33 protein-coding genes and 1 pseudogene are annotated in these 52088 nt (G+C 41.3%); 9 read left to right on the forward strand and 25 right to left on the reverse strand.

The window, feature by feature from the left end:
• Positions 1-159 precede the first annotated feature (159 nt).
• Positions 160-1239 carry a homoserine O-acetyltransferase MetX gene (gene metX / locus RM049_RS30615; RefSeq protein ID WP_322706840.1) on the reverse strand — a complete coding sequence of 360 codons (1080 nt, stop codon included), beginning with the start codon at positions 1237-1239 and terminating at the stop codon, positions 160-162.
• A gap of 248 nt (positions 1240-1487) precedes the next feature.
• Positions 1488-2792, reverse strand: coding sequence for an O-acetylhomoserine aminocarboxypropyltransferase/cysteine synthase (locus RM049_RS30620; protein WP_322699229.1), 1305 nt, complete (start codon positions 2790-2792; stop codon positions 1488-1490).
• 204 nt (positions 2793-2996) lie between these two features.
• Between RM049_RS30620 and RM049_RS30625 the strand changes: the two genes are divergently transcribed.
• Positions 2997-3893: an AraC family transcriptional regulator gene (locus RM049_RS30625; RefSeq protein WP_322671675.1), complete on the forward strand. Its 897-nt coding sequence runs from the start codon at positions 2997-2999 to the stop codon at positions 3891-3893.
• Positions 3894-4002: 109 nt separating this feature from the next.
• A complete protein-coding gene (locus tag RM049_RS30630) occupies positions 4003-5355 on the forward strand; it encodes a cytochrome P450 (protein WP_322706841.1) in 1353 nt (450 codons plus the stop codon).
• A gap of 30 nt (positions 5356-5385) precedes the next feature.
• On the opposite strand, the gene RM049_RS30635 is transcribed toward RM049_RS30630, so the two are convergent.
• A complete protein-coding gene (locus RM049_RS30635) occupies positions 5386-5946 on the reverse strand; it encodes a GNAT family protein (protein WP_322706842.1) in 561 nt (186 codons plus the stop codon).
• 71 nt (positions 5947-6017) lie between these two features.
• The gene (locus RM049_RS30640) at positions 6018-6716 is read right to left on the reverse strand and encodes a glutathione binding-like protein (protein ID WP_322706843.1); all 699 of its coding nucleotides are present in this window, start codon (positions 6714-6716) and stop codon (positions 6018-6020) included.
• A 368-nt stretch (positions 6717-7084) separates the two neighbouring features.
• Between RM049_RS30640 and RM049_RS30645 the strand changes: the two genes are divergently transcribed.
• Positions 7085-8050, forward strand: coding sequence for a class I SAM-dependent methyltransferase (locus RM049_RS30645; RefSeq protein ID WP_322706844.1), 966 nt, complete (start codon positions 7085-7087; stop codon positions 8048-8050).
• 41 nt (positions 8051-8091) lie between these two features.
• Here the strand turns inward: RM049_RS30645 and RM049_RS30650 are convergent, their stop codons facing one another.
• From RM049_RS30650 to RM049_RS30695, 10 genes are all read right to left on the reverse strand, one after another.
• On the reverse strand, positions 8092-9228 hold the full coding sequence (locus tag RM049_RS30650) for an ATP-binding cassette domain-containing protein (RefSeq protein WP_322706845.1): 1137 nt from the start codon (positions 9226-9228) through the stop codon (positions 8092-8094).
• A gap of 26 nt (positions 9229-9254) precedes the next feature.
• Positions 9255-10463 (reverse strand): FtsX-like permease family protein, encoded by a 1209-nt coding sequence (locus tag RM049_RS30655; RefSeq protein ID WP_322706846.1) that lies wholly within the window; start codon positions 10461-10463, stop codon positions 9255-9257.
• Entirely contained in the window at positions 10460-11545 is a 1086-nt protein-coding gene (locus RM049_RS30660) for an ABC exporter membrane fusion protein (protein ID WP_322686159.1), read from the reverse strand. The genes RM049_RS30655 and RM049_RS30660 overlap by 4 nt, the downstream gene beginning before the upstream one ends.
• 455 nt (positions 11546-12000) lie before the next feature.
• Positions 12001-12768, reverse strand: a complete 768-nt coding sequence (locus RM049_RS30665; protein WP_322706847.1) for a class I SAM-dependent methyltransferase — start codon at positions 12766-12768, stop codon at positions 12001-12003.
• 251 nt (positions 12769-13019) lie between these two features.
• A complete protein-coding gene (locus tag RM049_RS30670; RefSeq protein ID WP_322706848.1) occupies positions 13020-15812 on the reverse strand; it encodes a response regulator in 2793 nt (930 codons plus the stop codon).
• A gap of 64 nt (positions 15813-15876) precedes the next feature.
• Entirely contained in the window at positions 15877-16320 is a 444-nt protein-coding gene (locus RM049_RS30675; RefSeq protein WP_322671665.1) for a response regulator, read from the reverse strand.
• Positions 16321-16493: 173 nt separating this feature from the next.
• The gene (locus RM049_RS30680; protein ID WP_322706849.1) at positions 16494-18041 is read right to left on the reverse strand and encodes an ATP-binding protein; all 1548 of its coding nucleotides are present in this window, start codon (positions 18039-18041) and stop codon (positions 16494-16496) included.
• Positions 18010-19986 (reverse strand): CHASE3 domain-containing protein, encoded by a 1977-nt coding sequence (locus tag RM049_RS30685; RefSeq protein ID WP_322706850.1) that lies wholly within the window; start codon positions 19984-19986, stop codon positions 18010-18012. Before RM049_RS30685 ends, RM049_RS30680 begins: the two co-directional genes overlap by 32 nt.
• Before the next feature lie 135 nt (positions 19987-20121).
• Positions 20122-20934 carry a class I SAM-dependent methyltransferase gene (locus RM049_RS30690; protein ID WP_322664422.1) on the reverse strand — a complete coding sequence of 271 codons (813 nt, stop codon included), beginning with the start codon at positions 20932-20934 and terminating at the stop codon, positions 20122-20124.
• Positions 20935-21277: 343 nt separating this feature from the next.
• Positions 21278-21808 (reverse strand): AbfB domain-containing protein, encoded by a 531-nt coding sequence (locus RM049_RS30695; protein ID WP_322706851.1) that lies wholly within the window; start codon positions 21806-21808, stop codon positions 21278-21280.
• 649 nt (positions 21809-22457) lie between these two features.
• Here RM049_RS30695 and RM049_RS30700 point away from each other — a divergent pair.
• Positions 22458-23900: an AAA-like domain-containing protein gene (locus RM049_RS30700; RefSeq protein ID WP_322706852.1), complete on the forward strand. Its 1443-nt coding sequence runs from the start codon at positions 22458-22460 to the stop codon at positions 23898-23900.
• Between the two features lie 5 nt (positions 23901-23905).
• Complete coding sequence (locus RM049_RS30705) at positions 23906-25480, forward strand: AAA-like domain-containing protein (protein WP_322706853.1); 1575 nt, start codon at positions 23906-23908, stop codon at positions 25478-25480.
• Positions 25481-26043: 563 nt separating this feature from the next.
• On the opposite strand, the gene RM049_RS30710 is transcribed toward RM049_RS30705, so the two are convergent.
• From RM049_RS30710 to RM049_RS30735, 6 genes are all read right to left on the reverse strand, one after another.
• Positions 26044-26712 (reverse strand): sigma-70 family RNA polymerase sigma factor, encoded by a 669-nt coding sequence (locus RM049_RS30710; protein ID WP_322706862.1) that lies wholly within the window; start codon positions 26710-26712, stop codon positions 26044-26046.
• A gap of 867 nt (positions 26713-27579) precedes the next feature.
• A complete protein-coding gene (locus RM049_RS30715) occupies positions 27580-28392 on the reverse strand; it encodes a response regulator (protein ID WP_322686169.1) in 813 nt (270 codons plus the stop codon).
• 222 nt (positions 28393-28614) lie between these two features.
• Entirely contained in the window at positions 28615-31095 is a 2481-nt protein-coding gene (locus RM049_RS30720) for a hybrid sensor histidine kinase/response regulator (RefSeq protein ID WP_322706854.1), read from the reverse strand.
• 94 nt (positions 31096-31189) lie between these two features.
• Positions 31190-32635, reverse strand: a complete 1446-nt coding sequence (locus RM049_RS30725) for an ABC transporter substrate-binding protein (RefSeq protein ID WP_322706855.1) — start codon at positions 32633-32635, stop codon at positions 31190-31192.
• 12 nt (positions 32636-32647) lie between these two features.
• Positions 32648-34129, reverse strand: coding sequence for an ABC transporter substrate-binding protein (locus RM049_RS30730; protein ID WP_322706856.1), 1482 nt, complete (start codon positions 34127-34129; stop codon positions 32648-32650).
• 405 nt (positions 34130-34534) lie between these two features.
• Positions 34535-37342, reverse strand: a complete 2808-nt coding sequence (locus tag RM049_RS30735) for a calcium-binding protein (protein ID WP_322706857.1) — start codon at positions 37340-37342, stop codon at positions 34535-34537.
• A 1966-nt stretch (positions 37343-39308) separates the two neighbouring features.
• On the opposite strand from RM049_RS30735, the gene RM049_RS30740 reads away from it, so the two are divergent.
• Positions 39309-39674, forward strand: a complete 366-nt coding sequence (locus RM049_RS30740; RefSeq protein ID WP_322706858.1) for a hypothetical protein — start codon at positions 39309-39311, stop codon at positions 39672-39674.
• A gap of 251 nt (positions 39675-39925) precedes the next feature.
• Here RM049_RS30740 and RM049_RS39425 read toward each other — a convergent pair.
• Positions 39926-40169: pseudogene (locus tag RM049_RS39425) on the reverse strand (hypothetical protein); the annotation flags it as partial.
• Positions 40170-40472: 303 nt separating this feature from the next.
• Here RM049_RS39425 and RM049_RS30745 point away from each other — a divergent pair.
• Both RM049_RS30745 and RM049_RS30750 read left to right on the forward strand, forming a co-directional pair.
• A complete protein-coding gene (locus RM049_RS30745) occupies positions 40473-41888 on the forward strand; it encodes a folate/biopterin family MFS transporter (protein WP_322688712.1) in 1416 nt (471 codons plus the stop codon).
• Between the two features lie 130 nt (positions 41889-42018).
• A complete protein-coding gene (locus RM049_RS30750; RefSeq protein ID WP_322706859.1) occupies positions 42019-43515 on the forward strand; it encodes a carotenoid oxygenase family protein in 1497 nt (498 codons plus the stop codon).
• 4 nt (positions 43516-43519) lie between these two features.
• Here the strand turns inward: RM049_RS30750 and RM049_RS30755 are convergent, their stop codons facing one another.
• The 4 genes from RM049_RS30755 to kdpA form a co-directional block, all read right to left on the reverse strand.
• Positions 43520-44668, reverse strand: a complete 1149-nt coding sequence (locus RM049_RS30755; RefSeq protein WP_322686228.1) for a universal stress protein — start codon at positions 44666-44668, stop codon at positions 43520-43522.
• Between the two features lie 149 nt (positions 44669-44817).
• On the reverse strand, positions 44818-45420 hold the full coding sequence (gene kdpC, locus RM049_RS30760; RefSeq protein WP_322706860.1) for a K(+)-transporting ATPase subunit C: 603 nt from the start codon (positions 45418-45420) through the stop codon (positions 44818-44820).
• 335 nt (positions 45421-45755) lie between these two features.
• Positions 45756-47861, reverse strand: a complete 2106-nt coding sequence (gene kdpB / locus RM049_RS30765; RefSeq protein WP_322706861.1) for a potassium-transporting ATPase subunit KdpB — start codon at positions 47859-47861, stop codon at positions 45756-45758.
• A 674-nt stretch (positions 47862-48535) separates the two neighbouring features.
• Entirely contained in the window at positions 48536-50221 is a 1686-nt protein-coding gene (kdpA, locus tag RM049_RS30770; RefSeq protein ID WP_322671648.1) for a potassium-transporting ATPase subunit KdpA, read from the reverse strand.
• A 652-nt stretch (positions 50222-50873) separates the two neighbouring features.
• On the opposite strand from kdpA, the gene RM049_RS30775 reads away from it, so the two are divergent.
• Positions 50874-51971: a HAMP domain-containing sensor histidine kinase gene (locus RM049_RS30775; protein ID WP_322671706.1), complete on the forward strand. Its 1098-nt coding sequence runs from the start codon at positions 50874-50876 to the stop codon at positions 51969-51971.
• Positions 51972-52088 lie beyond the last annotated feature (117 nt).

Raw genomic sequence — 52088 nt, forward strand, 5'->3', positions numbered from 1 at the left:
TATTTCTTCAGTCTAACTTAGTTTGTGGTTCAATTACCTGAAAATAGCTGTAATAAGTAATCAAGCGGACATGATATTATTCCTAACTCTCAAATCTCTAACGTGCGTTACGCTGACGCGATAACACACCCTACAAAACGACAAAATCAGATTATCGAGTTAGGAGGCTGAGAAATCTAAACTTTGCCGAAAAGAGATCAGCAGTTGATTCAATGCAGCCATATCAATTAAAAATGCATCATGTCCGTGGGTTGAATTCAGCCACGCCAGTTGAGCATTAGGGATTAAATTTGCCAATTCTTGTTGTTCGACTGGAGGATAGAGGATGTCAGAATCAATGCCGACAACTAAAGTTGGTTGCTGGATGCTTTGCAGAATAGATTCATAATCTGACAAATCAGGACTGGTGCGATCGCGTGCAATATCGTGGCGATCCATTGCATGGGTGAGAGTGATGTAAGTATTGGCATCAAATCGTTCTGTTAGCTTTTGACCCTGATGCTGTAAGTAACTGGTTATAGTAAACTGCTCAGATGCATCATACTCGCGTCCAAAGCGGCTTGTAAAACTATCCCAAGAACGGTAAGTAAACATCGCCATCATCCGCGCTACTGCTAGTCCTTGGTTTGGCGGCGCATCCAGAGTATACTTCCCTCCTTGCCAGTTTGGATCGGCATAAATTGCCTGTCTTTGGGCTTCACTTAATCCAATACACCAAGCTGAATGTCTGCCAGAAACAGCAATGGGTGCGATCGCTTTCACCTTTTCTGGATATAACAACGCCCACTCCAGTGCTTGCATTCCACCGAGCGAGCCACCAATTACTAACCGCAGAGATTGAACACCCAGGTATTCTAATAGCGCAACTTGCAGGCAAACCATATCTCGGATTGTAATTTTAGGGAAGAATACGCCATAAGGGTTTCCCGTTATGGGGTTGACAGTAGTTGGCCCAGTTGTGCCGTAACAACTTCCCAAAATGTTGCTGCATACAATAAAGTCGCGTTCTGGATTAAAGGCTTTCTCTGAACCAAATAAAGGTTTCCACCAATCATCAGCATCAGCAGAACCAGTTAAGGCATGACAAATCAGTACCCCATTATCGCCTTGAGCATTTAACTGTCCCCAGGTGCGATAAGCAACCTGAACCCCAATTAATACTTCGCCGCCTTCTAATTGAAATGGTATTGTTAGCTGGTAAAACTGGGTTTGCGGTGAGATGAAGTCTGAGTAGATCATAACTAGAAGTGGGGAGTGGGAAGCAGAGGGGCAGAGGGGCAGGGGAGCAGGGGAGCAGGGGAGCAGGGAGCAGGGAGCAGGGAGGAGGGGAGGAGGGGAGGAGGGGAGCAGGGAGCAAGGGAGAAGAGTTTTCCCCTCAGCAAGAGCAGCACCCCGCCCCTCTGCCTCTTATGCCCAATGCTCCATGCCCCATGCCCCATGCCCAATGCCCCATGCCCAATGCCCCATGCCCAATCCCCAATTAAAAACTAAATCCTAACTTGCCCGAATGCTTGCTCAAAATCTTCTTTGATGTCGTCGATATGTTCAATTCCCACTGATACTCGCACCAAATCGGGTGTCACACCTGCTGAAAGCTGTTCGTCATTACTTAGCTGTTGATGGGTTGTAGAAGCGGGATGAATAACAAGGGTTTTCGCATCACCAACATTTGCTAAATGACTCGCTAATTTCACATGATTAATAAAAGCTTTACCCGCCTCTAGTCCACCTTTGATACCAAAGTTTAAAACTCCCCCAAAGCCATGCCGAAGATATTTTTTCGCTCGTTCATGATACGGGTGATTGGGAAGTCCGGGATAATTAACCCAAGATACTTGCTCTTGCTGTTCTAACCACCGAGCCAATTCTAGGGCATTGCTCGCATGACGATCTACACGCAAAGAGAGAGTTTCTAATCCTTGCAGTAACAGAAAGGCGTTAAATGGACTCAAGGACGGGCCAAAATCTCGTAACCCCTCGACTCTAGCGCGAATAATAAAGGCAATGTTACCAAATGTTCCACTAGGCCCAAACACTTCTTGAAAATTTAGCCCACGATAGCCGGGTGCTGGCTCAGTAAATACAGGAAATTTGCCGTTACCCCAATCAAATTTACCCGAATCGACAATTACACCACCAATAGAAGTACCATGCCCACCAATCCATTTAGTTGCAGATTCTACTACTATGTCTGCACCATGCTCAATGGGTCGAGCTAAATAACCACCAGCACCGAAGGTATTATCCACAATTAAAGGAATGCCGTTTTCGTGGGCAATGTGAGCTAAAGCGGCAAAGTCGGGAATATTGAATTGAGGATTGCCAATGGTTTCAACATATAAGGCTTTGGTGCGATCGTCGATCGCCTGACGAAAACTTTCTGGGTCATCTCCCTCAACAAACTTGACTTTAATACCTAACCGTGGTAAGGAAACTTTAAACTGGTTATATGTCCCACCATACAGAAAACTAGTGGAAACAATATTATCCCCAGTCTGAGCGATGGTACTGATTGCCAAGAATTGCGCCGCTTGCCCACTAGCGGTTGCTAATGCTGCTACACCCCCTTCTAACGCAGCAATCCGCTTTTCAAATACATCCGTCGTCGGGTTCATGATGCGGGTGTAAATGTTACCAAATTCCTGGAGAGCAAATAACCGCGCTCCGTGGTCGGTGTCGTCAAAAACGTAGGAAGTCGTTTGGTAAATCGGTACAGCACGAGCATTAGTTCCAGGAGCAGGCTCTTGTCCAGCATGAACTTGCAGGGTTTCAAAACGATATTGTTCTGACATAAGCAGTTATTTGAGTTTCCAATTATACAAACAAGTAACAATAATTGAGCGTTGTTTTGGATAAATCAACGGTAATTTGGAGGGCTTACCGTATTTTACCTGTTTGCATCTAAGATTCCTCATCTCTAGCACAACAAGTTGGAAAATAGAAAATGGGAATTAACACCTCTTAATTTATATTTACAAAAAAGCGTGTGAGTCGTCATGCAAATAGATCAGCCTTTTAGAATTAATGCTGCCCAACCAGACAAACTAAAACAATTTCTTCCCAAACCTTTAATTATTTCCAGCCCAGTTACAGGTTGCAATGGTTTTTATTTTGCCTATCATCGCCAGTCAAACTATCAACTTCCTGAGACATCGCCTTTTCAGCACATTATTACCATTTACAGTAGAGAGTTTCAGGCAAAATTAAAAATTAACGGACACTGGCAAAGTAAATCTTATGCAGCAACCGATGTAGGGATTTTTCCTGCCGATCAAATTTCGCCAGCAGTACAATTTGAACAGGAATTAGGGTTTATTCACTTTGGCCTTGAACCAGCGATGATTACTCGCGTTGCCTACGAATCAGTAAATGCTGATACCGTTGAAATTGTCCAACAACTGCAAACGCACGATCCATTGATTCAACAAATTGGACTGACACTTAAGCACGAAATAGAAACTAGTGGATTTGATAGTTCCCTGTATATGGAGTCAGCAGCAAATCTACTGGCAGTGCATTTATTGAAACGTTACTCAACGCAGAAATTTATCATTCGAGAATACACAGGTGGATTACCAAAACATAAATTAAAACAAGCGATCGCTTATATTAACGATAACTTAGACCAAAACTTATCACTTGCAGAAATTGCTGCGATCGCACAGATAAGTCCGCATTATTTTGCTAGCTTGTTTAAGCAATCAATGGGAATAGCACCCCATCAATATGTCACTCAATGCCGAGTTGAAAGAGCAAAATATTTACTTGTAAAACGAGAACTATCAGTTATACAAGTCTCCCAACTAGTAGGATTTCAAAGTCAAAGTCATTTCACCAAGGTTTTTCGCAAATATATCGGCATCACTCCTCAAGCATTTAAGAAGCTACACTGATTTTTCGGAAGATAACGCTAGTTTTCGGAAGATAACGTGAGACGGCACGATCTTGTGAAAGTTAGACTCAATAGTTATCACCACACTTTAAGTCCTATAGTCTAAAAAAATGACACAACTAAAATCAGCCGAGGAAATGCCCGGTAGCTTTGGGCTACCTATTTTAGGTGAAACTCTCAGATTATTTGCTACTCAAGGATGGGGGTTTACGAAGAACTACCAACGCTACGGCCCCATTTTTAAAACCAGCATTTTAGGAAAAAAATATGCAGTTTTGGTAGGGACGGAAGCAAATCGACTAATTTTGCAAGAACAAGCCAATCATGTATCTTCCTACTTAGGATGGAAGGTGGCTATGGAGCATATTTTCGGGCGACCTATGATGCTTCAGGATGGCGAAGAACATCGCCGGACTCGTCGCTTAATGGCTCCAGCGTTTCATGGAAAAGCCATTGCTAACTATTTTGACATCATGCAAACTGAAGTTAACAAGTGCCTAGAAAACTGGATGGAAAGCAGCCCAATTTCGCTCAAGAATGAATTTAATCAGTTAGCATTAAGAATTGGAATTCGGCTATTATTAGGTGTTCGATTACAAAGCGAAGTTGAGCAAGTCGAACAGTTGTATAATACTTTGACACAGGGAGCATTGGCGCTATTACGGTTAGATATACCATTCACAAAATATGGTCGTTCGCAAAATGCTCGTCGTCAGTTGAAAGCTTTCTTACAAAAAATTATCAACGAACGTAAACTTCAAGGCAACTTAGAAGAGTCTTGTGATGTATTAGGATTGTTTTTGGCGGCATTAGATGAAGAGGGAAATGCTTTAGCCCAGTCGCAGATCGTAGACGAACTGATACACTTATTAAATGCAGCACATTTCACTACTGCTACATTCTTAACTTGGGCAATGGTTGAATTGGCAGCGCGTCCGCAATGGCGTGATAAACTCCGCCAAGAACTTACAGAAGTTGTCAAAGATGAACCTTTGAACTTGGGACACCTTAAGCAACTTAATCAAATGACTTATTTTTTTAAGGAAATAGAACGACTTTACAATCCCGCAGGTGTAGTGCTGTTTCGGGGAGTTGTAAAAGAAATTGAATACGCAGGTTATCGCATTCCTCCCGGTTGGGTGGTGATTGTTGCTCAAGGATTAACGCATCGCATGAGCGAGATTTATACTAACCCAGAAAGTTTTGATCCAGAGCGCTTTGCCCCTCCCCGCGAAGAAGATAAAAAAGACTCCTTTGCTTTAATTGGTTTTGGTGGTGGCGAACATATATGCATTGGAATAGAGTTTGCCAAGATGGAAATGAAGATTTTTTTGGCAACATTGCTACAACGATATGATTGGAAAGTGACACCAGAATATGAATCTAACAACTATCATCAACTACCTTTTCAAATAGAAGGAAAATTACAGGCGCAAATCAGCAACCCCAATCTAAAAAACTAAACTAAACATCAGCCTGTATCCGTTGTTAACCTACTCACTCAGTTTTTTATTTTTAAGCAAAAATTGCTCCAGATCGTGATATTGCCCTTTGAAGAAGGCATACTGTTTCTGTACACCCTGACTGTGAAAACCTAACTTTTCTAGCAACTTTTTAGAAGCGATATTTTCCAGCATGACTTGGGCAACAACGAAACGCAAACCCATTTTCTCAAACCCAAATTGCAAGATAGTATCTACTGCCTCAGTCATGATACCTTGTCTCCAAAAAGTACTGGCAAGCTCATAACCGACTTCAGCTGCGTGTTCTTGTGGGTTTACCTGGAACCCACAAGAACCAATCAAAACATTGTCTTGCTTATGGATAATTCCCCAGCGAATTCCATCTCCTTGCTCAAACCGCTTGGCTCTATGTTCAATGAGAGCGATGGCTTCTTTAATAGAAGTGAAGATATCAACATAGTGAAACTGAGTCACGCTTGGATCGGAGAGGACAGCAAAGGTAGCCTCAGCATCCTGCAAGCTTATCTCACGAAGAAGAAGCCTTTCTGTTTCTAATTGAGGAAAGGAAGATGGTAAGAAATCTTTGCTCATAGTTGCAACTGGCGATCTGGGGTTAGAACTAACTTAGCGATCGCCACAGTAACAAGACAATTTCATTAGGCTCAAGGTTGAATAGTCTTTGCCGACTGGTTAAATAACAAATCTCGTGACTTATCTGGATCGAGCGGCTGAGTTTGCAATGCTTCTGCTTTCTCGTAGGCGCGAATTGTTGCCGGACGGGCTTTAATTGCCTCAAACCAGCACTTGAGATGAGGAAAATCTTCTAGGTTTTGACTTTGGCGCTCATGGGGCACAATCCAGGGATAGGCAGCAATATCGGCAATGGAATAATCGCCAGCCACAAATTCTCTATCTGCTAGTTGCTTATTCAGCACTCCATATAAGCGTCCCGTCTCATTCACGTAGCGGTTAATCGCATATTCAATCTTTTCAGGAGCATAGGCGCTAAAGTGATGATTTTGTCCCGCCATTGGCCCCAGTCCTCCCATTTGCCAGAACAACCATTCTAAAACTTTAGTGCGATCGCGTAAATCTTGGGGGATTAATTTCCCGGTTTTTTCTGCCAAATATAGCAAGATTGCCCCAGACTCAAATACCGAAATTGGCGCACCTCCATCTGCTGGTTCATGGTCAACGATCGCAGGCATCCGATTGTTAGGAGAAATCTTTAAAAATTCCGGCTTAAATTGATCTCCAGCCCCAATATTCACAGGAATTATGGTATAAGGTAAGCCAACTTCTTCCAAAAAAATTGTGATTTTATGACCGTTTGGGGTTGTCCAATAATAAAGCTCAATCATGGTTATCTTCCCTAAAATTGTGCGATTGTTTTTTAAGCCAATAGTGCAGACAGCTTTTTCGGATTTCTCACAAAACCTGAAAATAAGAGGGCGAAAGCTGCAAAAATGTATATACAGTCAGCATTTTAGCACTTTATACCCAAAAGTATTGTCCTAGAGGTAAGATGGAAAATCGCTTTCAGAATGGAGCTATAGCCCCATACTGGACTATTTTGCTGGGCTATTAATGATTTTGCATTACAAAAAAAGACGTAATGCTTAAAAAAATTAACTAGTTCATCTGTAGAGACGATGACGCTTTTCGAGAAGTTGGTGAAGTTGCATTGTCACCCCAAAACCTAGAATTTCAAATACTTAGAGAGTAACTTATGAGTGAAAAAACAGTAAGCGTGATTAAAGCAAACTTATTGCCAAAAGGAGATTATGTTTCGTCAGGATTTTCCACTATTCAGGCAGATTCATATTTTCCCAATATAACTTTGGGAAATAAATATGATTCTTTTTGGCTTTACTTGCGGCGGGATATTACTCATAACTGGTATGTGGATAAGCGACGGCAAAAGGTAGGTTTTGTCAGCAGAGATGAAGCTCATATTCTATATAATACAGCCTTAAAATTTCGAGGAAAAAAAGCTTTAGAAATAGGTTGCTGGATGGGTTGGTCAGCTTGTCATTTGGCTCTAGGAGGAGTAGAGTTAGATGTAATCGATCCGATGCTATCTGAACAATTATTTAATGAAAGCGTTACAGAGTCACTAAAATCAGCAGGCGTTAAGGAATCTGTAAATCTCATACCAGGATCTAGCCCTCAAAAAGTAGAAGAGATAGCAAATAAATTTCAACGAAAATGGTCATTGATATTTATAGATGGTAATCACGAAGCACCAGCTCCGCTCAATGATGCAATTATTTGCGAACAATTTGCAGAAGCAGATGCTTTAGTTTTATTTCACGATTTGGCTTCTCCTGATGTAGGCCAAGGCTTGGACTATTTTAAAGAGAAAGGGTGGAACACAATGGTGTATCAAACTATGCAAATTATGGGAGTTGCATGGCGGGGAAATGTTGAGCCTGTAATACATCAGCCAGATCCTAATATTAACTGGCGCTTACCTCCACATTTACAAGGTTATTTTGTAAGTGGTTCAGTTGAATCTGCGACGGAAGATAAATTTGCAGAAATTCTCAGAGCAGTTCGACCATTTACTTTATTGAGTGAAAGAAAGTTATTCTCGCTTTATAGTCAGGCAAAACAAATATATTGTTATCTTTTCTGGCTGCCAAAAATGTTACTACTAGCGATCGCCAGAATCAAACCTATCAAGGGCAACTAGCTTTGTATTATCAGCCATGACTAGCAACTGTCTATGTGTTGCTAGTCATGGCTTTCTGTAGATGAAACATAGAGCTTCGATTCATCATGCCTCAGTTGCTCGTCTTGATGGAGCAATTGTATTGCCTGGTAGTCTAAAAGTGCATGAGTCATTTTTGAATTGACAACCATTTCAAAGAAATCAGAACGCTCAATGGCAATAACTTTGATTGCTGCGTCATTTGCCGCACGTACTGTTGCTGTGCGCTTGCTTCGCTGGAGTAATCCTATTTCACCAAAACAGTTATTAGGGCCCAATATTTTTAATAATTTTGATTCTGAACCTGAAAACTCTTGAATGATTTCTACCTCTCCTTCAATCAAGATATAGAATCTATCAGCCACATCACCCTGGCGGATAACAATTTCACCGGGCTGGAAAGTCAACATTTTTAGCTTGGGAATCAACTTAACTAATTGCTTATCCGTTAAGGTTGGTAAAGTAACAGATACCTGACCCTCATAGTCCACATCAAGTTTGCCATCTTCCATACGCACAATGCGATCGCTAGCGCCAAAGATCCGACTGTCATGGGTAACAATCAAAACCGCACTTCCTTGTTCTTTCGCCAGTGTGGTCATTAGTTCGGTGACTTCTTGCCCTGTTTGCCGATCTAAAGCGGATGTAGGCTCGTCGGCCAGAAGTAATCGAGGACGGTGAACGAGGGCGCGGGCGATCGCCACACGTTGTTTTTGCCCGCCAGAGAGATCCCTTGGGTAAGCATTCAAGTGCTGCCCTAGCCCCACCGCTTTCAGAATTTGCGAACTTTGGCTTTTTGCTTTTTGAGGCGTGAAATCATCCTGTAGTTCCAGCGAAACCATCACATTCTGCTGGACAGTCATAAAATCCAGTAAGTTAAAATGCTGAAAAACATAGCCGATTCCTCGCCGTATTTGCATTCGCTGGATTTCGTTGGCTCCCTTCAATTCACGATCTAAGACTTTGAGACTGCCTTCTTGAACAGAGCGCATACAGCCAATTAGAGATAGTAACGTTGTTTTCCCAGAACCAGATGCTCCAGTTAAAATAACAACTTCTTTTGGGTAAATATCCAGATCGATTCCAAATAAGATTTGTCTTTGACTTCTGCCTTCCCGGTAATAATGATTCAGCCTTTTAATGGCTATAACCTGATTCATAAACCTATAAAATTAAGGAATTAAATTTACTTAAAAACATCCACTGGATCTGCATCTTTAACCTTTAGTAAGGAAAGTCCTGCTGATATTATGCAAATCATGCAGACTAATCCTAAAACAAATAATCCTGATTCTACAGTCATTTGGATAAATATTTTTGTAGTTTTAACTAGATAATCATAAGCCAAGCATGATATTATTGCACCTGGGATATATCCGGCAATAACCAAAAATATTGCCTCTTGAAAAACTATAGAAACTAAAGAATTGTGGTTCAAACCCAAAGCCTTTAACGTTGCATAATTGGCAAGATTATGCGTAACCTTTACATAAAGTATTTGGTATAAAATAAAAATACTAATAATAATAGCAATAATCAAAATAAACCGAAAGATAAAACCCATCGGTGAGTTGCTTTCATGAAATACTTTTTCTCTGGCGATTAATTCTGATTTAGAAAATATTTTAATGTTTGCCGGAAGATATTTTCTTAATTGCTCAACAGTTTGCTCTATATTGGTATCTGAATTAGCATTTGGTTTTAATTTAATTAAGCCAGCATCTATTTTTGTCAGGCTCCGCCCAAATAATTGACTAAAAGTTGTTGGATTGATAATAAAACTAGCATCATAAGCATTATTAACCCCTAACTCAAAAAGTCCAACAACTCTAAGTTGTTGCAACGATCCATTAGCTCCTGCTAAAACTTCTGCCGATGATTTTCCTGTTTCGTTAAATTCAGTAATGATGGGACTAAATTCATTTCTGGCATTACGGTCAAATAAAGCGAATTTTTGCTTGTTTAGTTTTTCAAGATTCTCTTTAAGTCCGGGAAGATTTAGTGTTTGTATATTAGAAGGAATGCCTATAACATTCACTCTAATACGATAAAGAGATTGATTTCTGTCGTACCATTGGGTTGAAGTAATATAAAGTGGTGCGACAGATTCAACGTTCTTTAACGCTAGTGCTTGATATAAAGGTCTGGAGGAAAACGTTACTGGTTGCAATACAGTTGAAGAGAGAGAGCTAACTAAAACAATATCTGCATTAAAATTCAAAGGTAATTGCAACGCTCCTTCTAAAAAGGCATTTCTCAGCCCAAGCTGCATAAAAATGAGAAATGTAATGCAAAAAATTCCTACAATTCCCGCTATAGTTTGATTGCGTTGATATCTCAATTGCAACCAAGCAATGGGAATTTTTTGAATTTCAATTACAAAACGTCGAATCATTCTTTAAGTCCTATTGATACATCAACTTTGAGATTTGTCATTCCTGCTACAACACGGCTATTTTCCCGATTCAGGAGAATTTTTACTTCTACCACATGAGCATCCACATCTGTTGCGGCATCTGTATCTAAAACATCGCGTTTACCAATTTCTAAACCCACTTGAGATACTTTTCCAAAGAGCGGTTTAGTGAGGCTGGGACTGGTAATCGTTGCTGTTTGGCCTAGATGTATTTTAGGGATATCTGTTTCGTAAACCTCTGCTACTACCACCATTTGCATCGTATTACCTAAACTCACGATGCCTTTCGTCCCTACCATTTCACCGGGAGAGGTTTGCACCTTAATGATTTGTCCAGTTCGGGGCGATCGCACCACACTCAAGGCTAATTCCGCCTGAGCCTGCATCACCTTTGCCTTTGCGTGTTTCACTTCTGCCTGAGACAACTGCACATCTACTGGACGCACTTCTGCCAAACTATTCAAAGAAGCACGAGCTTGATTCACCTGTCGTTGTGCCGCTTCCATCCCCAAGCGTTTGCTATCGTACTGGGAAGCCGAAACCGCTCCCTCATGGTACAAACTGCGATACCGTGACTCCTCCATCTGAGCATTTTTCAATTCCGCTTCCAAACGAGCGATCGCCGCTTGTTGAGCTTGTAAATCTCCCTGTTTCGCCCCAGCTCGTACCTGCATTAATCGCGCTTGGGCTACTCTCACCTCTTCTAGCGCCATATTCACAGTTGCCAGACGACGAGTATAATTATCCAACACCGCAAGCACTTGCCCTGCCTTCACCCAATCCCCTTGCTGCACGCGTAGCTGTTGAATGCGGGCTGATTCCGTTGAAGAAGGCGGAAACACTTGAATTACTTCTCCTTCAGGTTCCACACGCCCCAAAGCCGTCACCGCTTGCACCACTGGAGTTACAACCACTGGCTGAGGTTTAACTGCTTCACTCGTCCCCATCATCCGATATGCGATCGCTCCACTAAGTGCGATTCCACCATAAAATACTGTAGTTAAAAATACGGTTAATATAGTATTTCTACTATTGTCATTCCGAGTAAATAAATGTGTCATAGTTCTTCCTGCTTGGAGTATAAAACTATTGTTAGATATAGAATATAAGTCAACTTCACCTTGATAAAGTAAGAAATCAAAGCATAAATTATCTGGTAAAGTTTTTATCCTTACAATATATATTGTTCCCATTTTTACTGCCAATCGCTATATACTGACTTTTGCAAGAAACTGAGTCAGATCGTGTCCGCTTGATTGCTTATTAAACGCAAAGAACCCCACCCCGCATTTGCTAACGCAAACGCTCCCCTCCCCGCTAGCGGGGAGGGGTTGGGGGTGGGGTGTAAGGGACTTTTGCAAAAAGTCTAATATCAAGCCCAAGCCTTTATAAGGGTTTCACCTTAAGTTGACACCAATGGTTGGGGGTATCTCCCCTTGAAAAACAAGCTAACCGAATGGTTTTAAGATCCCATTGTGAAGCAATTGTTAATAAATCTATAACTATATATACTTTTTCATAGCGGTGATTTGGCGATCGCTGCCCAAACTCTATGGTGAACTTGAAGAATTGGTGTCGGATATTTTGTTTCGAGTAATGTCGCCAATTCTTGGTCAAATATTTCTACTTTTTCTGGTGTTAAGCTGGCTCCCACGCCAGCACTAGCACGAATTCGCCCCCGCCAAGCTTCGTGTGTATAAGATACAAATACATCGTAAGAAAATGTGCGGATTTCTCGGAATCCTCCTTCGCCAATATCCTGTAACCACAGGGGATACAAACCATTACCGCCGCCCAAATTCCACGCGGGATTATGAGCCTGGATCAGTTGTTCCGTTGCGTGAACTACATTACCTTTTAAGGGTATCCAATCAAAATGTGCGATCGCCAGTAAGCCATTTACTCTCAATATGCGAGTAATTTCCTTGACAGCACGCGGACGATCAAACCAATGCCAACACTGTCCAGCTGTCACTACATCTGCACTGGCGTTTGGTAACTCGGTATTCTCGGCACTTGCAACTCGATAATCTACTTTAAGTTGCAAAGCTTCGCTTAACAGTCTGGCTTGTTCTAAAAGTGAGGCTGATGGATCTAGGCCAATTACATAAGCACCTCTATCAGCAAACCCCCGCGCTAGTGTCCCTGTTCCCGTACCAAGGTCAACAATATTCTGCCCTGGTAAACCTATACCATATTCAGACAATTTGTTGAATAATAAACTAGGAAACCCAGCGCGGTGTTTTGCATAATCAGTAGCAGTTGCACCAAAATCAATTTTCATACCTACAAAACTATTTTTGTAACAATTGTCTAGGCTAGAAGTTCTCTACCCACGGATGTAGTTCTATTTTCCATGTCCTTGCAAAAGTCGGGGTAAAGGCAAAGGGGAAAAGGGTAAAGAAACTCAAAATCCTTTCCCTTTAACCTTTAACCTTTTCCCTGTCTTGCAAAAATACATTTTTACAAGAGGTCTATTGTAGATCCAATACGCTTGGGTTAAGCTTTTATTTCTCCCCCTGCCCCCTACCCCCCTTACTGGCTCTGTTTAACCAAATCGGTAATCGTCTCAACCAGCTTTACTGGCTCGATAGGCTTCGGAACATGCCGTTGAAAACCTGCCTCTATAGCCTTTTGATAGTTAATTTCTCCAGCAAATGCTGTTAAGGCGATCGCTGGAATCTTCCCGCCCTGTTGGTACGGCAAGGCTCTCAGCTGGCGTACCAGCATATAGCCATCCATTTCTGGCATCCCAATATCGCTAAGTAGCACGTCTGCTCTGTACTTGGTTAAAGTAGCGAGAGCTTCAACGGCTGAGGTGACAGTTGTTACATTTGCTCCATACATCTCTAGCATGAAAGCAATAAACTCCCGTGTATCTGTGTTATCATCTACCACCAAAACTTTGATGCCATGCAAATTTAAGGATGGCTCAGACGGTTTACTGTCCGCGTTCTTCTGGGATGGAGTTGCCATGAGCGGAAGTCTTACAGTAAAGGTTGTCCCCTGACCTTCACCTGCACTTTCTACCCGAACAGTTCCGCCATGCAACTCAACTAAGTGACGGACGATCGCCAACCCTAATCCCAGTCCACCAAACTTTCTGGTTGTAGCACCATCTGCTTGGCGGAAGTATTCAAACACATAAGGGAGGAAGTCAGGGTGAATCCCTTGACCTGTGTCGATAACAGTGACTTCGGCAAAAGAGCTAACTTGCTTGAGTTGGATATCCACTCGTCCCTCGACATCAGTGAACTTAATCGCGTTCGACAGGAGATTCCAAATCACTTGCTGTAACCTATTTGGATCGCCCAAAACTTGCCCTACATTTGGTTCAAGCCTCACCTGAATTTGAATAGACTTGCTTTCAGCAGCCAACTGTACAGTTTCCATTGCAGCTTGAACGATCGATACTAGATCCACTGGGCAAACATTCAGGCTAAGTTTGCCTTGCAGAATTCGGGAGACATCCAGCAAGTCTTCAATCAGTTCGGACTGCAACTTGGCATTGCGTTCGATCGCACTCAGGGCATGAGCGGTCTTGGCTTCGTCAAGCTTACAGGTTTGGAGCAACTTAGACCAACCCAGAATTGGATTAAGGGGCGATCGCAACTCATGGGATAATACTGCCAGAAACTCATCTTTAATTCGGTTAGCTTGTTGCAATTGTTGAGCTTGTTGCTGAATTGAAGCCAGCAGATTTGCCCGCTCAATAGCGATCGCCATCTGCTCGCAAGTGGATTGCAGCAGATCGATTTCTTCGGAAGTAAAGTAGGTACGGGTGCGGCTGCCAAAGGAGAGCGTCCCCAGTAACCGTCCCTGTACAATCAACGGTTGTCCAGCAAAAGCCGTAATGCCGATTGAGTTGACAAGCTGCGCGTTGGGATGCGTGAAGATTTGCGAGCGATCGAGGACAATTTGCTGCCGCTCTTGTGCCACCAGTCCGCAAAGATTTTGACCAAATTCAATCCATTCCAGCGATTGAGCTGTTGCCTCAGAGATCCCTTCATAGTTGTTCAGATGCAGCATTAGCTGGTTGTCTTTTTCCTCAACCATGTAGTTGTAGTAATGATGTAACTCTAGCTGGGCTGAGAGCTTGTTAAATAAGTTATTCATCAACAACATGGGATGTTCTGTGGCCAGTAAATCGCTGGTCGTTTCATACAGCAGATGCAGCCGTTCCTCTGCTCGTTTGCGTTCGGTGATGTCGAGTGCGGTTCCCAGGAACCCAACCGCTTGCTTGGATACTCCCTCTCCCTCTAATTGCACCTGCCCATTAGCGAATAGCCACCGCTCAGTTCCATCCTTCCACACGATCCGATAGTCAATTTCATAAGTACCTGACGACATCGGGTCGAGCGCATTGCTGATGGTGTTGACTACACGCTCACGATCGTCTGGGTGGATGCGCTCTATTACCATCGGCAAAGGGATAAGCGCGGTGTCATCCGGTTCGCCCCAAATCTCGCGCATCCGCTTGTCAAACTCGACGAGGTTCGTACTGGGGTCATAATGCCAAGTCCCAAGCCGACTGATGTTAATGGCAAGCTGTGCGCGTTCCTCACTCTGGTGTAGAGCTTTTTGTGCCTGTTTACGCTCGCTAATATCCTCTATTAAGCCGTCAATAACGGTTGTACCATCTACTTGGGTAAAAGTTGTACTAATTCGCACCCAAATTAAACTACCATTCGCTCGTCGCAATTGCATTTCGCGATCGCGGATTTCGCTATTTTGCTTTAATTGGTTGAGAACTTGGGCATAGTCCAATGGTTGGAAATAAGGCTCAAGGGTTTGACTTGCTGGAATTTCAGTTAGAGAATTTAAACCTAACAGCCGCAGAAATGCCGGATTACCTTCGAGTAAAATACCATCTGCCGTTAAGCGATAAATTCCTACATTTAAATTATTCAGCAAAGTTTGAAAGCGTGATTCTAGCCTGACTGCTTTACGTTGAGCTTCAGTCCGCTCTATTGCTCGGCGGACTGCTGCGGGTAATCGAACATAGTGCTTAGGAGACTTAATGATGTAATCTTCCAATCCCGATTTCATCGCCTCAACGGCAACTTCCTGAGTACCACTACTAGTAAACATTATTACTGGGCAATCAGGATAACGGTTTTTAATTGCCCGAATCGCGGTTAAGCCATCACTCCAGCGTAATTGATAGTCCGTTATTACTAAATCAAACTGTCCTTTCTCCAGTGCTTCTTCCAAGTCTTTTGCTTGAACAATTTCGTGAAACTGGAGGTCAAAAAACTCTTGCTCTAGTACATGAATCGCCAGTAGGCGATCGTTCAAATTATCATCAATTAGAAGAATACGTAACATTTAATTTCATTATATTTACGTAAGGATAGCAGTGAGAAGAAAGTCCAAAAAATGTTCAAACAGTTCAAAATTGCGGTCTTTCGTTAAACATAATCCAGTGGAGATTGAGGGTTATAACAATTTCTACTAATTCGTTAAAAATAACTGGTTTAACTATGTAAGCATTTACACCTATGTCATAGACATGATTGATGTCGGCATACTCCCTCGATGAGGTGAGAACTACGACTGGTAAGCGCTTGAGTTCTGGTTGTTGCCGTAACCACATCAAAACCTCAGCCCCGGATCTACGGGGGAGTTTCAGATCGAGCAAGATTAGTACAGGCAAGGGATAACGAGTGCGATCGCCATAAGGTTCCTGCCCAGACAGATACAACACTGCTGCATCGCCATCATTTACAACTTGAACTGGATTGACAATGTTAGCCTTGCGGAGCGCGCGTTGCAGCAGAAGCACATCTTTGTGATTATCCTCTACAAGTAAAATAGTGTCTTGCTCTTTACTCATGAAATTTTTGTCTTTAAAGGCAGAGGTGGAGGCGGGGGGCAGGGGGCAGGGGGAAAGACAGTTTTTCAAAACTTACTGTGTGCCCCAGAGCGTAGGGCAAGGGTTTTGCACTAAATATTTAAGACCGTAGAAAGAATTTTATGTTTGCCCGTAATCAAGAGGATTGAAAAATTTTAGGGATTTACATCTATAACTATAGGTAAATCTATCCAAAATCGGCTTCCTTGTCCAGGTTGGGATTCTACACCAACTTGTCCACCCATACGTTCGACTCCTTTGCGGACAATTGCTAAACCGATACCACTACCAGGATAAACTTCATAGCTGTGTAGGCGCTCAAAAATATTGAAAATGCGTTTATGGTGTGTTTCCTCAATACCAATGCCATTGTCTTGTACCCATAAGCGAACCAATTGATTACGTTTTTCAGTCCATATCCGTAACTGAGGTTGAACTTCCGGTGCAACAAATTTAATCGCATTGGTTAGCAAATTGGTAACTACTTGAATCAAAATAGTAGGGTTTCCCGTAACTTCAGCTAAAGGCTCTTCAACCTGCACTCTCGCCTGTCGCTGTGTTATCTCTAATTCTAGCTGTCTCAGTATTTGTATCATTAATAAAGATAAGTTAATAGGTTGTAATGGCATTTCAGTCCGGCTGAGGCGACTGTATTCAAGCAAATCTTGAACAAGCTTGTCTGCTTGCTGTGTACTTGCAATAATGCGCTGCAAATAGTCTTGTTGGTTCTCTAGGTTAGATTCCCTATCCTGGTTCTCTAGGAGGATTGAACCAAAGGCTTGGATAGCGCGTAATGGTTCTCGCAGATCGTGGGAAATTGAATAACTAAATGCTTCTAAATCTTGATTAGCTACTGCTAATTCCTGATTTCTCTGCGCTAAATCTCGATTTGCTACTTCTAATTCAGCAGTGCGCTCCCTGACTCGCTCTTCTAAGGTTTGGTTGAGTTGCTGAATTTCAATTTCAGCTTGTTTACGAGATGTAATATCTTCAATTAAGCCATCTAGTACCTGTTGTCCCTCAACTGTATTTAGAGCTATGCTTAATCCTACCCAAATAAATCTTCCATCTGCTCGTTGTAATTGAATCTCTTGCTCTTGCTGTTGAGGTGGCAGCAGTTTTTGTAGTATTGAGTAGTATTCATGGATGTTCAATAGATTCATCGCTGAGGCTTGTGATAATGAATCCAGCCCCAACAATTCCAGAAACGCTGGGTTACACTCAATAAAATTTCCATCTGGATAAATACGAAATATACCTAGTTTTAATTGGTTGAGCAAACCTTGAAGACGGATTTCAAGTAAGGTAGCTCGTCGTTTGATTTCTGTTCGTTCTAGTGCAAGTCGCACAGCAGCTGGTATCCGAATGTAGCGATTGGGTAATTTGAGGACATAATCATCTAGCCCAGACTTCATTGCCTCTACCGCAATTTCTTCACTACCTGTATTAGTAAACATAATCACTGGACAGTTTGGATACTGTTGCTTAATTGTATATAAAACTTCTAGTCCAGTACTCCAGCCCAGTTGATAGTCGGTAATAACCAAATCAAATTCGCCTGCTGCTACTGCACTAGCAAAGCTAGAGGCTTCGCGAATTTCTTGAGGTTGAAATTGCGGAAATTCTCGCCTCAGTTCTCGGATCGTTAAGGCGCGATCGCCTGGATTATCATCAATTATCAGAATGCGGAGTACTTGCGTCATTCGTATCGTTGCTGTGAGGAACGGCTTTTGGCAGGGCAATCCAAAAGCGACTACCAGTACCTAATTGCGATTCTACTCCGGCTCGACCGCTCATTCGCTCTAACCCTTTGCGAACAATTGCTAAACCAATACCAGTACCTGGATAGATTTCCACGCCATGCAGTCGTTCAAACACCCGAAAAATGCGCTCTTGATGTTCTGGTGCAATGCCGATGCCGTTGTCTACAATAGACAATTGTATCGAATCTTGCTGCTCCTCTGCATAGATTTCTAGTTTTGGCTGTATTCCAGGCTGCACAAATTTCATCGCATTGCTGAGTATATTGGTTACTACCTGAACAAGGGTAGAGCGATGAGCCATCACTAGCGGCAAGGGTTTTACCACCGTGATTTGTGCAAGCTGTTCCTGAAGTTGTGTGCTGAGTTGTTTTAAAGCTTCTTCGACAACATCAGTTAAATCAACTTTTTGCATTTGAATTTGGGCACGGCTGAGGCGGCTGTATGCTAGGAGTTCGGCAATTAGGGTGTCCATTTGGACTGCACCCTCTGTAATATATTGAATGTATTCTTGCCCAACGGAGTCTAGTTTATCTGTGTAATCTTCTTGCAATGCCTGAGCAAAGCCTTGCATAGTACGTAACGGTGCGCGTAAATCGTGCGATATCGTGTAAGTGAACGCTTCTAGCTCTTGATTTGTTTCTTGCAACTGTGCAGTACGTTCGGCAACACGCTGTTCTAGTTCCAAAGCGTAATTTTGAAGTTGTTCGCGTAGCAGAGATTGTTGGATAGCGATCGCTAACTGAGCCGCCACCTCTACCACAACATCTTGTGCTTGAGCATCAAAAACAGCTGTCTGAGTCGCCGCTAAGTTGAGTTCTCCTAGTAGCGTTTCTTCAACTAACATCGGAATCCGCAAACAACAACGCATTCCCGCTGCATACAGCTGTGCTAAAATAGGTGGGTAAAGCTCAACATTTGTCAAGTCTTTAACATAACTAAGGTTTTGCCGTAAGCTTTGATCGGGCGCAAAGTCTGATACTGCCATCTTTGTACCTTCAAGCGGTTGTAATTCTTTAGTGCTGCTGCCTGCGACAATCTCAGCTGTACCTGCCTCAAAATTAAATAGGGCAACAAATGCTTGCTCATAGGGTACTAACTGACGCATTTGTGTCAGCGCACTTCGGACTAAAGATTTGATACACTCAGCTGCTAGAATTGCGCGGTCAATATTATGTAAAGCAGCAAGTCTGCGGGCAGAAAGCTGAACATTTTCAGTTTGTACTTGCGCAGTTTTGAGAGCATTCTCGTAATTGTCAGACACATGTGTAATTTGCCGCCGAATAAAAAAGGCAAGGATGCCACCAGCAGCAAGCGACAGGATTATGCTAGTAAAGATGACTCGCTCAGTAGTCTGTTGGACTGCTTGGTTGCGTTGATACCGTAGCTGCTCTTCAGTAGCAATAAAATCACTAATTTGATTTCGCATCGCGTCCATGCTCTGTTTGCGAACCTGAATTGCTGATAGGGGTTCAGTTTCACCTCTTTGTTTGCGGGCGATCGCTTGAGAAATAGAGTTCTTCCAGCCTGTTTCCTCTGCCTTGATTTGCCTTAAGCGTTGATTTTGTTGGGGATTATCTGAAACTAAATCACCCAACTCATCAAAAGTAGTATTAATGGTAGAGTTAGCTTGCTGATAAGGTTCAAGAAATTCTGGCTTACTTGTAATCTGGTATCCACGTACTCCTGTCTCTAGATCCAGTAACAGTTTTTGTAAGGCATTTGCTCTGGCAATGACTTGATTAGTGTGATCGACCCATTGCATAGCCTTGAGCAGGCGGTTAATTTGCCAGATTGAAACTCCTGACAATGACAATAACAGGATAATTGGCAGAGCGATCGCGCCGATCAGCCTACGTTTGAATGCAACTTGAGTAATTTGCAGCATTTACTTATGCTATAGCAGCACTTGTACAGTAAACGACACTATCTTGAAAATAACTTTGTTTACGTAGCTGCTTTGAACACGAGCTTCAGAACTGTCTAGGGGACAACGCCAACTTCTGTTGTCATTGTTTTTTCCTCACATTTCTAGCTTCCGGCCAACCATATACCACAAACCCACGGCATAGCGGATGTAATTGAGTTCTGTAAAACCTGCTTTCGCAAACTCGTACTCGAAGTTGAAATGGATAAAGTCATCCAACCACGGTTCTTGAAAAGAAGCACTGAGGGCGTATTCACCCCGATAGGTGTCAGCATATAGTACCCAACCTCCGGGTTTGGTAATCCGGTACATCTCCTTCAGAATCTTAGGCGTCCACTCTTTAGGTGTCTCGTGAAAGAGTAGTGATGATGTGACAAGATCGAAGGAGTTGTCAGGGTAGCCAGTGTTACGGGCGTCCACCTGCTCGAAGGATGCCTGCTCACTTAATCCAGCCTTGTTAAATTTGTGCTGACTAATCACCAGCATATAAGGTGAAACATCAGTAATGCGAAAGGTGGCCTGTGGAAACCGCTGTGCCAGTGCCAGCGCTCCACCAGCCGTACCTGCACCAAGCTCTAGCACCGTCTCAATTTGAGCGTCTTCAGGAATTAGTTCAGCCATTGTCTCGCGCAACTGCTGGCAACTAACATTGTGGCTGAGGGGAATAATCGCATCCATAGCAGCATCCCAGGCTAAACACGACTGAGGGTTAGTGTAGGAATCTGTTGACCCATGAATGGGAGCGTGGATATAATCAGGGTAATATTCATGCTCAGTATGGTAGCTTTTGAGTTCCTCTTCCCAATTAATTGAGGCATATTCCTGCATTACTGAGGGCATTGCTGCGGTGATACGTTGAATTACCTCGGTTCGATACGCTTGTTTTTTTTCTGCGTTCCATCTCGGCATAATCATCTCCTACTTATACTCGTTACTGGTGTTCCTAGATTCCAATCTGGGAACGAGAAATAAACTGCAAATACAATAGAGCAATACTCCAGACAGTTTTTAATAGAGCCAATTCACAAGAAAGCTATCGTTCTGGTGCTGGTTAAAACAAACAAGCACCGGAACGATAGCTATATGTAAATTGTACAGAGTCTGCTAGAAAAATGGGCGGTTTGGGAAAACCACAGATGAAGAAGTTCACAAAAGAATATTGTCATCTCTAGTCATGTACCAACGCGCCAAGACAGTTTACTCTATATCAAGCCATCAGGAATTGAATGACTGAGTTTGTAAGCCACTTTAACTAAAGAGTGAACGGTGCTACTAGTGTAAAAGTGGCATCGTTTAAAAACAAGTTATCAGTGGTATACGGGTCAATATATAGCTTGAAGTTTCTGTGACGTATGTAGTAAGTAGGAAAATTATATGACTGAAAAGAAACATTTGTTAAACTTGCTAAACCAGGTTTTATACAAAACGTTGCATCAGCTTTTAACTGTGCAGTATTGTCATTGCGATCTAATCTAATTTGAAAATTTTGATGTCTTAAGTAGTATCCTGGCAAATTTGAGGATTCAAATGAAACACAGTTAGAAGACGCTAGCCCTGACCTTATTCTAAAACTTGCGTCTCCTCTGTCTAGAGAACTTGAAATGGGGCTAACTTCGCCAAGTAAATTGCGATGACGAATATAGTAGCTACGAAGATTAAATGCTCGTATTGAGACAGCTGGTTCAACAGGACTTGAATCTGCGATCGCAGGATTAATTGATGTAGAAATAGATATAGGAAGCGCTGATAAGGTTAGCGCTAGTGCAAAGAGGTTATTTTTCATGGCTACAATCTTTTTAGATGACCATTTAGCAAAACAATGCTCTTACTTAAGAATTGTAGTATTAATTCTAAAAATGCTAGAAATTAGTTAGAAATATTCACATAATTCGTCTTAAGCTTAAAGCTTCGTGCGATGAAAATACTCTTATTAATTGCTGTATTAATCCTGAGCTAATTAAACTCTAAAAAAACAAATTCTACGTAAAACTATGTTTATATGAAAGTTAAAGATTGAACAAAGTATCAGGGCTGAATGTTACTAAAATAGGCATTTCAGCTTTTGTTAATGCCATTGGCATCAACGCGCTAGGGGCGCAAGACCTTGCGCCCCTACGACAGGTGTAGTTCAAATACATGAAAACTACTGTAAATTAACTCTCATGCCCATTAGTCTGCCTAAGTAATGGGGATTGCGACATTCCCTAATATCTTGGAGCGGCAGATGTAAATAAAGCTAATACCAATTTGGGAAAAGAACACAACAGATACCTGAGTAGAGGTGCGCAGCTACCTGTATGCCCCTACAAGTAATCCATCTGTCGCAAAGATTAATTAAATTGGTATAACTGTTTAAATTTAAGTAAATACTGAAAAAAATCTGAAAAATTCCGCTAAAGTCTTATTTAAAACAAACTTTATTCTTTCTACAAATGAATATAGAAGAAGCACTAGTAATTTTAGATACATTTCTTGAACATGGCTTAAGTGATGTTCAGGAAATCATATTTCGTAAAGCTTGGGAAGGACAAACTTATCCAGACATTGCCGAAAGCTGTGGTTACGATGCCAATTATATAAAAGATGTTGGTTCTAAGTTATGGAAGCTACTTTCACAAGCTTTCGGGGAGGAGGTGACAAAAAGTAATTTTCGCTCAGTATTGAGACGGCGAGGCCTCCAGCGCGCTTTGCCTACGCAAAATAGCGTTTTGTCAGAAAAACTACAACCTGTGCCAGCAGTCTTGAGACAGTCTCAGCCAACAAGCAGAGCCAAAGATGCGATATCAGCGTCTTCTTTGGTAATCGAAAAACAAGACGAAAGAAAAACCCCAGTCTCTAATCCCGACTTTTTAGAAAATCCTGGTGGCTCAGTGCCCCTAAATTCCTTTTTTTACATAGAACGTCCGCCAATTGAAGAACGCACCTATACCGAAATCAATAAACCTGGAAGCCTAATCAGAATCAAAGCCCCCAGCAAAATGGGAAAAACCTCTCTAATGCACAGAATTCTGACTCATGCCAAACAGACTGGGGTACACACTGTACAGATTGGTTTACAGAGGGCAGATAGTCAAGTTTTCACTAGCTTGGAAAAATTCTTACGCTGGTTTTGTGCGAATATTAGCCGACAGTTGAACCTAGAAATCAGACTAGATGATTATTGGGATGAAGATATTGGTAGCAAAGTTAGCTGCACATTGTATTTACAGGAGTATTTGCTAGAAAAAATCGACGCTCCGGTAGTCTTAGCTTTGGATGAAGTGAATCGAATTTTCGAGTATCCAGAAATCTCTAGAGATTTTCTGCCGCTACTGCGTTCTTGGTATGAGGATGCTTCCGAATTAGAAATCTGGCAAAAACTGCGATTAGTAGTAGTTCATGCCACTGAAGCTTATATCCCACTAGATATTAATCAATCACCTTTCAATGTGGGACTGCCGATTAAGTTATCAGAATTTAGTTTAGAGCAGATGCAGGATTTGGCAGTGCGTCATGGATTGGATTGGGCTCAAGGTGAGAAAGGATTGGAAAAGCTGGCTCCTCTACGAGCAATGATTGGTGGTCATCCTTATTTAGCTCGTCTGGCTCTTTATAACCTGGGAAATCAAACAGTAACCCTAGAGCAGCTATTACAAGAGGCTCCCACAATTGCTGGCATCTACAGCAACTATTTACGGCATCATCTAGCAAATCTTCAAGAACATCCGGAACTTGCGATCGCACTCAAACGGGTAGTTACCTCTCCTACAAGTGTACAACTAGAAGCGATCGCTGCTTATAAATTAGAAAGTATGGGTCTGGTAAAACTTGAAGGAAATCAGGCAATGCCTAGCTGTGATTTGTACCAGCTATATTTCCAAGAGCAATTAACCTAAACGCTATGAATAAGTACGAATATCAAATTGGCGGTAGTCTCAAAGTCGATGCTCCTAGCTATGTAGAACGGCAGGCTGATTTTGAACTTTATAATGCTTTAATTCAAGGTGAATTTTGTTATGTATTTAGTTCCCGACAAATGGGTAAATCTAGCTTGCGGTTACAAACAAGGCATAAATTAGAACAAGCAGGCTATAGTTGTGCTTCTATCGACATGACTCGCATCGGCAACGGTAATATTACTCCTGCTCAATGGTATAAGGGCATAGTAGTTGACTTATTAAGGAGCTTTAATCTCTTTAGCAAAGTTAATATCAAAGCTTGGTGGTCAGAGCGGGAAGATTTACCTGCGTTACAGCGATTGAGCCAGTTTGTTGAAGACATTTTATTAGTTGAACTAAAAACTGAAAAAATATTTATTTTTATTGATGAAATTGATAGTGTTTTAGGTTTAAATTTCCCGGTAGTCGATTTTTTTACTTTAATTCGCTCGTGCTACAATCAACGAGCCGAAAATCCAGAATATAACCGTCTAACTTGGGCGCTGTTCGGAGTCGCAACCCCTTCAGATTTGATTGCCGATCGCAACTGTACCCCATTTAATATTGGTAAATCTATTGAACTACACGGTTTTAATTTATCGGAAGTTCAGCCATTAGCCGCAGGTTTAGAAAGTAAAGTAGCTAATCCAATGGCAGTCCTAAAAGAAATTTTAGCTTGGACAAATGGACAGCCATTTCTAACTCAAAAACTATGTCAAATAGTAGTGCAAGAAAGAACCTCTGGAAGCAAAGATGTTCAGGAACACAGAAGCATAGAAGTTGATGAACGTTATAAATTGGATAACCATTTACCGATTATTAATCAACATTTGATAAATTTTTATTACCAATTTCCCTTGTTAATATTAGAAAAACTAGTGCAGACACATATTATTGATAAATGGGAAGCAAAAGACGATCCAGAGCATTTGAAAACAATCCGCGATCGCCTGCTGATAAATGAGCAACGTACTGGAGGTTTGCTAGGACTATATCAGCAAATTTTACAAGGAATTCAGATAACTAGTGATGATGGAGAAGAACAAATAGAACTGCTATTGTCGGGTTTAGTAACCAAGCAGCAAGGGCAACTAATAGTAAAGAACCGGATTTATGAAGAGGTTTTTAACCAAACTTGGGTAGAAAAACAACTAGCAAAATTACGACCCTACTCCCAAGCATTTAACGCTTGGGTAGCCTCAGATCGCTGCGATAATTCCCGACTATTACGCGGGACAGCTTTACATGAAGCTCTGGCTTGGTCGCAAGGCAAAAGCTTGAGCGATTTAGATTATCAGTTTTTAGCAGCTAGCCAAGAATGCGATCGCCGAGAAGTTGAGACATGGTTAGAAGCAGAACGAACTAAAGAAGTTAAAGCTAGACTAGTTCAAGAGCAAAAAGCAGCTAGATTTCAAAGATTATTTTTTATAGGCGCGTTCGGTTGGGCATTAATAGTTGTTTTAGGATTGGCGATGGTGACTTTCGAGTATAAAAAGCACTGTTCAGTGACCTCAAAGCAATTACTACATCAACCATAATACTAAACCTCATCTAAGTTGAAACCTAGAGTTTTTGAAAAAATATATTTTGTAGGTTGGGTGGAGTGAAACGCAACCCAACATTACCACCAAATTTTATGTTGGGTTACGCTATCGCTGCACCCAACCTACAAAACTACTAAGACTAATGAAAGATTTGTAATTGCTAACCTGTAATGGTAATATCAAAATATCCTTATTAAATGTTTACCGTAAAAATTATTACAAATTACACCAAGTATAAAATCTAAACTTATTGAGAACATTGTTATGTATTATATTTTAAGTGGATTATTTTTTCTTTTTGGATCAATATTTTATTATCTTGGCAGTGATAACACAGCAATCATTAATTTGCTTATGGCTATATGGTTTATATTAGTAGAAATTTCGATAAACTTAAAAAAATAAATATTATCTATGTACAGTAAATCGAAAAGTTTTGATTTACCCAAATATTAACCAGAATAAAAGATATACTAACGAACAAGTTTTAGCACTTTTTTCTACGTGCCTCTGCTTTTAGCGATCGCACCTTGGGAAAACTTTTCAATTTACTGAGTTTAGAATAAATCCTCTATCTCAGCATATTTCCGCAACCGTGGTAGACACTGCCGTTGATAGAAACTGCTTAATGTCGCAATTGACAGCCCAAAGTCTTTAGATAATTCTTTCCAACTAACTTCCGGGGGTAAGCGTTTGAGAATTAATACCTGACAATTTACGTCTGGACGCCCTTTAATGTGAGTACTACGTAGTTCCATATCCGAGTCTGTCTCCACCCATGTCTCCAGGTTTTCCAAAATAGGAGGTGCTTGGGGGGTAGCTGGTATATTATCTATCGGGTCAATAGTTTCACCAATCTCACCTGACTTAGACTGATGAACCCTAAAGGAGACTGTTGTGGCTTTTTCCCGGTTTTGGTTGAGATAAAAGTCTTGTAGTCTGCGTTTTAGGTAAGCATCTAGCCAATTAATCACACTACCTTGAGTGGAGTCATAGGCTTGACCTGTTAGACCATCACAAACATTGCGGCAGAAATACAACCAAGTTTGTTGCAGTGCGTCTTGATAGTAGGGAGTATTTTCCTTCCAGAGTTTACCTTGTGTCAAACGAATGATTTGCGTGAGCAACTTCTGACGTTGAGGGCTTCCTGGTGGATGTCTACGGGCTTCGGCAACTAAGGATGCTAGCTGTTTATTTAGATCCTCCTTAACTGAAGTGCTAGACAACAGATGCCTGACTTCCTGGCTTACTGGTAGTGAATGACTCTGAATATCCAAATCAGTAGTAACATTTTCTACAGTCAGAGAGTTGTTGCTCGCATTATCAGTTTTAACAGCAATGCTATCCATATTTCCTTGCTCAGATGCCTGAATACAACGATGAATTGCTTCTTCAGGCGGGATAAAATCTTGGTTTATACTATTTTTTCGCATCTTATTTTCTTTCCTGAAGTATTTTTTTTGGGCATACTTTGCAGACTTGATGCAGTAGCCAAACATTTCTTTGCTTGATTTTTGATGCTATCTATGATTATCTGTCAGATATCAGAGATGATAACAACATGGTTGCAATGGACAATACACTTTTGTTCGCCGATTCAATTCAATCCACATAATCAACTCAGTAAGAGGAAATAATTAAATGTAAAATGCAAATCAGAAGAACCTGTTACTGTTGGGCTTTTCCCTTCTGCTTCTACTTAGTTAGACCTTCTTGAGGTTTTGGATTGAAGTTTACTTTAACCATACCTTTAATTTAGTGAATCACTCACTTTTTAACAGCATGAAAAAGTCATAATTTGTCAGGAATTTTGCTGTCAAAGTTTTATTAATTTATGTAAAAAATGTTGCTAACGTCAGAAAAAATCTTTTTTCCCACCTGTGTTAGCAGTTTTAGATTAGAAGTCTTGACTAAAGGTATAGCGAGGGACTGGGGACTGGGGACTGGGTGAAAAGTATTTTTATGTCTAAGTTTTATCATCTGTTGATGTCCTAATCACCAAGGCTTGTGCTATATCTTCTAGCAATCTCAGACTACTTATTCATTTACGGAAGTTTTGATACAAAATACTTTAGCGGCTTGCTGAAATGATATTAGTAGGAGATGATATCACGGACGCTAGCACAATGGTATTCTTGTCCGTTTAACTCCAGATAATTGACAGTTATTTCCACGGCTATGTCCTGACCATCTTGAGTTCGTTGACTAGACTCAAAAGTGAGAGAGCCTTTTTGTCTAACTTCTTCCCAGTGCGATCGCCAAGTAACCGTCGAAAAATTTGGATCTATATCGTAAACAGTCATGGTCAACAATTGGGCGCGGGAGTAGCCAAGATGACGACAGGCGGCTTCATTCACGTAAACTAGCTGGGCATCCGAATTTACAAAAAAGATAGAATCCTTAAATTTATCTAAATAAAACTGACTAAGGCGCAGGGCTGATTCTGCCTTTTGGCGATCGCTAATTTCCTGCTGCAAAAGTATATTTTGCTGGGTCAGTTGTTTTTGCAACCTTCCGATAGTCAAGTTATTTTCTACACGGGCAAAAACCTCTTCTTCACTAAAAGGTTTGGTAATATAATCCACTCCCCCGACTGCAAAAGCTTTAACTTTGTCAAAAACTTCATCCAAGGCGCTAATAAAAATCACCGGAATGTCGCGGGTTTTCTCTGAGGCTTTCAAATGTTGACAGACTTCATAACCATTCATTTCTGGCATCATGATGTCAAGCAAAATTAAATCGGGCGGTGCAGCTTGTGCTGTTTTCAAAGCTGTTTGTCCGTTAATAACTCTCCGAATTTCATAGCCAACCTGAGTTAGCATAGCGGATAAAAGTCGCAGATTATCGGGTGTATCATCAACAACAAGAATATTTGCTTTTGGTAGCTGAACTTGATGGTTATCCATATTTATTAGAAATAATTTATTAGAAAATAATTCAAAAGTCAGAAATCAGAATTCAGAATTTAATTGGAGTCCGACTGGTAAATCAATGAGTTTAGTATAAGATCCCTACCAAATCTTCTAGTGCATTCACTACACGAAGATTTAGCGATATTTAATTAGTGGCAGGTCTCAATCCCCCACTTTCTTGTTTTGACTTCTGAATTTTGATTCAAAAATCATTTCTTACAGTTGTGTTAAATCAATAACTTTATCAATGCGAAAGTTATTAACCCAATCAGACAGAGTGTTTGTCAAAAGAGCAGATTCTTCAGGAATTTGCTCAAGCAAGCTAAAAATCAGCTTTTCATCAGTACACAGTGCCGCTTGGTGTAGCTGTGCTACCCATTCAGTGGGCATCTGAGCTAGCATCTCTTCTAATGATAAAAGTTTCAGGTCGGAATTTTCAGCAAATTCGTCTTTTTGAAGGGGTTTATCTGCATATACATAACGCACCCCTAAATATTTAGACATCATATTTAAGATTACTTCCTCTCGGAAGGGCTTACGTACAAAATCGTTGCAGCCAGCCGATAAAACCACAAAGCGTTCCTCGTCAAAAGCACTAGCAGTTAGGGCAATAATCACAGTAGCTTGACCTTTTAAAGTAGCTCTAATTTGTTTAGTAGCTTCATACCCATCCATTACAGGCATCCGCATATCCATCCAAATCAGTTGTGGTTCCCAAGTTTCCCAAAGAGTCACCCCTTCTTGACCATTTTCAGCATGACGTACCTCGAAGCCAAGGGATACTAGCATCTTGACTAAGAGTTGGCGATTTTCCCATTTATCTTCAACTACTAAAATCCGGTATTTTGGTTGATTAGGCTCTAAACCAATTACTCGTCGTTTTAGCTGTAGAATTGGAGCTTCAGCTACTTCTGCTAGACTAATTTGGAGATCGAAAGAAAAAATCGTTCCTTGTCCCAAAGTACTGCTAACAGTAATACTTCCCCCCATTAGATGCACAAATTGTTGGCTAATAGTTAAACCCAAACCTGTTCCTTGCTGAGATTTTCGACCTGCTTCTGTTTGAACAAAGGGTTTAAACAACTTTTCAATTTCGGCAGGTGCAATCCCTGTCCCAGTATCTTCAACTTCAAAATGAAGCCAGAAGAATGAAGGGCGAGAGTTTCTTATTACTTGTGTCCCTTCTTGTTGCTGTAGTTTACTTTCTTCTTTCATTCTCACTCGTAAACTGACGCCACCTTCTTGAGTAAATTTGATAGCATTACCAAGGAGGTTAATCAAGATTTGACGCAATTTACTTTCATCAGTATGCACATATCTAGGAACTTCCGGTCTGCGTTCAAACATCAACTGTAAACCTTTGGATTCTGCTTTAATTTGAAACATCTCTTCAAGTGAATCAAGTAGAGTGTACAAGTCAAAGCTATTGTTATTCAATGTCGTTAAACCTGCCTCAATTTTGGACATTGACAACACATCATTAATCAAGGTAAGCAAATGTTCTCCACTGCGACTGATAATTTCTAAATGTTCCAACTGAGAAACATTGATAGAAGAATCGCGCATCATTAGCTGAGTAAAGCCAAGAATGCTGTTGAGAGGAGTACGAAGTTCGTGACTCATGTTTGCGAGAAATTCGCTTTTGGCACGGTTGGCAGTTTCGGCTTCTTTGGCTTTTAGTTCTAATCTATGGCTGTAGTTCTCTAACTGTTCGCCAGAGATTTTTAACTGTCGCGTTAGCCAAGACACTCCAATCAATAGAAATCCCATTGATAAGAATCCCACTAACATCATCGTTCCTGCTAATCGTTGAGCCGGCGCAAAGGCTTCTTCCTGGTTCATCTCCACCATTAAGGCTAGGTCTTGGTCATTGAGCCAGTGATATACCCCAATTACTAACACTCCAGCATAGTTTGGATAAAGTCCTTGACCGCTAATTCCACCCATTGCTGCATCAATACCTTGGCTGCTAACTCCTTGAGAAAAGTCCGGTGTTTTATTTTTATCTTTAGAAATAAAAGCGTTTTTAGTTACTAAAGAACCAACCAAATAAGTTTCTCCGCTCTTACCTAAGCCTGTACGTTCTCGTACAATTTGATCTATTCTGCCTAAATTTAGATCGGCTAAAAGGACACCTTGACGTACCTTGGCTGCATCACGTAGAGGGGTTGCAAAAGTAACTGATGGCTTACCAGTAATCGGTGAGGCATAAAAGATGGGGGCAAAAGAGTCTCCTGGCTGAATCTGTTCAATATAGGTGATGTTAGCTGAAATTTCATATTGACCTTCACGCTGTTTATTAGTAGATAAAATAATCCGATTGCTCCGGTCAAGAATGGAAATTTCTCCCAGACTTGGCTTGATTGTAGCCATATTTGCAAGATAATCTGAGAGAACTTTGTAAGCTTTTCGATAATTTGCGTCGGCGGGTTTGGAATTTAAAAGGATTTGAAAATTATTTTGTACGTCTGGAAACTGAGTTACTAAGAGAAAGTCTCGTTCTTGGTCTTCAAACCAACGGGTAATTTCTTCTTCTTTGAGAGTGGCAGCAGCACTGAGCCGTTCAAAAGCAGCTTGCTTCAAAGCTTCCCTCGCATTGATAAAAGCAAATCCTCCTACTACACCTACAGTTACTAAGGATAGGAATAAGAAGGAACTGGCAACTTTAATAGTTAGGTGCTGATTCCAGAAGTTCATATATTTACAACTTGTTTCTTATTCTAAAGATATTTATCTTTTTTATTATTCATGTAGATTGATTATTCCTTTAGTTAATATAAATAATTATTGATTACCATTGAGCAAAAATCTGTTTTATCCGCTTAATTGCTTCATCAGTTGCTTGCTTTGAAGAAATTTTATCTACAATTATTCGATTAAGAGCTTTTCCCCAGATATTCTCCTCTAACACTACGCTGTATGCCGGGTTTTGGACATAATAAAACAACCGCGTTGAACCTTCCGTCACTGTCTTGACCGCAGTTGAAACGTGTGGGTCAGCTGGGTTTTTCCAAAATGGGTCTTGCCAAAGTGTCTTGATGACAGGTAAATTACAGCCTCCAGCAGCTTTCAGATACTTACCTATCACCTGTGATTGGGTGAGATATGCAAGAAAATCCAAAGCTTTTTTCTGTTGCTGGGAATCGGCGAACAAAACTGCTTGCCGAAGTGTGAGTAGATAACGCATTGGCTTGCCGTTGGGTTTATTGGGAAATTTTAAAATACCAAGCTTATGGCGATAGGTGTCGGGATCTTGGCGCACAGAGCAAGGAATTGAGAGGGTGTTGTTAGGAGTCATCACCACCATACGGTTGAGCAAGCTGCGATTATTATCTGGATTTAACCAATTGAGTGCATCTGGTGGTACATAACCTTGTTGGTAAAATTTGGTATACCAATCTAATGCTTGGACAATTTTTTGTATGACCTTTGGATCGTCGATCAGGAGTTTACCTTCTGAGTCGAGAATTTGCACATCGTATGCTTCTAAAATATGCTCAAAAAAGATGTAGGTATCTGAAGCTCCAGTAGAAAAAGGAAAACCTAACCCATAAATATCCTGTTTTTGCTGTTTTGCCCGCAGTTCGTTTTGTACTTGTTTCCAAAAGTCCCAAAAACCATCCCAATCTTTGGGGATATCGCTTTCACTGCGACCTATTTGCTCTAGCAAGTCTCGCCAGTAAAAAATATGAACCGTTGCCTGATTGATTGGAACTGCATAGTAGCTTCGCTTTTTTGCAGCATTATTATAATAATTAACAGCTTGCAGGGCATATTCAGGATAAAGATTTTTGACTGGCTCAATTACATCCGTTACATCCGCTAGTTTCCCTTCCCAAGCCAAATGCGGATTCAAGGCTCTTTCAGCGCCGTAACTCATCATGATATCGGGTGGATTACCTGCGTGAATGGCCCTACGCGCCTTCTGCGGTAGCTCATCGCCAATATAGAAGGAAAGCTTGACTTGATTACCAGTTTGTTTTTCCCAGTTGCTCACCAACTGCTTGATTGCTTCATCTTCATCCACAGTAAAACCTTTATCCCACCAAATCTTTAAAACGGTGTTGTCAGTAGGGGAATGGGTGACTGAAGATTGTTTTAATTGAGAGGTGTTACTACAAGCAATAATTATCAAGCTGAGTGTCAATACGATGAACACATATCTGCAATAATAGTAATATTGCGGCTGATTATGAAAGCCTTTAGCAATTTGACTAGCTTTTGTTTTAAATGTCATATTTATAAAAGCTTACTGCCATTGGTCAAAAATTTGCTTAATTCGGGCGATCGCTTCATCAGCTGCTTGCTCTGGAGAAATTTTATCTACAACAATTCGATTGAGCGCCTTACCCCAGACATTATCTTTTAAAACCAAGCTATAGGCTGGGTTTTGGACAAAATAAAATGGGCGAGTTTCTCTGTTGAGAAATATATTAATGGCAGTCGAGAGATAAGGATCTTTGGAATTTTTCCAAAAAGGATCTTCCCACGCTGATGTTAAAACTGGTAAATGACGGCCTCCAGAAGCCTTGAGATAATTTCCCATCACTTCTGGTTGTATTAAGTATGCAAGAAACTCCTTAGCTAGTTTCTGTTTCTGAGAATTGGCAAATAAAAACGCTTCCTTAACCGTAATTAAGTAGCGCATTGGCAAGCCATTAGGTTTATTTGGAAACTCTAAGATACCAAGTTTTTGATAATATGTATCAGGGTTTTGCCGCACAGCAGCAGGAATTGAAAGCGAGTTGTTAGGAGTCATCACCACGCTTTGATTGAGTAAGCTACGATTATTATCTGGATTCAACCAATTTATAGCATCTGGTGGGACATAGCCTTGCTGATAAAAATTTGTGTACCATTTTAAGCTGTTAATAATGCCTTGACGCACTTTCGGCTCGTCAAGGAGGAGTTTATCCATAGAATCTAAAATTTGCACGTCGTATGCTTCTAAAATCTGCTCAAATAAATAGTATGTATCAGCAGAACTAATGCCGAAAGTAAATCCTAACCCATAAATATTCTGTTTTTTATCTGGTATTTGTTTTGTCCGCAAGTCATCTTGTATTTGTTTCCAAAGCTCCCAAAAATCATCCCAATCTTTTGGTACATCACTTTCTTTACGACCTATTTGCTTTAGCAAATCTCGCCAATAAAAAATGTGAATAGTTGCTTGACTCATTGGCAGAGCATAGTAGCTTCGCTTTTGAGTAACATTGTTATAAGACTGAACAGTTTTGAGGATTTTTTCTGGGTAAAAACTTTTAAGTGGCTCAATTACATCTGATACATCTGCTAGTTTGCCTTCCCAACTTAAACGGGGAATAATTTCTCGATCGGCAGTATAACTGGTAACAATATCAGGTAGATTACCAGCCTGAATTTCTCTTTGAATCTTCCGTGTTAGCTCATCTGTGGAATATAAAGAAAGCTTGATTTTGTTGCCAGTTTGTTTTTCCCACTCACTAACTAGTTGCTTGAGAGCTTCATCCTCTTCCTGAGTAAAACCTTTATCCCACCAAATCCTTAAATCGGTACTTTCACTAGATAACTTATTAAATGGGGAAGGCGAGGATTGATATGTGTTAGTGCAAGCAACAATTATCAAGCCGAGAATTAATGCTATGAGTGCGTAGCGACGGTTGGTTAGTCTTGGTACTACACTAAAAGCTTCTTTAGCTTTCTGCTGACTCTTCAAGACTTGAGTAATCTGACTGGCTTTTTTTCTGGACACCACACTTCTAGAGCTTATATTTAAACTGAATAGATACAGCAGAATTCAGAATTCAGAATTCAGAAGTCAGAATTCAGGAGTAAAACACGCTTTATATCTGAGTAACAGATTTAGCTTGTTTACTTTACAGCTTGAAATCTACTGTATATTCAATTTAAGGCTTTTTGTTGGTCTCTCAATAATTTACAAGCGATCGCTCTTAAAAGAGATGGGCAATTGCTTGCTCTTTGCACGGAAGGAAGCGCCTTAGCAAAGCGGGGCGCTAGCACCTCGCCTCCCTATTTGCACCGATTAGAATAATTATTCTGCCGCGTGGTTTAATAATTCCATTGATGAATCGAATGCAAGGCGTTATATTAAGCACCTCGCATTCTGAAGATTTCTATTTGACTGTGGGGTTGAGGATTAAACAACTACCAAGTTATTTTGACTTAGTGACACTCCACCAGATAGTTGTGCAAATTGTACCTGAGCAAATCCACCCGCACTACCATCTTGGTCAAAATATAGTGCGCCTGTAGTGTTGTTATAGATAACTCGCTGATTGCTGGTTGTTGCAGATGTTCCAAGGGTAAAAGAGCTAGCTGAGAGTAAACCTGATGATAACCCGCCACCAAAACCAGCAGCCGATACCTGAATCAGTTCATTAGTCGCGTTGAAATTATAAATATTATCAATGCCTTCACTGAAACTATTGAAAACAAAGGTATCAGTACCACCTCCTCCATAAAGGTTATCATTACCTTTGCCACCTTTGAAAGTATTCTTACCAGAAGCGCCAGAGGCTGTGAGAGTATCATTGCCATCGCCTCCATCCAGTAGATTATTGCCTGATGAATAGTCAACAATCAAGCGATCGTCACCAGCATCACCATTGAGCGTGTTATTGCCAGAGACAGTATAAGCTCCGTATGAGGAATATAAGGAGGCTGAACCAGCAGCTGTGAGAGTATCATTGCCATCGCCCCCATTCAGTAGGTTATTGCCTGATGAATAGTCAGTAACTAAGTTATCGTCACCAGCGCCACCATTGAGGGTGTTCTTACCAGAGATTGCATCGAGATCAAAATCGCCTCGGTAGTCGTCGTAGGAGCCAGAGACGTTCAGAGAATCATTATCATCACCACCAGAGAGCGAATTATTCCCATTTGAATAGTCAGCACTCAAGTAATCCTTACCTGCACCGCCGAGAATCGTGTTATTTCCACGTCCCCCAGCCAGGGTATCGTTGCCATTGCTCCCCACAATCAAATCATCGTAGTTCGTACCTGAGATATTTAATTGTTCGATATTCTTGTAGCTCACCTGATTCGGGCCTGCTGTAATCGAACCAGCATTAGTAGCAGTATTGAATGTTGAAGTGATTCCCTGGCCGATGGAATAGTTATAGAAAGACAACAAATCATCACCCTTCCCTCCATCTATAGTATCTTTGCCGCGATCGCCTCCGGTGAGTGTATCGTTGCCATTGCCCCCGACAATCAAATCATCGTAGGCTGTACCTGAGATATTTAATCGTTCGATATTCTTGTAACTAACCTGATTCGTGCCTGATGTAATAGAGCCAGTGTTAGTAACAGCATTGAATGTCGAAGTGATTCCCTCACCCCCGCTAGAATTACTGTAATAATAACCTTCTAATAAATCATCACCTTTTCCGCCATCGATAGTATCATTGCTACTATTGGCGTAGAGCGAGATAGTATCGTTGCCATTACTCCCCACAATCAAGTCATTGTAGGCTGTACCTGAGATATGTAATCCTTCGATATTCTTGTAGTTAATCAGATCCGTGCCCGCCTTAATCGAGCCAGTGTTAGTAGCAGCATTGAATGTTGTTGTAATTCCCCCACTAGGATAGATATACGAAACGCTTAACAAATCGTTACCTGTTCCCCCATCTACTGTTTGAGTCGCTAAGGAAAGTGGAGAAGTATATAGGACGAAAGAGAAGGAATCATTACCATTCTCTCCATTGAAAATGTTATTACCAAACCTACCCTCGGCTTTTTTGTCGTCGTAGTAGCCAGAGGCAAAGAAAGAATCATTGCCATCCCCGCCATTGAGGATGTTATCGCCCGTTGAATAGTTAACACTCAATTGATCGTCACCAGCACCACCATTGAGTGTGTTATCACCAGAGGTAAAAGAGGCGGAATAGTCGTATTCGCGAGAGGCACTAAGAGAATCATTGCCATCTCCTCCATTGAGGATGTTATCGCCTGTTGAAAAGTTAGCATCTAATTGATCGTCACCAGCACCACCGTTGAGGGTGTTATTGCCATCTGTCTTAGACGCAGAGAGATTATCACTGCCATCTTCTCCATTGAGGATGTTATCGCCTGTTGAAGAGGTAGCACTGAATTGATCGTTACCAACACCACCGTTAAGGATGTTATCGCTTGTTGAATAATCAACATTCAAGTAATCGTTACCTTCACCGCCAAAAATTGTATCATTGCCATAATTTGAATCGTTGCCACTACTGCCTCCGAAGAGTAAATCGTTGCCATTGCTTCCGACAATAAAATCAGCGTAGGTTGTACCTCTAATTTCTAATTGTTCGATATTGGTGTAGTTAATCCGATTTGTGCCAGCCTGAATTGAGCCAGTGTTAGTAGCAGCATCGAAACTCGAAGTGATTCCTTTAGTAGCACGTGTGTAATATACAGACAAAGAATCCTGACCTGTTTCTCCATTTACACTTTGAGTCGTTAAGGAAGAGGGGGAAGTTTTTGAGGCGGACAAATGGAAGTCATCATTACCAGCGCCTCCATTTAGAGTGTTTCTACCCCGGACTTCATCGGCGTAAAAGGAATCATCGCCGTCTTTGCCTGAAACCGTATTGTTGCCAGCAGAATAGCTAATATCAAGGTAGTCATCTCCTGCATCTCCACTGAGGATGTTATTTCCAGAAGAATAGGAAGCATCAAGGGTATCATTTCCCTCATCACCCCGCACCAGATTATTACCAGTACCACCACGGAGAGAGTCGTTACCTGTACCACCACGGAGGGAGTCGTTATCCGTACCACCAAGGAGAGTATCATTGCCTGAACCACCAATGAGGGTATCATTTCCGGCATCACCGCTTAAAAGGTCGTTGCCATTTTTGCCATCGATGATATCATCACCCACTTTAGCGTTAATTGTATCTGCGTCCTGAGTACCCAATAGAGTATCTTTACCGTTGGTTCCAATGATATTCACCATAACTCTTACCTTCCTGAATCGATATTTTGAGTAACTTCAGCTATTAACTTGTTGTTAATGTTGTTTGAGGACACACGGAAATCGCCGAGAGTTGACGCTTTCGACATACTGTTATGCCACCCTTGAGGGTTAGCATTTTCTCGAAGATTTATCCTATTGATGAGCTTGTAAGTAGGACTTATCTAACTGATTTGAAAAAGGCAGGAGATTCAAAGTTAAATTCTTTGCCTATTCCCTACTTCCTTTTTCATTTGTTATTTGCGTACCCGTTAATAATGCTAGTTAAGACTATCTAAGTCTTAGCATTGTACATATTTATGAGCGTGTATTTAGGAAAACAGATGGTTTCACACTTTTTTTATCATTCTCGATCCGCAGATCAACCCAGCCATCACTGACAAAGTGTCGAAAAATCAAGCTTGAATACCTAAAACCCACACTTCATATTTCTTCTCAAAGCATAGCCCTACTGTGGTAAATATAGAGAATAATTCACTTTCGATAGGGAAATAATTTTTATGCAGTTGTTGTGGGCTATTGCCCGTAAGTGTGTAGCTTAAAAATAGGGAACATCTAAATAACACTTTGATAACCATATCTGAAGATTTACTGAGATGTCCACACTTATAGACATATCTTTGCATACTCTTTACATTATTTGCCGATCGGTATAATCTCAGTACTTATCTTTATATATTCTTCATGTCTGAAAACCACTAATAATCCAGAATACAGCAGCTAAACAGCAGCTAAACAGTTGTTTTATTTGCTCGTGTAGCGTGTCGTTGCCCTTAGTAAACAAGCAAGCTGTAAGAGTTTTTGAAATCTGGGGTTATACTGTGAGGTTGTGACGATAAGTTACAGGAGTTGAAAGCGATCGCTCCAAAGGATTGCCATATTATCAAGAGCTACTTAAGAATAACCTCCACCAAACATACTCTCGTAGCGTAGGCGTAGCCCGTCCTAACCATAGCCAAGAAACTACTGAGGACGGTGAATCTGAAACTCGATTATATTAGAAGTTTTGGACAAAAATAGATTTTTATTCAAAAAAACAGTAGTCAGGAAATGAAGGCGTATTAATATAGTAGATTTCTTTAACCATGCCAATTTGAAAAAAGAATGCAATATCAATATATAGATATTAAGAGAGTGTGCGAGTGTGCGTTCTGATTAGCAAAAATTTTTTAAATTGGCATCAGTATAGTATTCATATAGATGACAGTAAAGGTCAACTATAGCAATCTGATTTGATTTCTGAGTTAATCGTAGGGACTAGGGACTGGGGATGGTGGGGCCCCCTCTGGGGATAAGGGGTAATGGGGACTGGGGACTGGGAAGAAGGAATAAAGCTGTACTGAGTTTTTTTCAAAAATCAAATATGAGTCCTATAGTACTTATAGATATATAAATTTATTCCTCTTCACTTCATTAATTCTTCATACAATCAGTATTGTATGCGTTTACAATTGTTTGTGTATCGATTTAACGTAGTATGTGCTTTTTGTTTACAGCTATTTTCAGGTAAATAGACCACGCGGTAGGGGTACAAAGCCTTGCGTCCCTATGACAGATATGATTCAAATACATGAAAACTGCTGTAATACCGTTTATTTGTGAAGCTGCATATAATTCACCCCCGATGGTATCTCTGCACGCGAACTGTTCGAGATCGTTATTCGGATAATGCAGGAACTCTGATGATTTCAAGGATCGTGCGATCGCAAACGAAGAGATCGATGGTAGATCACTGTCAATGCAAGGATTCTTTTAGATTAACCACCTTGTATGGTAATTTCTGAGCTTGATAAATAAATGTAAAGAATAAGTTGGCATTGCATAAACTTTGCTTTTTAGCTTGATGAATTAACTAAGAAACTAAAAAGTTGAAGGTACAAGATTGAAAATATCTTGTTATCTCCTTAATTAGTTGCTTCAACAACATAGTTCTTCTAAAGGAGAAAAAATGAGTACATTAGAGCAAAGTCTTAGTCAATTCCGAGCTTTACCAAAACCAGAGTCATCTCGATTAATTGACTTTGAAGAAGCAGAAATTCGTCCTGGTATAGTAAGTGACACATATATTTTAGTTGTCAGTGGAACGAAACCATACTTGAATTTGGAAGTGAATCTTGTGCCACTTGTATACGTCCAGCAACCTGAATATTGGGGAGTTGAGGTCGTTGGTACTTTGCCCGGAATTGGACTACCAGCGATCGCACCTTATATAGTTTCTCTGCCAGTAGACGGCATTCGTGGCAAACAAGGTATTGAAGTTATTGGTGCTAATGGTTCCAAGCAACTGCCTTTTCTAGATGTTAAGTATTCCTAATTCCCGATGTAAATATGTGTAGAACCACCATCTTAAAAGCTGTTACAAAAGCTTAAAAACCGCCCGAAAATTTATTTTCAGGCTAATAGCAAGAATTGGTTGAAACGGACTAAAAATACTTTATTAGTCCGTTTCAACCAATTCTTGCTATTAGAGGTTGTTTGAAAAGTCTCATTTATTACTTGCCTAAGTGATTGGAAATCACGCCTACACAATCAAAACCTACTTTCGCAGAGGGTTAAAAACCCTTGTAACGCATAACCATTTTGATACGCTTCCAGACTGTAGATTTGGACGATCGCAGCTGAGTTAAGATTTTTGGCAATTGTGTACTGATTGCAAAACTGCAACAGATCGCTGAAACTGGGATATGAATTTTTGAGCAGTTTATATTACTACAGGTAATGAGTCAGTTTCTCAGTACCCCCAATAAACTAGAGTTCTGGAACCATTGTAGATTTCTTTACTTATGTCGTATCCAGGAATACTGACCATACTGCTAAACCCTGGTGATTTCTAAATTTATTGTTCTCAAACCAGTAACATCAGTTTGTATGTGTTTTTTCATACAAGCAACTAGAGCAAATTATCGCAGTAGATAGAACTGTATTTGATGTCCCAAATTCAAAGGCGAATAGCCGTTCAGAAACGAGAACATCTTGCTATAAGAAAGAAAAGTTGTTAGTAAAGCCTTAAATAATACTCAAAGAAGAAACCAAAGGAAAAGGTGAGAAAAAACCCACCTCTTAAGAATCGATATGATAGACAAGTAAACAAAATTTAAAAAATATTTATCGAATGGTAGATCAATCATCTGGCTTGTCCAAGGTCAAAGACTCAATAACACAAAAACTCTTCTTGGGTAATGAACCTAATGCAGAGTTAATTGCAATTCTCACCGTTTACTTTGTCCAAGGAATTTTAGGGCTATCGCGTCTAGCCGTTAGCTTTTTTCTCAAAGATGAACTACTCCTGAGTCCAGTCCAGGTATCGGCGCTATTGGGAATTGTCTTCCTACCTTGGATGATCAAGCCGGTGTTTGGTTTCATCTCTGATGGCTTGCCTATATTTGGCTATCGTCGCCGTCCTTACTTAATTTTATCCGGGATACTGGGAACTGCTTCTTGGATGAGTCTGGCCACAATAGTTCATACTAGCTGGGCAGCTACCTTAGCGATCGCTCTTGGTTCTCTTAGTGTCGCCATGAGTGATGTCATCGTTGACTCGTTGGTTGTGGAACGAGCCAGAGGCGAATCGCAAGCAAAAGCCGGTTCATTACAATCTCTCTGTTGGGGTGCTTCTGCGATCGGAGGTTTAATAACAGCCTACTGTAGCGGTCTACTACTTCAATACTTTACTACCCGTACCGTCTTTGGGATTACCGCTTTATTTCCGCTGATCGTTTCAGGGGTGGCTTGGTTAATTGCTGAGTCCCCCGTTAGCAAAGATCCTGAAGATAGTAATCAGACTAACTCTGTACCAATCAAACATCAACTGGAACAGCTACGCCAAGCCATTAGCCAAAAAACAATTTGGCTACCAACGGCGTTTATCTTCATTTGGCAAGCTACCCCAAATGCTGACTCAGCCTTTTTCTACTTCGCTACCAACGAACTCCACTTTGAACCAGAATTTTTGGGGCGAGTAAACTTGGTGGGAAGTTTCGCTTCTTTGGCAGGTGTTTGGATTTTTCAACGTTTCCTCAAAAGCATCCCTTTTCGCGTGATTTTTGCTTGGAGTACTGTGCTTTCGTCACTTTTGGGGATGACGATGCTGTTGTTGGTAACTCACACAAACAGGCTATTAGGTATAGATGACCACTGGTTTAGTTTGGGTGATAGCCTGATTTTGACTGTGATGGGGAAAATTGCCTTTATGCAAGTGATGGTGCTAGCAGCAAGGCTTTGTCCTTCTGGTGTGGAAGCGACATTATTTGCCTTGTTAATGTCAGTCTATAATTCAGCCGGAACGGTTTCCCATGCAATCGGAGCATTAATCACCTATTGGCTGGGGATCACCGCAACAAACTTTGAGTCACTTTGGCTCTTGGTGTTAATTACTAACCTCAGCACGCTGTTACCCTTACCATTTATCAAATGGCTACCTGCTGCTGAAGAGCAAACTGAGACACTCAAAGATAAGGAACAAGCGTTTTTGCCAGATTTGATGTCTGAGTTGGTACTGAGAGAACCAAAGTCAGAAATAGTCGAATAGTGTAATAAATCTCACGCCAATTCAAGCCATTGCGCTGCCTTGCCGTGTTAGCAACTGGCATAGTGAAGCCGCAAAAAAACTATTAGCGGCTACATATTTTCGTCCAAAATAACCAGAAAAAACCAAGTATATGCGTTTGAAAAGTCAAGAAACCTCAGTTACAGAAAAATCCTACACCCGTGCAGACTGGCAAGGAGGATATCAATCTCTCACCGAAGAGTTTGATTATTGGATTGATGATATAGAAGGGCAAATTCCCAGAGAGTTACAAGGTACGCTGTTTAGAAATGGCCCCGGTTTGCTGGATGTGAATGGACAACCTCTTCATCACCCGTTTGATGGGGATGGAATGATTAGCAAAATTACCTTTACAAACGATCGCGCTCATTTTCGCAATCGCTTTGTCCGCACAAGTGGCTATTTGGCAGAGCAAAAGGCGGGAAAAATTCTCTATCGCGGTACTTTTGGTACTCAAAAACCTGGTGGTTGGTTAGCTAATATTTTTAACTTTAAACTCAAAAATATCGCCAATACAAATGTTATCTATTGGGGCGGTAAACTGCTAGCAATGTGGGAAGCGGCTGAAGCATATCGTCTCGATCCTTATACTCTTGAAACACTAGGAAATGAATATTTTAATGGTGCTTTGTCAGCAGGTGAAGCTTTCGCTGCACATCCCCGCTTGGAAAATAATTGTGAGCAAGATGGGGGCGCACCTTGCCTAGTCAACTTCTCGATTAAGCCAGGATTATCTACCACAATTACTATTTTTGAGCTAAACCCAACGGGTGAAATTGTCAGACAGCACGCTCATAAGGTTCCAGGTTTCTGTTTCATTCACGATTTTGTCATTACTCCCAATTACTGCATCTTCTTTCAAAATCCTGTTAAATTTAATCCCATACCTTTCGCTTTGGGAATACGTGCGGCAGGAGAATGTATCAAATTTCAGCCAAATCAGCCAACTCAAATTCTAATTATTCCCCGCTTCCCCAAAGCAGGGGAAGAAGAGATAAAATTTCTGGAAACTCAGTCGGGTTTTGTCTTCCACCACGTTAATGCTTTTGAGGTAGGAGGAGAAGTTTTGATTGACTCCATTTGTTACCAAAATTTGCCAGAAGTGGAACCCAACAGTGATTTTCGACAAGTTGATTTTGAAGCTTCTTCACCTGGGCAACTTTGGCGATTTTCTCTGAATTTAAAGGATGGGATAGTACGGCGGGAATTGATTGAGAGCCGATGTTGTGAATTTCCCAGTATACATCCGGCGAATGTGGGACGCCCTTATCGATATCTATATATAGGTGCGGCTCATGCAGAAACTGGTAATGCTCCCTTACAAGCATTGTTGAAAATTGATTTAGAGTCTGGAGAAAGACAATTTTGGAGTGCTGCACCCCGTGGTTTTGTAGGTGAACCAATTTTTGTCCCGCGCCCAAATTCCGAAAAGGAAGATGATGGTTGGATATTAGCTTTGGTTTATGATGCTGCTCATCACCGCTCAGATTTGGTAATTTTGGATGCTAGTGATTTCTCTAAAGGAGTAATTGCACGGTTACATCTGAAGCATCATATCCCCTATGGTCTGCATGGAAGCTTTACTTCTGAGGTTTTTGGGGAAATTTGATCCCCTATTTGGGTGAAACCATTTTTTCGCTGGCAATAATATGCAAATCTATATTTTTGAGCAAGCGCACCAATTTTTGCGTCAAAGATCCTTTGAGGAGCATTTGCCAGCGCGATCGCTGACTTTCACCGATTACAATTTGAGTAATCCGGTGTCTCTCGGCGACTTGGGCGATCGCATTAGCTATATTACTGTTGGTAACACGAAGAAAAGTACCTTCAAATTCTTTACAAAGTTTCTCACAAGTGTGGATATGCAAGCTTTCCTCCTTAGTGAGGAAGCGTTCTGGATCGGCAACAAACAAGGTATAAAGCGGCGCGTTCATATAGTTAGCCAACCTCGCACCCCGACGTAACAATTGCACTGAGTTGGGATAAGTGGATACACACACCAAAACCCGCTCGTGAATATTACAAAATTGTCCGTTGGGAGTAGAGGCGATCGCATTTTCTTCCACGTTGTCTGCCACTTCCCGCAAAGCCAACTCCCGCAAAGCAATCAGGTTACGGCGTTGGAAAAAATTATCGAGGGATTGTTGGATTTTTGGCTGTGCGTAAATCTTCCCTTCTAATAACCGTTCTTGCAGTGTCTCTGGTGTGACATCCACTACCACTATTTCATCTGCTTCATCCATAATCCTGTCAGGAACCCGCTCCCGGACTACCACACCTGTAATTCTGGCTACTAGGTCGTTGAGACTTTCCAAATGTTGCACATTCATGGTGGAGTAGACATCAATCCCAGCTGTCAAAACTACTTCGACATCTTCGTAGCGCTTTTCACGTGCAGAACCAGGGACATTGGTATGGGCAAGTTCATCGATTAAAACTAATTGTGGCGATCGCTTTAAAATAGCATCTGTATCCATATCCGTTAGCGTCAACTCACCGCGAGGATATTGCTTACGGGGTATAATTTCCAGTCCCTCTGCCTTTTCAGCCGTCTCCTTGCGTCCGTGGGTTTCCAAAAGCCCAACGACAACATCAATTCCTTCTTGTTTGAGTGCGTGTCCCTCTTCCAACATTCGGTAGGTTTTGCCTACTCCAGGAGCCATACCAATAAAGATTTTATGCTTACCCCGCCGTCGTGCCGGATAAAGCGAGTAACTTGCAGAATTTAAAGGCGCATTCCCAGCCGAACCAGTATTGGTCATTTGTCCTTTGTCATTGGTCATTTGTCATTGGTAAGGATTTTAAGCCTATTTTCGTTTCGTAGCATAATTTGGTTTATTCCCGCCCACTTACTTAGTACTCCTACTTCATCGGAAACGAAAACAGCGCTTTCCCCATGCCCCATGCCCATTTACTGATTTTGCTGACGATTAATATCTTGCAAGTCAAGAGCATAATTCAATCGCAGAACATTGACTCCTGGTTCGCCAAAAATCCATAAAAATCTGTCATCAGTATACTTATTAATTAAACGTAAAATCTCATCTTCTTTTACTCCCCGCGCACCAGCAACCCGCGTCAATTGCTGCCGTGCTGCTTTAAAGGAAATATGCGGATCTAAACCCGAACCAGAGGTATAAATTATATCAGCTATCGGTTGAAGATTTTCCTCTCGCAATTTATCTGCCTCTTCTAAAATCCGCTTAAGTAATTCTGGATTGCTGGCAGCGAGATTGCTAGCTCCAGATATGCCAGTTGGCTTGGCTTTTTTTCCTTGACTATATCTAACAGTACTAGGACGAGAATGGAAATATCGCTCAGATGTGAATACCTGACCGATTAAAGCCGAACCAATTGGTTCATTACTCAGATTCCGCACGATACTGCCATTCGCTTGATAGGGCAAAAAAACTTGACCCACTACAAGAATTATCAGCGGATAGATGATTGCAGTCAACAACCAAAGCATTAGAGTTATAAAAATTGCTCTGATAGTTTCTCGAATAATAGCCATAAAAAGTTTTCCAATTGCGCCTATAATTTAATTTTTAATTTTTAATTTTTAATTCTTTTGCCCACCTAGCAGGATGTTACAAGATGCTGTTAGCAACAGCATAAACAACTGGGGCAGTTACCACATTCAAGCACAGCAAGATGAAAATAGCGAGTGGTAGATGTTGTTTATGCCATTGCGACTAAACAAAGGATATCGCCAAAGCAGTGCTGAATGAAAACGATATTTATTCATATTCTTCTTGTCCCTCCTATCAACAGGTAAAAGTAAAAATGTTTATTATTTTACTTTGGTCAAGATGCGATCGTTTCTCAGCGTCTCTACTTTTGCTATCCTTAAGCCAAACCTACAAGTGTAATCAGTACATCGATCAACTTAATTGCAATAAACGGCGCAATCACGCCACCTAAGCCGTAAATTAAGATATTGCGTTGGAGTAACTGATTAGCTGTCAGCGGTCTAAACCTCACACCCTTTAATGCCAAGGGAATCAAAGCAGGAATAATCAAAGCATTATAAATCAATGCTGAGAGTACAGCAGATTTAGGGCTAGTCAAATTCATAATATTCAGGCTTTGCAAATTAGCAGCGACAAATATCACTGGAATAATTGCAAAGTATTTAGCAATATCATTAGCGATGGAAAATGTCGTCAATGCCCCGCGAGTAATCAACAATTGCTTACCAATACCAATGATATCGAGTAGCTTTGTAGGATCGGAGTCCAAATCGACCATGTTAGCGGCTTCTTTTGCAGCTTGCGTTCCTGTATTCATCGCCACGCCGACGTTAGCTTGGGCTAATGCTGGTGCATCATTAGTTCCATCTCCCGTCATGGCAACCAGTTTGCCTGCTGCTTGTTCCTGTTTAATGATACTGATTTTGTCTTCTGGTGTGGCTTCGGCAATGAAGTCATCAACCCCAGCTTCTTTAGCAATGACAGAAGCGGTAATTCGGTTGTCTCCAGTTAGCATAATGGTACGTACTCCCATCCGTCGCAGTGCAAGAAAGCGATCGCGGATACCAGGTTTAACTATATCTTTGAGATAAACAATCCCATAAATTTCGTTATCTAAGCTAACTGCTAGGGGTGTACCTCCCAAGCGGGAAACTCGTTCGTAGGCAGCATCCAATTCTGGCGTATCGCGTCCGTTGCGGGAACGGACAAATCCTTTAATGGCTTCTACTGCTCCCTTTCTGGCCTCATACCCACCAGGTAAATTCGTGCCACTCATCCGAGTTTTGGCAGAAAAACTGATTCCTTCTGCCTGAGTGGAATCAAAATCAAACCGTGCGCCTAACTGTTCTGCTAGTCGGACAATGGATTTTCCTTCTGGTGTATTGTCAAAGACACTAGCCGCCCAAGCAACATTAGCAATTTCTGACATTGAATGACCGTTGAGGGGAATAAACTCTTCCGCCAGACGGTTGCCGAGGGTAATTGTACCTGTTTTGTCGAGAAGTAAAGTATTAATATCACCACAGGCTTCGACTGCTCGTCCTGATGTGGCAATGACGTTAAATTGGGCAACTCGATCCATACCAGCAATACCGATGGTACTTAGTAAGCCGCCAATGGTGGTAGGAATTAACGCTACTAATAGGGCAATTAAAATTGGGACGTTAACTGGACTGTTGACATAGTAAGCAAGTGCAGGCAAGGTGACTACGACTAACAAAAACACTAAGCTGAGAACTGCTAACAATACCGTGATGGCAATTTCATTGGGTGTTTTACTGCGTTCTGCCCCTTCTACCAAGGCAATCATCCGGTCAATAAAGCCTTTACCTGGGTCAGTAGTTATACGGATAATTAGTTCATCTGAGATAATCCGCGTTCCACCAGTGACGGAACTGGCAACATCGGAGCCTGATTCTTTTAATACTGGTGCAGATTCTCCAGTAATTGCCGATTCATCCACTGAGGCAACACCCATGATTACTTCACCATCGGCGGGGATGATATCGCCAGCAACGACGTAGATGGTATCGCCCTGTTTAAGGCTGGTGGATGAAACTTCGCTAAGTGTGCCATCGGCAGCAAGTTTTTTAGCGATCGCCTCTAACTTTGTTAACCGCAAGGCATCGGCTTGGGCTTTACCCCGCCCTTCTGCCACTGCTTCGGCAAAATTGGCAAACCAAACTGTAAAGAATAAAATCCCCGATAACAAGGCGTTGAAACCTTGTGGGTTCTTTTGAAGAGTTGGGCCAAATAGGTTGGGATCGATCGTTAGCAATAGGATGATGATTGTCCCTACCCAAACCACAAAGATTACTGGATTTTTGATTGCATACTTAGGGTTGAGCTTGACAAAAGCATCTCTAATTGCTCTTAAGTACAGCCACTTATTATTTGCCCTAGTCTTTTTACGTTTTTGGCGGCGATCGCCAGAACGAGAACTTGGGCGTCTAGCTTTGAAGTTAGTTGCCACTTGATTCATAAATAAAGTTAGCAGTGAGAAGTTAGGAGTTATAGGAACTTCTAATAAAAAAATATCCAACCTGTAGGATGCGTTAGTAACGCATCCTACGAAACCGAATAATTTATAAGATAACGGCAGGAGCCAGGAGGAAATAAGTATGAATGAAAACTTTAGTTCTGAGTAATTACCCAGTTAAAAATAAGATACTGGTACGAGACGCATAGTGCAAGATATAGCTGAGTGCTGTTAGCTCGGCGTTGATCCCGTGCTGAGTAAACCTAGTAGTTCGCTCTCGTGAACTTGGCGGGGTAAAGGGAGAAAGGTTTTAAATCCCTTCAGGACTTACGCACTCAGATCCCCCAACCCCCTTAAAAAGGGGGCTTTAGAAGTTCCCCCCTTTTTAAGGGGGGCTAGGGGGGATCTAGGTTTCAGGCTTCAGTGCGTAAGTCCTGCCCTTACCCTTTCCCCTTTACCCCTTACCCAGCCCTCACAAGCACATTTTTGGCTTGGCAGACTACTAGTTGCTTCCAGGCTTTGAGCAATCAACACTGTTCTAACATCATATCTGACTATAGCTATATAACCTTTCTTGCTTAAATCTCACACTTTTAAGTCTGGGTTACTCCTTCCTCCTGCCTCCTGAATTACTTTTTGATATCTTCTTAATTTCAAACTTATAACTCATAACTTTTCTAACTGCCAGATGCTAGTTTTAAACCCTCAGCTATGGGGCCTAAAGCCAGAACGGGAAAGAAAGTTAATACTCCCAAAACCAGCGTTACTCCAGCTGTGATACTAGTAAATACCAAAGAATCAGTTCTTAGGGTAGCAGGAGTTTCTTCTACTGGTTGTTTGCGAGACATCCCGTCAGCTAGCAGCAAGATAGCAATCATCGGAATGTAACGTCCTCCGATTAGGCTAACTATTGTACTCAAGTTCCACCACAGGGTGTTATCCCCCAAACCCTCTAAGCCCGAACCATTATTTGCTGCTGCTGAGGCATATTCATAAACTACTTGAGAAATACCGTGATAGCCAGCGTTGCTAATTCCAGATAGGGAGATGGGATAAGCCAAAGCGATCGCACTGGGAATCAAAACTAGAATTGGGTGAATCAACAGCACTACGCTAGCGAGAACGATTTCCCTTTTTTCAATTTTGCGTCCTAAAAACTCTGGAGTACGTCCTGCCATTAATCCAGTCAGGAACACTGTGAGAATTAAGTAAATAAATAAGTAAGCTGTTCCAGTTCCTTGACCACCCCAGATAACCTGGATAAATAAGTTGAAGAGAGTCGAAAATATTCCTTGCGGCATCAAAGAATCGTGCATCCCGTTCACAGCACCAGACATAGTAGCAGTAGTCATCACTGCCCAAAATGCTGTTTGTGCCCAACCAAATCGAACTTCTTTCCCCTCTAAATTCGGCTGTTCTAATCCAAAGGCGGTATTAACCAGGGGATTACCTTGCAGTTCTCCTACGGCTGTAACTCCCACGAGAATCACAAAAATCACGAACACCATCCAAAAAAGTAGCCAAGCTTGTTTGATATTATTGGCAAATATACCGTAGGTGTAAATTAAGGCTGCTGGTATAGAAATCATGGCGAGCATTTCTATCAAGTTAGAAGCGCCATTGGGATTTTCAAAGGGATGTGCTGAGTTGACGCCAAAAAAGCCGCCGCCGTTCTCGCCCAAAAGTTTGATCATTTCAAAGGATGCCACCGGGCCTCTGGCCAGATATTGCGTCCCGCCTTCTAAGGTTTGCACATCCATAGTTCCAGCTAATGTTTGTGGTACACCTGTTATAAGTAAGGCGATCGCGCCAATAATTGAAATCGGCAGCAATATTCGCGTAATTCCACGGACGAGATCGACGTAAAAGTTTCCCAATCTTTTACCCGTTAACCCGCGAATAAAGGCAATTCCCACAGCTAAACCTGTGGCTGCGGAGGTGAACATCAAAAAGCCTAAAGCTGCTACCTGGCTAAAATAGCTTAAGGTTGTCTCACCTACATAGTGTTGTTGGTCAGTATTCGTTACAAATGAAATCGTTGTATGCAGCAATACATCCCATCTGGGCGAACCGAAGCCGTTTAGATTCCAGGGTAAGAGTCTCTGAAAATAGATCAAGAAATACACTGAAATACCCATAATCAAATTAAAACAGAGTATGGCCCGGATATACTGCCAAACCGTCATGTCATCTTTTCTCCGAACACCCGCAAATACGAACATACTCCGCTCTATGGGGTTCATTAAAAAATCAAGCAGTGTTTTTTCTCCCAAAAAGACACGAGCTATGTATTTTCCGAATAATGGAGTGATTGCTATGACAATACATAGCGTTAAGCCAATTTGCAAAAAACCTTGTCCCATATATTTCGCGCTAAATTAAATTTAAGTAGTAGCAAGCCAATTCTTAGAAATAATAGATTAACTGTAGGAGTATTTGATTTCAAGGGATTTTCCTAAACAGTACTGAGTACAAAAAGCAATAATTGCACTCAGCATCAAATCAGTTCCGAGTATTAAGTGCCTCGGCTGAGAGTAGTAAGATTCATAAGTACTAATTTTTACTCATAACTTGTTACTCAATACTGGCTGAACGTACCACTACGGCTAAGATAACTCCTGAATATTTTCAGTTATGACTATTTTCTAGATACTTATTAAAGTTTTCGTTAAGAATATTTAATTTTGACTCTTAATTTATTTATCTCACTACTTAGGACTATTTGTTTATACAATACATTTTGCAAGTTTGCTACTTTCAAAGAATATAAATATCATAAAGTATTTTCTTAATGGGATTAGGGTTTTGGAAGATAGTGGTAGAGACGCCGCTTCTTGTGGGCAACTACCCAGTTTCCATTATCCAGTCTTCTTTATTGCATTTGGAGAATCGTAATTTTCGGGTTAATTCTTAAGTTGGCATTTGCAGATATAGATTGCAGATAACTCATAATTGGTCAATTAAATAGTTATACAGATTGGAAAATCAAAATTTTTTAGTAAATCATAAATGACGATGTTAAGTCGATTATTGACTATGAAAGAAGCGATAAATGAGCGGGGAAAGACTTATGGGCTAATAGCGATCGCCTTTGCGATCGTGATAGTGTTGGAATTTTCAACACCACCTGAGTACGTATTTGGCTACCTTTACACAGGGACGATTTTGTTAGCAAATTCACGATTGAATCGGGGTGCTGTGTTGGGGATCACTCTTGCAGCTACAGGATTAACATTATTAGACCTGCTTGTTCCCGGAAGAGAAATACTTTATCTCTCAACATTGGCAAATAGGCTGATTGCAGTGTTGGCGTTGATGGTAACGGGTTGGTTAAGCGATCGCAACCACCGCAATGAAGAAGCGATCGCTTATACCCAAGCACAATTACGCTCCCAAGAACAACTAGCGATCATGCGTGAAGATTTTGTTTCTACCCTAACCCATGATTTGAAAACACCTTTATTAGGAGCAATTGAAACGCTGAAATATTTTCAAAATGAGCAATTCGGTAAAATCACGCCCATGCAAGCAAAAGTATTACAAACAATGGCTCGCAGTCATCAGAGTACACTGCAATTAGTCCAAACGCTTTTAGATGTGTACCGCAATGATGCCGAAGGACTGAAACTACAGATATCACCAGTTAACTTGGTGACAATAGCGGAAGAAATCGTTGCTACTCTAACAGAACTAGCGAAAACACGCCAGGTTTATATTTCTCTGCACTATGGCGAATCAGATTTTCGCAGCTTTCTCTGGGTAAATGGCGATTCTTTGCAACTTGGGCGAGTCTTCAGCAATCTCCTGAGCAATGGCATTAACCATACCCCTCGTGGCGGTAAAGTGGAAGTAGTATTTGAAGGTTATTCTAGCGATCAAGTGGTAAAAATACTCGATACTGGTTCCGGGATTACCGAAAAAGAGTTACCTCACTTATTTGAGAGATTTTATCAAGGAAATAGCGATCGTCACGTCACCGGCTCTGGGCTAGGACTTTATTTGACCAGGCAAATTATTACTGCTCATGGGGGTACAATTTGGGCAGAGAATCGCTCACCACGCGGCGCACTGTTTGGTTTCCGACTCCCAGCTTGTCCGCCACCGGGGAGATGAGGAGTGGGCAGGAGGGCAGGGGGGCAGGGGGGGCAGGGGGCAGGGGAGGATAATTAATGACCAATGACAAATGACAAATGACAAATGACAAATGACAAATGACAAATGACAAATGAC

The sequence above is a fragment of the Nostoc sp. DedQUE04 genome (genome assembly GCF_034530995.1).
Classification (GTDB): domain Bacteria; phylum Cyanobacteriota; class Cyanobacteriia; order Cyanobacteriales; family Nostocaceae; genus Nostoc.

Excerpts from the sequence above, each read along its gene's own strand:
- RM049_RS30680 (WP_322706849.1), bottom strand. The coding sequence starts at position 18,041 with ATGACGCAAGTACTCCGCATTCTGATAATTGATGATAATCCAGGCGAT.
- RM049_RS30620 (WP_322699229.1), bottom strand. The coding sequence starts at position 2,792 with ATGTCAGAACAATATCGTTTTGAAACCCTGCAAGTTCATGCTGGACAA.
- RM049_RS30740 (WP_322706858.1), top strand. The coding sequence starts at position 39,309 with ATGAGTACATTAGAGCAAAGTCTTAGTCAATTCCGAGCTTTACCAAAA.
- RM049_RS30715 (WP_322686169.1), bottom strand. The coding sequence starts at position 28,392 with ATGGATAACCATCAAGTTCAGCTACCAAAAGCAAATATTCTTGTTGTT.
- RM049_RS30645 (WP_322706844.1), top strand. The coding sequence starts at position 7,085 with ATGAGTGAAAAAACAGTAAGCGTGATTAAAGCAAACTTATTGCCAAAA.
- RM049_RS30700 (WP_322706852.1), top strand. The coding sequence starts at position 22,458 with ATGAATATAGAAGAAGCACTAGTAATTTTAGATACATTTCTTGAACAT.
- RM049_RS30685 (WP_322706850.1), bottom strand. The coding sequence starts at position 19,986 with ATGCTGCAAATTACTCAAGTTGCATTCAAACGTAGGCTGATCGGCGCG.
- RM049_RS30750 (WP_322706859.1), top strand. The coding sequence starts at position 42,019 with ATGCGTTTGAAAAGTCAAGAAACCTCAGTTACAGAAAAATCCTACACC.
- RM049_RS30670 (WP_322706848.1), bottom strand. The coding sequence starts at position 15,812 with ATGTTACGTATTCTTCTAATTGATGATAATTTGAACGATCGCCTACTG.
- RM049_RS30640 (WP_322706843.1), bottom strand. The coding sequence starts at position 6,716 with ATGATTGAGCTTTATTATTGGACAACCCCAAACGGTCATAAAATCACA.
- RM049_RS30735 (WP_322706857.1), bottom strand. The coding sequence starts at position 37,342 with ATGGTGAATATCATTGGAACCAACGGTAAAGATACTCTATTGGGTACT.
- RM049_RS30630 (WP_322706841.1), top strand. The coding sequence starts at position 4,003 with ATGACACAACTAAAATCAGCCGAGGAAATGCCCGGTAGCTTTGGGCTA.
- kdpB (WP_322706861.1), bottom strand. The coding sequence starts at position 47,861 with ATGAATCAAGTGGCAACTAACTTCAAAGCTAGACGCCCAAGTTCTCGT.
- RM049_RS30660 (WP_322686159.1), bottom strand. The coding sequence starts at position 11,545 with ATGACACATTTATTTACTCGGAATGACAATAGTAGAAATACTATATTA.
- kdpA (WP_322671648.1), bottom strand. The coding sequence starts at position 50,221 with ATGGGACAAGGTTTTTTGCAAATTGGCTTAACGCTATGTATTGTCATA.
- RM049_RS30650 (WP_322706845.1), bottom strand. The coding sequence starts at position 9,228 with ATGAATCAGGTTATAGCCATTAAAAGGCTGAATCATTATTACCGGGAA.
- RM049_RS30755 (WP_322686228.1), bottom strand. The coding sequence starts at position 44,668 with ATGACCAATACTGGTTCGGCTGGGAATGCGCCTTTAAATTCTGCAAGT.
- kdpC (WP_322706860.1), bottom strand. The coding sequence starts at position 45,420 with ATGGCTATTATTCGAGAAACTATCAGAGCAATTTTTATAACTCTAATG.
- RM049_RS30675 (WP_322671665.1), bottom strand. The coding sequence starts at position 16,320 with ATGAGTAAAGAGCAAGACACTATTTTACTTGTAGAGGATAATCACAAA.
- RM049_RS30690 (WP_322664422.1), bottom strand. The coding sequence starts at position 20,934 with ATGCCGAGATGGAACGCAGAAAAAAAACAAGCGTATCGAACCGAGGTA.
- RM049_RS30745 (WP_322688712.1), top strand. The coding sequence starts at position 40,473 with ATGGTAGATCAATCATCTGGCTTGTCCAAGGTCAAAGACTCAATAACA.
- RM049_RS30725 (WP_322706855.1), bottom strand. The coding sequence starts at position 32,635 with ATGACATTTAAAACAAAAGCTAGTCAAATTGCTAAAGGCTTTCATAAT.
- metX (WP_322706840.1), bottom strand. The coding sequence starts at position 1,239 with ATGATCTACTCAGACTTCATCTCACCGCAAACCCAGTTTTACCAGCTA.
- RM049_RS30655 (WP_322706846.1), bottom strand. The coding sequence starts at position 10,463 with ATGATTCGACGTTTTGTAATTGAAATTCAAAAAATTCCCATTGCTTGG.
- RM049_RS30695 (WP_322706851.1), bottom strand. The coding sequence starts at position 21,808 with ATGAAAAATAACCTCTTTGCACTAGCGCTAACCTTATCAGCGCTTCCT.
- RM049_RS30635 (WP_322706842.1), bottom strand. The coding sequence starts at position 5,946 with ATGAGCAAAGATTTCTTACCATCTTCCTTTCCTCAATTAGAAACAGAA.
- RM049_RS30625 (WP_322671675.1), top strand. The coding sequence starts at position 2,997 with ATGCAAATAGATCAGCCTTTTAGAATTAATGCTGCCCAACCAGACAAA.
- RM049_RS30775 (WP_322671706.1), top strand. The coding sequence starts at position 50,874 with ATGTTAAGTCGATTATTGACTATGAAAGAAGCGATAAATGAGCGGGGA.
- RM049_RS30720 (WP_322706854.1), bottom strand. The coding sequence starts at position 31,095 with ATGAACTTCTGGAATCAGCACCTAACTATTAAAGTTGCCAGTTCCTTC.
- RM049_RS30665 (WP_322706847.1), bottom strand. The coding sequence starts at position 12,768 with ATGAAAATTGATTTTGGTGCAACTGCTACTGATTATGCAAAACACCGC.
- RM049_RS30705 (WP_322706853.1), top strand. The coding sequence starts at position 23,906 with ATGAATAAGTACGAATATCAAATTGGCGGTAGTCTCAAAGTCGATGCT.